General features: G+C 45.6%; 56 protein-coding genes and 2 pseudogenes. 18 read left to right on the top strand and 40 right to left on the bottom strand.

Annotated elements, in window-relative coordinates; genetic code table 11:
• Positions 1–225, top strand: a 225-nt coding sequence (locus VR7878_RS07820; RefSeq protein WP_139343959.1) for an integrase core domain-containing protein, incomplete at its 5' end; no start/stop codon positions are given.
• Here the strand turns inward: VR7878_RS07820 and VR7878_RS07825 are convergent.
• From VR7878_RS07825 to VR7878_RS07875, 11 genes are all read right to left on the bottom strand, one after another.
• A complete protein-coding gene (locus tag VR7878_RS07825; protein ID WP_077334986.1) occupies positions 144–1,034 on the bottom strand; it encodes a nucleotidyl transferase AbiEii/AbiGii toxin family protein in 891 nt (296 codons plus the stop codon). The two genes, VR7878_RS07820 and VR7878_RS07825, sit on opposite strands and share 82 nt — an antisense overlap.
• Positions 1,027–1,566: a type IV toxin-antitoxin system AbiEi family antitoxin gene (abiEi, locus tag VR7878_RS07830; RefSeq protein ID WP_077334988.1), complete on the bottom strand. Its 540-nt coding sequence runs from the start codon at positions 1,564–1,566 to the stop codon at positions 1,027–1,029. Before abiEi ends, VR7878_RS07825 begins: the two co-directional genes overlap by 8 nt.
• A gap of 290 nt (positions 1,567–1,856) precedes the next feature.
• Entirely contained in the window at positions 1,857–2,054 is a 198-nt protein-coding gene (locus VR7878_RS07835; protein WP_077334990.1) for a hypothetical protein, read from the bottom strand.
• A gap of 494 nt (positions 2,055–2,548) precedes the next feature.
• Entirely contained in the window at positions 2,549–2,983 is a 435-nt protein-coding gene (locus VR7878_RS07840) for a hypothetical protein (RefSeq protein WP_235862860.1), read from the bottom strand.
• Positions 2,965–3,540: a type VI secretion system amidase effector protein Tae4 gene (locus VR7878_RS07845; protein ID WP_077334992.1), complete on the bottom strand. Its 576-nt coding sequence runs from the start codon at positions 3,538–3,540 to the stop codon at positions 2,965–2,967. Before VR7878_RS07845 ends, VR7878_RS07840 begins: the two co-directional genes overlap by 19 nt.
• The gene (locus tag VR7878_RS21595) at positions 3,540–4,124 is read right to left on the bottom strand and encodes a type VI secretion system PAAR protein (protein WP_370737074.1); all 585 of its coding nucleotides are present in this window, start codon (positions 4,122–4,124) and stop codon (positions 3,540–3,542) included. Before VR7878_RS21595 ends, VR7878_RS07845 begins: the two co-directional genes overlap by 1 nt.
• Before the next feature lie 350 nt (positions 4,125–4,474).
• A complete protein-coding gene (locus VR7878_RS07855; RefSeq protein WP_077334990.1) occupies positions 4,475–4,672 on the bottom strand; it encodes a hypothetical protein in 198 nt (65 codons plus the stop codon).
• 418 nt (positions 4,673–5,090) lie between these two features.
• The gene (locus tag VR7878_RS07860) at positions 5,091–5,525 is read right to left on the bottom strand and encodes a GNAT family N-acetyltransferase (RefSeq protein ID WP_038181401.1); all 435 of its coding nucleotides are present in this window, start codon (positions 5,523–5,525) and stop codon (positions 5,091–5,093) included.
• Between the two features lie 90 nt (positions 5,526–5,615).
• Positions 5,616–6,686: an NAD(P)H-dependent flavin oxidoreductase gene (locus VR7878_RS07865; protein ID WP_077334994.1), complete on the bottom strand. Its 1,071-nt coding sequence runs from the start codon at positions 6,684–6,686 to the stop codon at positions 5,616–5,618.
• Positions 6,687–6,897: 211 nt separating this feature from the next.
• Positions 6,898–7,830 carry an FAD:protein FMN transferase gene (locus tag VR7878_RS07870; protein WP_077334996.1) on the bottom strand — a complete coding sequence of 311 codons (933 nt, stop codon included), beginning with the start codon at positions 7,828–7,830 and terminating at the stop codon, positions 6,898–6,900.
• A gap of 20 nt (positions 7,831–7,850) precedes the next feature.
• A complete protein-coding gene (locus tag VR7878_RS07875; protein WP_077335078.1) occupies positions 7,851–8,780 on the bottom strand; it encodes a LysR family transcriptional regulator in 930 nt (309 codons plus the stop codon).
• Between the two features lie 150 nt (positions 8,781–8,930).
• Between VR7878_RS07875 and VR7878_RS07880 the strand changes: the two genes are divergently transcribed.
• Together VR7878_RS07880 and VR7878_RS07885 are read left to right on the top strand one after the other, a co-directional pair.
• Positions 8,931–9,539: an NADPH-dependent FMN reductase gene (locus VR7878_RS07880; RefSeq protein WP_077334998.1), complete on the top strand. Its 609-nt coding sequence runs from the start codon at positions 8,931–8,933 to the stop codon at positions 9,537–9,539.
• A 5-nt stretch (positions 9,540–9,544) separates the two neighbouring features.
• Positions 9,545–11,965, top strand: a complete 2,421-nt coding sequence (locus tag VR7878_RS07885; RefSeq protein ID WP_077335000.1) for a flavocytochrome c — start codon at positions 9,545–9,547, stop codon at positions 11,963–11,965.
• A gap of 146 nt (positions 11,966–12,111) precedes the next feature.
• Here the strand turns inward: VR7878_RS07885 and VR7878_RS07890 are convergent, their stop codons facing one another.
• Together VR7878_RS07890 and VR7878_RS07895 are read right to left on the bottom strand one after the other, a co-directional pair.
• Positions 12,112–12,630 (bottom strand): GNAT family N-acetyltransferase, encoded by a 519-nt coding sequence (locus tag VR7878_RS07890; RefSeq protein WP_139344049.1) that lies wholly within the window; start codon positions 12,628–12,630, stop codon positions 12,112–12,114.
• A 369-nt stretch (positions 12,631–12,999) separates the two neighbouring features.
• On the bottom strand, positions 13,000–13,992 hold the full coding sequence (locus tag VR7878_RS07895; RefSeq protein WP_306345798.1) for a 2-hydroxyacid dehydrogenase: 993 nt from the start codon (positions 13,990–13,992) through the stop codon (positions 13,000–13,002).
• Between the two features lie 180 nt (positions 13,993–14,172).
• On the opposite strand from VR7878_RS07895, the gene VR7878_RS07900 reads away from it, so the two are divergent.
• On the top strand, positions 14,173–15,846 hold the full coding sequence (locus tag VR7878_RS07900) for a SulP family inorganic anion transporter (RefSeq protein ID WP_077335080.1): 1,674 nt from the start codon (positions 14,173–14,175) through the stop codon (positions 15,844–15,846).
• A 71-nt stretch (positions 15,847–15,917) separates the two neighbouring features.
• Here the strand turns inward: VR7878_RS07900 and VR7878_RS07905 are convergent, their stop codons facing one another.
• The 3 genes from VR7878_RS07905 to VR7878_RS07915 all read right to left on the bottom strand — a co-directional run bounded on the left by VR7878_RS07905 (position 15,918) and on the right by VR7878_RS07915 (position 19,355).
• Positions 15,918–16,127: a hypothetical protein gene (locus VR7878_RS07905; RefSeq protein ID WP_139344050.1), complete on the bottom strand. Its 210-nt coding sequence runs from the start codon at positions 16,125–16,127 to the stop codon at positions 15,918–15,920.
• A gap of 333 nt (positions 16,128–16,460) precedes the next feature.
• The gene (locus VR7878_RS07910) at positions 16,461–18,293 is read right to left on the bottom strand and encodes a sensor domain-containing diguanylate cyclase (RefSeq protein WP_139344051.1); all 1,833 of its coding nucleotides are present in this window, start codon (positions 18,291–18,293) and stop codon (positions 16,461–16,463) included.
• 285 nt (positions 18,294–18,578) lie between these two features.
• Positions 18,579–19,355 carry a hypothetical protein gene (locus VR7878_RS07915; protein WP_139344052.1) on the bottom strand — a complete coding sequence of 259 codons (777 nt, stop codon included), beginning with the start codon at positions 19,353–19,355 and terminating at the stop codon, positions 18,579–18,581.
• A 358-nt stretch (positions 19,356–19,713) separates the two neighbouring features.
• Between VR7878_RS07915 and VR7878_RS07920 the strand changes: the two genes are divergently transcribed.
• Positions 19,714–20,379 carry a phage repressor protein CI gene (locus tag VR7878_RS07920; RefSeq protein ID WP_077335012.1) on the top strand — a complete coding sequence of 222 codons (666 nt, stop codon included), beginning with the start codon at positions 19,714–19,716 and terminating at the stop codon, positions 20,377–20,379.
• A gap of 2 nt (positions 20,380–20,381) precedes the next feature.
• On the opposite strand, the gene VR7878_RS07925 is transcribed toward VR7878_RS07920, so the two are convergent.
• Positions 20,382–20,810 carry a GNAT family N-acetyltransferase gene (locus VR7878_RS07925; RefSeq protein ID WP_077335014.1) on the bottom strand — a complete coding sequence of 143 codons (429 nt, stop codon included), beginning with the start codon at positions 20,808–20,810 and terminating at the stop codon, positions 20,382–20,384.
• A gap of 316 nt (positions 20,811–21,126) precedes the next feature.
• On the opposite strand from VR7878_RS07925, the gene VR7878_RS07930 reads away from it, so the two are divergent.
• Positions 21,127–21,753, top strand: coding sequence for a helix-turn-helix domain-containing protein (locus VR7878_RS07930; RefSeq protein WP_077335016.1), 627 nt, complete (start codon positions 21,127–21,129; stop codon positions 21,751–21,753).
• A gap of 205 nt (positions 21,754–21,958) precedes the next feature.
• On the opposite strand, the pseudogene VR7878_RS07935 reads toward VR7878_RS07930, so the two are convergent.
• Positions 21,959–22,371 (bottom strand): annotated as a pseudogene (locus VR7878_RS07935) (GFA family protein).
• A 330-nt stretch (positions 22,372–22,701) separates the two neighbouring features.
• On the opposite strand from VR7878_RS07935, the gene VR7878_RS07940 reads away from it, so the two are divergent.
• Positions 22,702–23,127 (top strand): VOC family protein, encoded by a 426-nt coding sequence (locus VR7878_RS07940; RefSeq protein ID WP_077335018.1) that lies wholly within the window; start codon positions 22,702–22,704, stop codon positions 23,125–23,127.
• A 112-nt stretch (positions 23,128–23,239) separates the two neighbouring features.
• Here VR7878_RS07940 and VR7878_RS07945 read toward each other — a convergent pair whose 3' ends face one another.
• The 4 genes from VR7878_RS07945 to VR7878_RS07960 form a co-directional block, all read right to left on the bottom strand.
• Positions 23,240–23,953, bottom strand: a complete 714-nt coding sequence (locus VR7878_RS07945) for a substrate-binding periplasmic protein (protein WP_077335020.1) — start codon at positions 23,951–23,953, stop codon at positions 23,240–23,242.
• A 348-nt stretch (positions 23,954–24,301) separates the two neighbouring features.
• Positions 24,302–25,354 carry a galactose-1-epimerase gene (galM, locus tag VR7878_RS07950; RefSeq protein ID WP_139344053.1) on the bottom strand — a complete coding sequence of 351 codons (1,053 nt, stop codon included), beginning with the start codon at positions 25,352–25,354 and terminating at the stop codon, positions 24,302–24,304.
• A 10-nt stretch (positions 25,355–25,364) separates the two neighbouring features.
• Positions 25,365–26,525 carry a galactokinase gene (gene galK, locus VR7878_RS07955; protein ID WP_077335024.1) on the bottom strand — a complete coding sequence of 387 codons (1,161 nt, stop codon included), beginning with the start codon at positions 26,523–26,525 and terminating at the stop codon, positions 25,365–25,367.
• An 11-nt stretch (positions 26,526–26,536) separates the two neighbouring features.
• Positions 26,537–27,589, bottom strand: a complete 1,053-nt coding sequence (locus VR7878_RS07960; protein WP_077335026.1) for a UDP-glucose--hexose-1-phosphate uridylyltransferase — start codon at positions 27,587–27,589, stop codon at positions 26,537–26,539.
• 529 nt (positions 27,590–28,118) lie between these two features.
• On the opposite strand from VR7878_RS07960, the gene VR7878_RS07965 reads away from it, so the two are divergent.
• The 3 genes from VR7878_RS07965 to VR7878_RS07975 are packed head-to-tail and all read left to right on the top strand — an operon-like array spanning position 28,119 to position 31,226.
• Entirely contained in the window at positions 28,119–28,319 is a 201-nt protein-coding gene (locus VR7878_RS07965; protein ID WP_077335028.1) for a DUF1656 domain-containing protein, read from the top strand.
• Positions 28,320–28,323: 4 nt separating this feature from the next.
• Positions 28,324–29,178, top strand: a complete 855-nt coding sequence (locus VR7878_RS07970) for an efflux RND transporter periplasmic adaptor subunit (protein ID WP_077335030.1) — start codon at positions 28,324–28,326, stop codon at positions 29,176–29,178.
• Positions 29,175–31,226, top strand: coding sequence for an FUSC family protein (locus tag VR7878_RS07975; RefSeq protein ID WP_235862861.1), 2,052 nt, complete (start codon positions 29,175–29,177; stop codon positions 31,224–31,226). Before VR7878_RS07970 ends, VR7878_RS07975 begins: the two co-directional genes overlap by 4 nt.
• 27 nt (positions 31,227–31,253) lie before the next feature.
• On the opposite strand, the gene VR7878_RS07980 is transcribed toward VR7878_RS07975, so the two are convergent.
• The 3 genes from VR7878_RS07980 to VR7878_RS07990 all read right to left on the bottom strand — a co-directional run bounded on the left by VR7878_RS07980 (position 31,254) and on the right by VR7878_RS07990 (position 35,118).
• A complete protein-coding gene (locus tag VR7878_RS07980) occupies positions 31,254–31,790 on the bottom strand; it encodes a thioesterase family protein (protein ID WP_077335032.1) in 537 nt (178 codons plus the stop codon).
• Between the two features lie 219 nt (positions 31,791–32,009).
• Positions 32,010–34,772 carry an immune inhibitor A domain-containing protein gene (locus VR7878_RS07985; protein ID WP_077335034.1) on the bottom strand — a complete coding sequence of 921 codons (2,763 nt, stop codon included), beginning with the start codon at positions 34,770–34,772 and terminating at the stop codon, positions 32,010–32,012.
• 100 nt (positions 34,773–34,872) lie between these two features.
• Positions 34,873–35,118, bottom strand: coding sequence for a hypothetical protein (locus VR7878_RS07990; RefSeq protein ID WP_077335036.1), 246 nt, complete (start codon positions 35,116–35,118; stop codon positions 34,873–34,875).
• Positions 35,119–35,877: 759 nt separating this feature from the next.
• On the opposite strand from VR7878_RS07990, the gene VR7878_RS07995 reads away from it, so the two are divergent.
• On the top strand, positions 35,878–37,287 hold the full coding sequence (locus VR7878_RS07995) for a glycoside-pentoside-hexuronide (GPH):cation symporter (protein ID WP_077335038.1): 1,410 nt from the start codon (positions 35,878–35,880) through the stop codon (positions 37,285–37,287).
• Positions 37,288–37,407: 120 nt separating this feature from the next.
• Here VR7878_RS07995 and VR7878_RS08000 read toward each other — a convergent pair whose 3' ends face one another.
• From VR7878_RS08000 to VR7878_RS08015, 4 genes are all read right to left on the bottom strand, one after another.
• Positions 37,408–37,935 carry a hypothetical protein gene (locus tag VR7878_RS08000; protein ID WP_077335040.1) on the bottom strand — a complete coding sequence of 176 codons (528 nt, stop codon included), beginning with the start codon at positions 37,933–37,935 and terminating at the stop codon, positions 37,408–37,410.
• 169 nt (positions 37,936–38,104) lie between these two features.
• Positions 38,105–38,785: a gamma-glutamyl-gamma-aminobutyrate hydrolase family protein gene (locus VR7878_RS08005; protein WP_077335042.1), complete on the bottom strand. Its 681-nt coding sequence runs from the start codon at positions 38,783–38,785 to the stop codon at positions 38,105–38,107.
• Positions 38,758–39,732: an amidoligase family protein gene (locus VR7878_RS08010; protein WP_077335044.1), complete on the bottom strand. Its 975-nt coding sequence runs from the start codon at positions 39,730–39,732 to the stop codon at positions 38,758–38,760. Before VR7878_RS08010 ends, VR7878_RS08005 begins: the two co-directional genes overlap by 28 nt.
• 277 nt (positions 39,733–40,009) lie before the next feature.
• Complete coding sequence (locus VR7878_RS08015; protein WP_077335046.1) at positions 40,010–40,627, bottom strand: YagU family protein; 618 nt, start codon at positions 40,625–40,627, stop codon at positions 40,010–40,012.
• 362 nt (positions 40,628–40,989) lie between these two features.
• On the opposite strand from VR7878_RS08015, the gene VR7878_RS08020 reads away from it, so the two are divergent.
• Entirely contained in the window at positions 40,990–41,421 is a 432-nt protein-coding gene (locus VR7878_RS08020; protein ID WP_077335048.1) for a hypothetical protein, read from the top strand.
• 191 nt (positions 41,422–41,612) lie between these two features.
• Here VR7878_RS08020 and exaC read toward each other — a convergent pair whose 3' ends face one another.
• Positions 41,613–43,133, bottom strand: coding sequence for an acetaldehyde dehydrogenase ExaC (gene exaC, locus VR7878_RS08025; protein WP_077335050.1), 1,521 nt, complete (start codon positions 43,131–43,133; stop codon positions 41,613–41,615).
• Positions 43,134–43,414: 281 nt separating this feature from the next.
• On the opposite strand from exaC, the gene VR7878_RS08030 reads away from it, so the two are divergent.
• A complete protein-coding gene (locus VR7878_RS08030; protein ID WP_077335084.1) occupies positions 43,415–45,232 on the top strand; it encodes a sigma-54-dependent Fis family transcriptional regulator in 1,818 nt (605 codons plus the stop codon).
• A 13-nt stretch (positions 45,233–45,245) separates the two neighbouring features.
• Here VR7878_RS08030 and VR7878_RS08035 read toward each other — a convergent pair whose 3' ends face one another.
• From VR7878_RS08035 to VR7878_RS08045, 3 genes are all read right to left on the bottom strand, one after another.
• The gene (locus VR7878_RS08035) at positions 45,246–46,118 is read right to left on the bottom strand and encodes a prephenate dehydratase (protein WP_077335052.1); all 873 of its coding nucleotides are present in this window, start codon (positions 46,116–46,118) and stop codon (positions 45,246–45,248) included.
• A 98-nt stretch (positions 46,119–46,216) separates the two neighbouring features.
• A complete protein-coding gene (locus VR7878_RS08040; RefSeq protein ID WP_077335054.1) occupies positions 46,217–46,972 on the bottom strand; it encodes a DeoR/GlpR family DNA-binding transcription regulator in 756 nt (251 codons plus the stop codon).
• A 47-nt stretch (positions 46,973–47,019) separates the two neighbouring features.
• Entirely contained in the window at positions 47,020–47,742 is a 723-nt protein-coding gene (locus VR7878_RS08045; RefSeq protein WP_077335056.1) for a glycerophosphoryl diester phosphodiesterase, read from the bottom strand.
• Between the two features lie 221 nt (positions 47,743–47,963).
• Between VR7878_RS08045 and ugpB the strand changes: the two genes are divergently transcribed.
• The 5 genes from ugpB (at position 47,964) to VR7878_RS08070 (ending at position 52,975) form a co-directional block, all read left to right on the top strand.
• On the top strand, positions 47,964–49,271 hold the full coding sequence (gene ugpB / locus VR7878_RS08050) for a sn-glycerol-3-phosphate ABC transporter substrate-binding protein UgpB (protein ID WP_077335058.1): 1,308 nt from the start codon (positions 47,964–47,966) through the stop codon (positions 49,269–49,271).
• 62 nt (positions 49,272–49,333) lie between these two features.
• Complete coding sequence (gene ugpA, locus VR7878_RS08055) at positions 49,334–50,215, top strand: sn-glycerol-3-phosphate ABC transporter permease UgpA (protein WP_077335060.1); 882 nt, start codon at positions 49,334–49,336, stop codon at positions 50,213–50,215.
• Complete coding sequence (ugpE, locus tag VR7878_RS08060) at positions 50,215–51,063, top strand: sn-glycerol-3-phosphate ABC transporter permease UgpE (protein WP_077335062.1); 849 nt, start codon at positions 50,215–50,217, stop codon at positions 51,061–51,063. The genes ugpA and ugpE overlap by 1 nt, the downstream gene beginning before the upstream one ends.
• 3 nt (positions 51,064–51,066) lie before the next feature.
• Positions 51,067–52,173: a sn-glycerol-3-phosphate ABC transporter ATP-binding protein UgpC gene (gene ugpC / locus VR7878_RS08065; RefSeq protein ID WP_077335064.1), complete on the top strand. Its 1,107-nt coding sequence runs from the start codon at positions 51,067–51,069 to the stop codon at positions 52,171–52,173.
• Positions 52,166–52,975, top strand: a complete 810-nt coding sequence (locus VR7878_RS08070) for an HAD-IIB family hydrolase (RefSeq protein WP_077335066.1) — start codon at positions 52,166–52,168, stop codon at positions 52,973–52,975. Before ugpC ends, VR7878_RS08070 begins: the two co-directional genes overlap by 8 nt.
• Positions 52,976–53,152: 177 nt before the next feature.
• Here the strand turns inward: VR7878_RS08070 and VR7878_RS08075 are convergent, their stop codons facing one another.
• From VR7878_RS08075 to VR7878_RS08105, 7 genes and pseudogenes are all read right to left on the bottom strand, one after another.
• On the bottom strand, positions 53,153–53,647 hold the full coding sequence (locus tag VR7878_RS08075; RefSeq protein ID WP_077335068.1) for a hypothetical protein: 495 nt from the start codon (positions 53,645–53,647) through the stop codon (positions 53,153–53,155).
• A gap of 242 nt (positions 53,648–53,889) precedes the next feature.
• Positions 53,890–54,726 (bottom strand): signal peptidase I, encoded by an 837-nt coding sequence (lepB, locus tag VR7878_RS08080; RefSeq protein WP_159440443.1) that lies wholly within the window; start codon positions 54,724–54,726, stop codon positions 53,890–53,892.
• A 470-nt stretch (positions 54,727–55,196) separates the two neighbouring features.
• On the bottom strand, positions 55,197–55,412 hold the full coding sequence (locus VR7878_RS21600) for a GNAT family N-acetyltransferase (RefSeq protein ID WP_370737075.1): 216 nt from the start codon (positions 55,410–55,412) through the stop codon (positions 55,197–55,199).
• Positions 55,339–55,683: a GNAT family N-acetyltransferase gene (locus VR7878_RS08085; protein ID WP_370737076.1), complete on the bottom strand. Its 345-nt coding sequence runs from the start codon at positions 55,681–55,683 to the stop codon at positions 55,339–55,341. Before VR7878_RS08085 ends, VR7878_RS21600 begins: the two co-directional genes overlap by 74 nt.
• 144 nt (positions 55,684–55,827) lie before the next feature.
• Positions 55,828–56,466, bottom strand: coding sequence for a LysE family translocator (locus VR7878_RS08090; protein WP_077335072.1), 639 nt, complete (start codon positions 56,464–56,466; stop codon positions 55,828–55,830).
• Positions 56,467–56,578: 112 nt separating this feature from the next.
• The gene (locus VR7878_RS08095) at positions 56,579–56,929 is read right to left on the bottom strand and encodes a DMT family protein (protein WP_077335074.1); all 351 of its coding nucleotides are present in this window, start codon (positions 56,927–56,929) and stop codon (positions 56,579–56,581) included.
• A gap of 610 nt (positions 56,930–57,539) precedes the next feature.
• A pseudogene (locus tag VR7878_RS08105) lies at positions 57,540–57,663 on the bottom strand (IS200/IS605 family transposase); the annotation flags it as partial.

Raw genomic sequence — 57,663 nt, forward strand, 5'->3', positions numbered from 1 at the left:
TGTTGGGACAATAGCCCGATGGAGCGGTTCTTCAGAAGTCTAAAGACAGAATGGATACCGGTGTCGGGTTATAGGAGTTTTAGCGAAGCAAGACAGCATATAACTCGTTACATCACAGGTTATTACAGCCAACTTAGGCCCCATCAATATAATGGTGGGCTGACACCCAATGAGTCTGAACGACTATATTGGAAAAACTCTAAAACCGTGGCCAATTTTAGTTGACCACTACAAAAGGTCTCTCTAGCCAAGAATCGCTCCATCTCTTTTGAAAACTCTTCACCGTACACAATCTCTTTAAGTGAAGAGATGCGAGCATCTAGCATGTCCTTAAAGCCTTCGAGCTTGTAGTCTTCGATTTTCTGGCGCACCAAATCAATATTCAGCACGGCACCATTTCGCTTCAAAAACACCAGATCCCAAACATCTCTATACCTGATATATTTCTGTGTAGCAGGGAGGGAAATAATTTTATCAGCCATAACTTCATCAAGGGTTTCCGTGTAAATTAATGTTGATGAGTAACCATCCGGAAGAAAATCATAGTTCTTACCTAGAGGTAATGGCTCCTTGGTGTAGGCAGGGATATTTGCTATCTCTAGTTTAATTCTCTGTTTAGCTAAGTGTTTTTGCCCCGGTGAAGTCACTACCGCAATTTGCCATTTATCAATATTCAGCTCAGCATACTTCGGATCTTGCTTAAGCGAGCTTGGCTCCTTGACTGTAACCTCAAGCCCGTAACGTTCACCGATGTATTTTTCAATTACCTCCTTCATTTCAATTAACATTTTGCTACTGAAATCTTTCCCGCCAGCGAAATCCAAGTCTTCACTATATCGGTTGGAGCCTCTACATAGACGTAAAGAAGTCCCGCCTTGAAAAACTAGCCGATCTAGCAACTTCGATTCATCTAGTGCAAACAAGATGTCGTAATGAAGGAGTTCCTTCTCAATTACAGGGCGCATATCCTTTGTGCCACCCTGAGCGAGCGCCATCTCCACTAGCGCATCAAAATCTTCTTTCGTCTTAGTCATGTGTCATTGCATCCATATCAATCAAATGTGTATTACGACCCACACGCTTCAAATCTCTTAATGCGGCAACCTTTGATGCAACCCTAAGCGGCCTATCGGTGTTGATCACCTGACTTAAAATATCTGAAACTGAGCGTTTTGTATGGGTGAACTCGATTACTCCGTAATCTGTCTTGTACGTTCCCTTGGCCCCTGTTGTCATCAAGGTAAGTCTGTCTACTGGGATTTGAGAAATAACCCCATAAGAAGACAATGCCGACTCAAGGCTTACGTAGTTGTACTCGCCTCTTCTTAGAGCGGTAGCAATAAGCTCAATGGTCTTTGAGGTGTTTTTGTTTTTTGATAAGCCATATACGTAGACCCCTCTCGCTGGTCGCTCTAGTAATCCTGTTTTTACCAGGCGAGCTAGGCTATCGTTCAATGAACGGGGGGAATCTTCGTGAAAAATTTTGGCTAAATCTCGGTGCAAAAAGACATAACGACCCTTTGAATCCAGCTCGTTAAGTCTGCTAATCGCTAATTCTTGTCTCATAGTTTTAAGTCTATAGTTATTACTCTTATAGGCAGTATAAGTCACCACTTATCAGAAAATCAACAAGTGGTTAGTTATTACAGGTAAAGGCAGTATAACCCATGACTTATTTATAGAAATGATACTTAAGTAAATACTTATTACAGTTATAGGCAGTATAAGTATATACTTTGTTTTTGCGTTCAAGTTAAGAAAAGTACCCCTAGTAAGTTCCAGTCTATTATCGGAATACCACAAACCCTCTTCTAAAACGAGCCGCAATTGCGGCTCGAAATCTAAATCACCAATAACTACACCAAATGTTCCCCGTCAATCTCTTGATGGTAGCGCACATAATGGGTGGTAATCAGGTTATTCAGATACAGCAGCACATTGCGCAGCTCTTGACTATTGTGCCGCTGTTCGGCTTCAAAGATTTCTTCTAACTGACGCAGATATTCACGGGATTTCTGGGCAAATTCGTGGTTGTAAGGAATGGTTTCGTACATAGGTTGTCACCTCTTCTTGTGATGGATGATATCTCACCACACAAAGGTCTCAAACTTTGGGTGGCGAACTGGACAGGTTTGAGACAGCCGCTCACAAGAAACGGTGCGCCAAAGCGCCCCTATCCAGCCCACCATAATTCAGGTGTGCTGAAGTTACATGAAAACCTCAGCAAAGCTGGAGTTTTACATGTCTTGTGAAGAAAATACAGGGGTCTCAATCCCGGCACTGAATTTTGCCAGTGCATTCACAGGCTATCAGGTTTTATTTCGATAAAAGTATGAAAAAAGTATGAGATTTTGCGAGCTGGGAAGCATTGGCTACAGTCGCTGTAAGCTTGACCTCCCCTGCCATTCTTTACAAAAAAACGACAGCCATGCAGCTATCGCAGTTGATGCTCGTTGGTATATCTGAACTATGCGCAACAAAAAAGCCACGTCTTGTTTGAGCGCGGCTTTAGATGATGAAGAAATTCTGGATTAATTCTTTGGGAGCACTATTTTGCGGTTATAAACGCATCTTGCCCAGCAATGAATTCATTGAAATTTTTTGATTGATAAGCATTAAAACACCCATAACTTTCAGATATCTCACCATTTTTCATATAACCACGAGATTGCTTAGCCTCACCAACCAAAACGCTCACCGCCTCAGCATATGGATCGTGTTCCGTTTCAAGCGTCTCTTCATTTTGAACAATCATATACTCACCCTTGCCCATAAAAGAGAGCGCGCGTTTACTATATTTTAAGTCTTTCCCCAGCTTGCTATCAGGATCAATTGCAATCAGACAAGAGACCAGAGCATAATCTTTTAATTTATTCCTGGCATCAAGCACTTGCTTATTCAAGGTCTCGAAAGATGCGACACACCCTACTGAAAAAAATAGCACCGCGAAAAGCAGAGGATAGATTAGTCTTTTAATTCCCATAACATTACCCTTGTGGGGATAACAGCCCCATTATAGTGTTCTTTATAGTAATCCAACTCGTGATAGCGGCTTCCATCCCCTGTAGATGAGCCATCCCAAAGTGTTGCATGCCCATAAGCATCGTTCCATCCGCTGACTTCAGTAATAATTAATCCCTTTTTACCAGATATCGATGATATATCAGAAGGGTTCATATCGTATTCGGGCTTACCCCAATTAAATTCAATATACTTGACTAAATCTTTGACTCGAAGGATGTAGATTTTATTATCAGCACCTCGGACGCGATATATCGGATAGGTCTCAATAATTGTGCCACTTGGAACAAGAAAACCCCCATAGTTAAAACCACGACTCATCCTTAGTGCGCAGGCATTCGCGTAACTTTCACTATCAGAAAGATATAGCTCCAAGACTCTCCCACCCACTAGCTCATACACTTTTGGAGCAGACATGAAGCCAACCTCAGAGTAGGCAGACCATAAATCGGAAAATCTAGGTCGCTTGATATCTACTGTCGTTACTGAGTTTCCAGCACTTGCCGTTAAACTTCCCATCACATGTTCTTCCCTTCAAATTCCAAGCGAGTACCTTTCAGAGCATTTATTATGCAAACTTCACCGTTTCCATCGACATAGCCAGAAACGGTTTTATTGACTGGTCCAGATAGTGTGATGGAAACAGTTTCACCGGGAAGATAACCACTTGTTTTCGCATGAACATTAATATCAGTATAGTGACGTGAAGCTCCTGAAATGAGCTGGCAATCAGGCCCATAAGAAAAGTAAACAGAGGTAATGGTCTTAGTAGCAACCACATTCAGTGGAGCAGCACCGCCACCTCCGGTAGATGGAACATCTCCGATGTTAACTGTGCCCCCACCGATGGTAACACCACCGCAACTGATATCACCCCCAGTGATTGCAGCAGATTTCCCATTAATAGAAACCGTAGAAGAGCCTGAGGCAATACTACGATTATGTGGAGGATGTTTGGGCTTGCTGTGAGGTGCCAGAGGATCACCGACTCTCGCCGCAGGAATACCATCAAATTTCACGTCAGGTGAGCCAGCAGTCACTGGCGTAGGAGGGAAACCATCGTGATCAGTACCTGTATCTCCAACTCTAACTGCCTTTGCCATCATGCATCCTTGTCACTTAAATAATTATTGTTAAATAAATATGCAACTAATGGCAATTTGGAAATATTTAAACCTGAATGCATATCACTGACAGATAGGTGATACTGAGATAGATAAGTCAGAACAATGATATTGGAAAAGCTCTAAATAAAACCGTGCTTAATTGTTGTTGACCACGACAAAAGTATTTTCGGTTCGTTGATTTAGCAAGCTGGTTAGTTTCCATCGTCGTTATCCGTGATCATGAGAGGTGATAACTGAACTAGCCTTCAAACTCAATTCTGAACTGAAACAAAGCCCCCCTTCTAAAACGAGCCGCAATTGCGGCTCGAAATCTAAATCACCAATAACTACACCAAATGTTCCCCGTCAATCTCTTGATGGTAGCGCACGTAATGGGTGGTAATCAGGTTATTCAGATACAGCAGCACATTGCGCAGCTCTTGACTATTGTGCCGCTGTTCGGCTTCAAAGATTTCTTCTAACTGACGCAGATATTCACGGGATTTCTGGGCAAATTCGTGGTTGTAAGGAATGGTTTCGTACATAGGTTGTCACCTCTTCTTGTGATGGATGATATCTCACCACACAAAGGTTCCTAATCTTTGAGTGGTGAACTGAACAGGTTTAGGAACTACCGCTCACAAGAAACGGTGCGCCAAAGCGCCCCTATCCAGCCCACCATAATTCAGGTGTGCTGAAGTTACATGAAAACCTCAGCAAAGCTGGCATTTTACATGTCTTGTGAAGAAAAGACAGGGTTCCTAATCCCGGCACTGAATTTTGCCAGTGCATTCACAGGCTATCAGGTTTTATTTCGATAAAAGTATGAAAAAAGTATGAGATTTTGCGAGCGGGGAAGCATTAGTTAGCTGATGTAGACGAAAGCGTGCCAGTGATCTGGAACGCTTCCGTCAGATTAGGAAAAGGATGTCGATGCCTTGATCGGTTGTGATACCCAGTGCACTAGACGTTGCTATTACTCGAACTGTTGAATGAGTACATTCGAACTTCATCTCTGGCGAACCAACCTAGCCTCTCATAAAACTGTTGGGCATTGATATTGTCGTTATACACAAATAAATGAGTCTTCGGGATATCAATCTTAGCGAGAGAATTGATGGCTTGGTTTACTAATTCACGACCTAACTTTTTCCCCCGAAAATGCGGTGATACCGCCAGATGTTGTAGATAGCCTCTACGTCCATCTGTACCAACCAATACAGCACCAACAATTTCATGATTAATTTCTGCAACAAAGCTTAAATCAGGATTGCGCTCTAAATAGCGTGCAATATTTTCTCTTGAGTCCACATCCCGAATGCTCATGCCTTCCGTTTGCTCCCAAAGAGCGATTACTTCGTCATAGTCCGCGATTTTCATTTCACGAATTTTTACCACTTTATTTTCCTTACGTATCACGCCAGAACCGTTATCAAACAAACAACGTCTGGCAGCACTTGTCCATCTAAAATACCTTGGGTAATATTTTCAACCGTTCATTTCTAAAATAAGAACTTCTACGAGTTGTTTGGCGGTGAGTTCCCGAATCAAAGGGGCGCCCTGCCCGGCCCAATAGGCGGTATATTCATCTGTTCCCTGGTTGAGTGCGGCAAACGATAGCTTTTTGGCGACATCGTATGCTAATGGATAGTCCGGTACACTAGGCGCATGAGCAGATTCCAGAAATGAAGTAAACTTGTTGCACAGGCCTCTGGCCGCTCTGCCTGATATCCCCTCAATTAAAATAGTTTCTTGATTCCGCTCACTGAGTAGCATATCGCGATTCTTTTGGCTTGCAGCGGATTCCGGGCAGGTGATAAATGCTGTACCGAGCTGTGCAGCAGAAGCGCCCAGCGTCATAAAATGGTTGATATGTTTGCCGTTCATAATGCCACCGGCAGCAATAATCGGTACAGAAACATTGGCGACTAAAAGACTGACCAAATCAGCCGTGCTCAGTTTGTCGTCTTCGATGTCGGTATCAGATAGGGTGGAATCAAACGTCCCCCGGTGCCCTCCGGCTTCAATGCCTTGCGCGACTATCGCGTTTACACCGAGTGTTTCAATGTGTTTTGCTTCTTGCAGGTTGGTGGCCGTCGCTATCAGAAAGATACCTTCTTCCTTCAATCTCTTAATCCACTCTGCTGGCGGCAGCCCAAAGTGAAAACTAATCACCCGGGGTTTATGTTTGAGTAGTAGCAAAAACATCTCTGTATCGAGTATGAAGCTTTGATATATCTCATTTAAAGCGCTGGGTGGTTCAGCGCCTAACGCTTTGAAAAGAGGGCTGATAAAATCTAACCATCGTGCTTCTTTGTGCTGATCCCGCTCCGGCTGTTTGTGACAGAATAGATTGACATTGAATGGTTGAGTCGTCAGTTTTTTTGTCTCTTTGAGCAGAATATCGGCTTGATGAACGTCGCTTGCACCCAGCGCAATAGAGCCCAAAGCACCGGCATTTGAGACAGCGGCGGCTAATGAAGGCGTAGAGATTCCCGCCATCGGTGCCTGAATGATTGGATGTATATTTAAACGGGAGGTCAGAGGATTCTGTTTCATGGCGATTCACCTCAGTGTAAGTTGATCACTTGGCGCTGTAATTTGCTTTGAATATATCAGAATTGCTTGTGTGATTGCGGCCCCATGCTGTGCCGTTTTCCTTCCACGCCTGCGGCAATAGGCTCGATAGTAACATAGCCGCATATTTTAACTATCCCATTTGTAACGATGTCATTTGTAACGATGTCATGTTTAACTACGCCATTTGTAACTAAGCCATAGTGACCTTATCTCTCAGATTCGGCGTCGTGGCAAATTGCCCGTCTCCGGTGATCACGATTGCTTCCATACCGTCAATCTGGTTAACGGTGGTTAAAATGCGTCTGGCATCTAAGCCAAAGAGTTTGGTGGTATAGATGTCACAGTCCAACGAGTGATCCGAAATAATGCTTAAAGAAGCCACATTGTTATCGACCGGATAACCACTGTGGCTGTCAAAAATATGGTGGTAACGATTGCCATGATATTGAAAGGTTCTCTCGTAGATCCCGGAAGTGACGACGGACTGATTTCTGATCTTCACCGTGGCAACACAGTGACCCCGGGGTAAAAAGGGATTCTGGATACCCACATCCCAATCGAGATGATGCTTCGGGGATTCACCATACACCAGCAGATTGCCACCAATATCAATCATGGCGGAGACGGGCTGCTTTTCTTTGAAGAAAGCCATGATTTGATCGCTGAAATATCCCTTCGCAATCGCACCCAGATCGATTTCCAGACCGGGCTTGGTAAAACAGACCGATCGTTGTGCATCGTTCAGCACAATATCCGCAGGATTTAAGCGCTCCAATACCTGCTGTATTTCGGCTGGGTCAGGCACCCTTGCTTCGGCAAACCCAATTCGCCACAGCTTAATCAACGGGCCAATCGCAATGTTTAAAAAGCTATCGGCATCAAGGCTGTGCTGCTTACCGATCTTGATTAATTCATACAAATCATGGTCAACGACAACAGGTTGATTCACGGCGGCATTTTTCAATGCAAACAGTTGAGACTGCTCGCTGTTGGCGCTAAAGACTGCCTCATAGCGCCTCAACATGGAAACCGCCTGATTTAACCGCTGTTCCGCCTGATGACCTTTAAAGTAAAGGCGAATGGTGGTTCCCATCAGCTGAATTTCTTGTGAGCCTTCAGTCATGTCTTTTCCTTTTCATCCCGTCAGTATGTCGCGGTGTCTTTGTTACGTAAGAATGAATCCACCAGCCCTTGCTCCATCACAGAAAGCGCCCTGCTGCTGTGATGTGCGATGAAATAATCTAAATTCAATTGGTCAATCGGCAACGGATAAATATTGTACTGCTCAGGGCAAGGCGCGATGGTCAGGCTTTCAGGCACAAACGTGATCCCGCAGCCGGCCATGGCAAGATGTTTGACGGTGGCAATTTCTCTGCTTTCTAACACAATATCGGGCTTGATTTTGTAAATACTGAACAGATGATCCACCTGCGCTCTGATGGCTGACCCTTTCGCGGTTAAGACAAACTTTTGCCGTAATAAATCGTCCATCTCAATACTGCCCGGAGCAATCGTGGCCATACCGGCCTGATAAAGATCGCAGGATTTGGGAATCACGGCAAAATAACCATGCTTGCCCCATGACACAGCAAGCAGATTGGGCGCAATACTGCTTGCGTTCTGCCCGATCCAAAAGTCCACTTCACCCTTTAGCAGGCGCTTCTCATTGTTTTCCGGGATATCTTCCACCAGCTCGATTTGACAATCAGGATAGCGTTCCAGAAATTTGGGTAAAAACAGCGGGATCAGGTACGTCCCAATACTGGTTAAGATCCCGATTTTGATGGTTTGCTTATCCTTGTCAGTGATGGCGGCAATTTGCCTGCGCATATTGGCGTGCACCGTATCGAGCGAGCCAAGATAGTCATAGTAAATCTTTCCCTGCTCGGTTAAACGGTAGGGCAGCTCACTGCGATTGATGATCTGACAATTCAATTCACTTTCGATCCGTTTAATCACTTGCGTCAGATAGGGTTGAGAGATGTAAAGGGACTCTGCTGCCTTGCTGTAATTGCTAAATTTAAGCAACGCATCAATATAATATAAGGTGTGTTGATTGTGATATTTTGACATCTCGTCCCCGGTTCTGCGCAACAACCCAGCCATGATAACAAATTACTTATTAAGGATGAATATATAGCTATTAGATAGATTTTTCATACTGTGTTAAAACAATATCCAGATATTAAATATGGTTTTTAACAGTATAGGAATCCACCGGATATGAACTACTTAGCTATCGTTGGCACGAATTCAGAAGTGTCAACAAACCGTATGCTACTGCAATTCATGCAACGGCACTTTCAAGCGCAAGCGCAACTGGAACTCTATGAGATCAGAGATTTGCCTGCTTTTTATGAAGCGGACGATGACCAAGTGCCTCAAGAAGTCACCAGCTTATCTGACAAGATTCGTCAGGCAGATGGCGTGATTATTGCCACCCCGGAGTATGATCACGCCATTCCGGCGGTGTTAAAAAGTGCATTGGAATGGATCAGTTATACCAGTCAGGCACTCACCGACAAGCCGGTTTTAATCGTCGGCGCGTCTCACGGCGCACTCGGCTCTTCACGCGCTCAAGCCCATCTTCGCCAGATTCTTGACTCCCCGGAACTCGCCGCACGCCTGATGCCCAGCAGCGAATTTCTGCTCGGAAAATCACAAGCTGCCTTTAATCGCAGCGGCCAATTAATTGATGAACATAAGCTGGCTGAACTGGATGAGATTTTCAGAGAGTTTGTGCTGTTTACCGAGATGATAACCAAACTCTTATCAGAGAGAACCATCATCAAAAAAGATAAAAAATACGCTTGGCAAACCCGGGAGGCATGAGAGCAATGAAATTTACAGCAATCGTCGGCACGACATCGCCAAAGTCCTACAACCGGACACTGCTGCAGTTTATGCAAGCGCATTTCAAGGACAAAGCAGACATTGAACTGTTGGAAATCGACCAAGTCCCCATGTTCAACCAAGACCAGCCGTCGACCAACCCACAGCTCTTGGAAATCAATCAAAAAATTATCGCCAGTGACGGCGTGATTATTGCGACCCCCGAATATAACCACTCGATTCCGTCAAGCCTGAAAAGCGTGCTTGAATGGCTCAGCTACGAACTTCACCCGCTGGATGGCAAGCCGGTCATGATTCTCGGCGCGTCGATTGATGCCCAAGGCTCGTCCCGGGCGCAGTTGCACCTGCGTCAGATATTGGATGCCCCGGGCGTCAACGCCAATGTGATGCCGGGTTACGAATTCTTACTGGGCAATGCTCATCAAGCCTTTGATGACAAGGGTCAGTTGAACAACGAAGCAACCATCGACTTCTTAGAAATCTGTTTTTTCAGATTTATGCGCTTTGCCAAGATCTCAAACCAACTGAATGTAGAAGAAGACTTCTCTTTCGCACCGGGGACTTATGAAGTCCATGCTTTGGGTCACGGTGGTGCGCTGCCGATGCAGGTTTCCTTCAGTGAGAAGAAAATCGAAAGTATTCATATCGACACTGCCGGTGAGACAGAAGGATTGGCCGATGTAGTATTTGTCCGCATCCCGGACAAGATCATCGAGGGGCAAACGCTGAACGTGGATGCCCTGTCAGGCGCATCTGAAACCAGTCATGCCGTGATTGATGGGGTTGCCAAAGCCGTGAAACTGGCGGGCGTGAACCCGGATATCCTGAAAAAACGGCCCAAACCGGCCAGCAGCCTGAATCGTGACGATGAAGAATACAGCTGTGATGTGGTGGTGATTGGCGGCGGCGGTGCCGGTTTGAGTGCCGCAGCAACGGTTTTACAGGCCGGTAAAAATGCGATTGTGCTGGAAAAATTCCCGGCCGTTGGTGGCAACACCATTCGTACCGGTGGGCCGATTAATGCTGCCGACCCGGAATGGCAGCGTACTTTCGACGAGAACCCGGGGGAAAGACATACCATTGAAGCGCTGTTAAGCACCGATGAAAGCGAGATTCACCCGGAATATCTGGCTGATTTCAGAGCGCTGAAAGAAGAATTCGCGGCCTATCAGCAGCAGTTCGGTGATCAAAAAGGCTATCTGTTTGATTCACCACTACTGCACAGAATGCAGACTTATTTCGGCGGGAAGCGGACTGACCTTGAAGGCAACAGCATCTATGGACAATACGATCTGGTGAAAATCTTAACCGACCATGCGCTGGAAAGTGTGCAGTGGCTGGAAGAGATCGGAGTTGAGTATGACAAAGAGGTGGTGTTTGCACCGGTCGGTGCCCTGTGGCGACGCGGACACAAGCCCGTCAAACGATACGGAACGGCCTTTATTCTTGCCTTAAGCCGCTATATTGAATCGATGTCAGGCACCATTCTGACCGATAGTCCGGCCAAAGAATTTCTCATCGAAGACGGTGAAATCAAAGGGGTGATTGCGACCGGTGTCAACGGCCAGAAGATCACAATTCATGCTAAAGCGGTTGTGCTGGCCAGTGGCGGTTTTGGTGCCAATACTAAGATGCTTCAACAATACAACACATACTGGAGCCACATTGCTGACGATATCAAAACCACCAACTCCTATGCGATGACCGGAGACGGCATTGTGCTGGGTCAGTCCGTCGGTGCAGGTTTAATCGGTATGGGCTTCACGCAGATGATGCCCGTCGCAGATCCGAATACCGGTGAACTCTTCAGCGGGCTTCAGGTGCCACCGGAGAACTTCGTCATTGTCAATCAACAAGGGAAACGGTTCGTTAATGAATTTGCCGGACGAGATGTATTAACCAAAGCAGCATTGGCAGAAGGCGGGCTCTTCTATCTGATTGCAGATGATGAGATTAAGAAAACCGCGGCAAACACCAGTCAGGAGAAAATTGACCGTCAAGTCGAAGCGGGAACGCTGTTCAGAGCCGATACTCTTGAAGAACTGGCCGTTCAGGTGGGCATGGAGCCCGATGTATTAGTCGAGACCATCAACAAATACAATCGCTATGTCGAGGCAGGACACGATCCTGAATTCCACAAGGATACCTTTAGCCTGAAAGTGGAAAAAGCACCGTTCTATGCCACGCCCAGACAACCGGCCGTTCACCATACAATGGGCGGGCTTAAGATTGATACCGCCACGCGAGTTCTGAATGAAAACAACCGACCAATCAAGCACCTGTATGCTGCGGGTGAAGTCGCCGGTGGGATTCATGCGGGCAACCGTCTTGGCGGTAATGCACTGGCAGATATCTTTACTTTCGGCCGCATTGCCGGAAAAACAGCCATGAGTGAAATGGACTAAGCAGTGAATTGAACTCAGCCGCGCAGCGTTCAAGCAACGCGCTCAGGCAACCCAGAGAGAGAGCGAGGAATACTCGCTCTCTTATTTCACCGCATCTCACGCCTTATACGGTTAAATCAACTGACCTGTTGAGCACAATGCAGGTGTCAGCCACTGCTCACTTTTCTATAAATCAGGTCGTCATACAGCGTGCCACCGATTTCGACATCTTTCTCGACGACTTCGTCACAGTGAAAACCGCATTTTAACAACACCCGTTCAGAGGCATGATTCCCCGCGGTGACATTGGCTTGAAAGCGGTAAATCCCGCAGTAGTCGGCAAATTCCAGCAAACCATTTAAAGACTCGGTTGCATATCCCTTCCCCGTATCGTGCGGCGCAATCATATAACCCAGCTCAGCCACACCATCATTCAAATAAAATCCGGTGAGTCCGACAAGCCGATCAGTGGCGATTTCTTGCAACATCAGGCATAGCCAAAACTCAGATGTCGGTGTCCACAGCGGTAAACGAGATTCGAATCGCTGCCGAATGTGCGCCTCTGTACGGCGGTTAAAGCTGTATTGAATCGTTGCCGGGTCGGTTTGCAGGAAGTAAAAAAAATCCCAATCGGTGGCATTGATTTGTCTCATGTTCAACCGTTGGGTTTGCCATTCAATCGTCACGTTGATAATGCCTTGATTTTAAATATGAACAATATTTCTACTGGGAACGAGGGTCGGATGTCAATAGAGTTTGTGATGATTGCAGTCGGGAGATTTACAAAACCTTCAGTGACAGGTGTAAAAAAAGCCAACCACAAAGATTGTGATTGGCTATCAATATGAACAAATTAGGTTCACTAACAACGTCAGTTGGCTAGGTGACCCTCGGCTTAATAAGGGTCATTATAACTAATGCAGTATGTGTGCCAACTTTTCAATTTTAGCTTAACTATTTGATTTTAAATAATTCGTATAATTATCAACCTATTCGCAATACAGTAAAACTCATATGCCATTCTTAAAATGCAAATCTGTTTTTATTTTGCAAAACTACTCAACCTCATTGCCACTAAGCACGCCTTGCTCAAAGCAATGCACATTATCAAATGTGGTGTTGGCAATGGAGAGCAATGCCTCTTTAGTCAGAAATGCCTGATGGCCGGTGAACAGCACGTTATGGCAAGCCGATAGACGGCGGAACACATCATCCGTAATCACAATGTTGGATTTATCTTCAAAGAACAGCTCTTGCTCTTCTTCGTACACATCCAGCCCCAGAGAGCCAATAACGCCTTGTTTGAGGGCTTCAATCGCATCCAGTGCATTGAGTAACGCGCCCCGGCTGGTGTTGATGATCATCACGCCTTTTTTCATTTTGGCAAAAGCCTGAGCATCCAGCATATGGTGGTTCTCTTTGAACAGCGGGCAGTGCAGACTAATCACATCAGATGATTGCAGTAAGGTGTCTAAATCGACGTATTCAGCACCAAGCTCAAGAGCCGCGGGGTTTTCATAAGGATCATGCACCAATAACCGCATGCCGAATCCTTTCAGAATTCTCAGTGTCGCCACACCGATCTTCCCCGTCCCGATAATTCCGGCGGTTTTACCATGCATATTGAACCCGACTAATCCATCGAGTGAAAAATTGGCATCACGGGTGCGCTGATAGGCTTTATGAATCCGTCGATTGAGAGTCATCATTAAACCAACAGTATGCTCTGCCACTGCTTCAGGAGAATATGCCGGTACACGTACCACGGTGATGTTATATTTTTTGGCGGCTTCCAGATCGACATTGTTATAACCGGCACAACGCATCGCCAATAATCGGGTGCCATTGGCAGCTAAAGTCTGTAGCACAGGCTCAGACAGATCATCATTGACAAATGCACAGACGACCGGGCTGTTGTGCGCGAGCCGGGCGGTCTTTTTATCTAACCGGACTTCGTAAAACTCAAGCTCGAATCCATGCGCCTGATTGGCTTGGGTAAAATAGGCTTGGTCATAAGCTTTTGAGCTAAAAACGGATATTTTCATCACTTCATTCCTCAGGCTAAACAATCAACGGCAGCGGTTATTACTATGTTGCGTTTATGTTGAGTCTCTTTTGCTGTCCGTTTTGGTTTTATACCGAAATCATAAAATTATTACTAGTTACTCTTTACAGTGTAAAACATCGTTGTAAGATCAGTTCTCCTTTCTTTTTTAATGGTTATTGTCATGATTGCCTGCTATGAGTCCTATAAAGCCGGACTCTTTCATTCTTCTCAATGGTTACGAAATATCAGTGCCGGTGTGATTGTCGGTGTGGTCGCTTTACCTTTGGCGATGGCGTTTGCAATTGCATCCGGTGTGAAACCGGAACAGGGCCTGTATACAGCTATCATTGCCGGCATTCTTGTCTCGCTGTTCGGTGGCTCCCGGATTCAAATTGCCGGGCCGACGGGCGCTTTTATCGTGTTGTTGTCCGGTGTCGTCCACGACTACGGTATCAGTGGCTTACAAATCGCAACCATGATGGCTGGTGTTTTTCTGCTGCTGCTGGGGATTACCAAGCTCGGCAGTATCATCCGGTTTATTCCTGATCCGGTGATTATTGGCTTTACCAGCGGTATCGGTGTCATTATCTGGGTCGGACAGTGGCAGGAGTTCTTCGGCTTGCCGCAAATTCATGGTGAACACTTTCATCAGAAACTGCTGTCGATCTATCACGCTTTGCCCCACTTGAACTGGCAAACAACCGGGCTCGCCCTGTTATCTTTGGTGATTGTTATTTACGGGCCAAAGATTCCTAAACTGACCAAAGTTCCCGGTCCGCTATTGGCGTTGGTGGTCGTGACACTGTTACAAAATACCCTGCATCTGGATGGGATCCGCACCATCGGGACAGCGTTTGGCGGTATTCCTCAGGGGTTACCATCAGTGACGCTGCCACAGGCAAGCCTTGCCGACTTGATCCCGTTAATCGGCCCTGCCTTTGCGATTGCGATGCTGGGGGCAATTGAATCACTCTTGTCCGCCGTGGTTGCTGACGGGATGACAGGGACACGGCACAATTCAAATCAGGAACTGATCGGTCAGGGGATCGCCAATATGGTTTCCCCTCTGTTCGGTGGTATTGCTGCTACCGGAGCCATCGCCCGAACCGCCACCAATATCCGTAACGGAGGCAACAGCCCGCTGGCCGGGTTGGTACACGCTGCAACCCTGATTATCATTTTGCTACTGCTTGCTCCACTGGCAGTCAATATTCCACTGGCAACATTGAGTGCTATTCTGTTTGTGGTTGCGTGGAATATGAGTGAAGCCCGGCACTTTATCAAACTGTTGAAACGGGCACCGAGAGCCGATGTTTTGATTCTGCTGATTACCTTCTTCCTGACGGTTTTTGCCGATCTGGTTGTCGCAGTCAATATCGGGGTGATCATTGCGGTTTTGCACTTTGTCAAACGCATGGCGATGAGTGTCGAAGTCAAAGCCAGTACCAATGTTGAACTGGCTGACGAGCTGGCGCGTCAGGGGATCACTCAACTACCACCGGAACTGGCGGTTTACGCGCTGGAAGGTCCGTTTTTCTTTGCCGCTGCCGATGCCTTTGAACGCGTCATGCACAGCATCCCGGACAAGCCGCAAATTCTGATCTTACGCCTGAAATGGGTGCCGTTTATGGACATGACCGGCTTGCAGACACTGGAAGAGATGGTTCAGGATTTCCGGCGCCGGAATATCCGGGTGATGATCTCCGGTGCAAACGCGCGTGTCACGTACAAATTACAAAAAGTTGGCATCATCCACCAGATTGGCGAAGATTACTATTTCGCTGAATTTCAGGCAGCACTGCGGGCTGCATTACAAATCATTGCAACCACATCAAGCCCGTCAACAAAAGCATAACTTTGTTCAAAATCTCAGAGACAAGACTTCAGGACATTCCTTCCTGAAGTCTTTCAATACAACCGGGATGCTCAGGAAGACTCTTGCTCGGTAAGAGCGACAAGCTGGGGTTTATACACGCCTTCAAAAGAGAGCAAGCGAATTTCGATGGTTCCGCCGAAAAACTCAAGTTCGACGCGGGGATCCTGACTCTCCTTGATCTGTGAATCGAACATTTCAAAGAGATCAGCCATAAAATTCCTGACTGCCTGTTCGGAATATTCCGAATAATTCTTTTTCATATTTATTCCTGCCAACGTTTTTTTGTGAACTGATCGTGTCGCCAGTTTCATCATGAATCATTAATGTGAATGCAATATCTATCACGCATATTAAGATAAGCCAAAGTACGAAACTCTATTGGGTTCGTTTTTCAAATGGAGGTATTTTTATATTTTAAAGTCACAATGGTCAACCGATCATAATGTGTTTTTTATCTCCTTCATATTCATTCTGACACGGTCATTCACAAATATGTGGCTTTTAAATTACAAGAAAATCGATATATTGCGACGATGCTTCGTTAAACCGCCCCAAAAACACTTGCTATCAAGCGCCCTATTGTATGCTCCATATTATGTATCTTGACGATGTACTATGCTGACGCATTTGGCGCCTTGGTCACATCCGGTCTCGACTCTGTTTTTACCTTTGTCTTTCGCTGTATACAAGGCCATATCAGCACGTTCTATCAGCTGTTCGATATTTTCATTATCTGTACGGGTCACCACACCAAAACTACAGGTACAACGTCCCACGACATTAAATTCATGGTTCATAAATACCCGGCGAATTTTTTCTGCCAGAATATGCACACCATGAAGATCGGTATCCGGGCAAACAACCATAAACTCTTCTCCACCCCACCGCCCTGGGATATCCGTCTTCCTCACATGGCTTTTCAATAGCTCGGCAATGGTGCATAACACGTCATCACCAACCTGATGCCCGAAGGTGTCATTCACAACTTTAAAATCATCGATATCCAACATAATAATCGATAAAGGATGCCGGTGACGATCCGCCCGGGAGACTTCTTTCTCTAATGTTTCATCTAATTTTAGCCGGTTATGCATTCCGGTCAGCCGATCAGTGACAGACAGAACTTCAAGATGCTTGCGATCGGTAATATTCTGCTCCACGGTGGTGTACCCTGTCAGGTTTGCGTTGGCATCGAGAGTCGGTTCAATACAAGCAAATACCCAATATACTTCTCCTGTTTTACTGAGCTTTTTGATCTCCCCGCTCCAGGATTGTTCTGCCAAAATATTCTCTTTGATATCAACCGCAAGCTCTTCAGATGTATCCGGGTGAAAAAGTTGATCATATGACTGTCCCTGTAGTTCTTCGGCTGTATAACCTGAGACTTGGCAAAAGGCCTCAGAAACCGATTCAAGATGATCGTCTAAATTCACAGTGGCATAAATGACATAGTCATCGATAATTTGATTTGCCATCAATAACTTATTAATCGTCTTCTGTGATTTAAAATATATAGAGAACATATAATAACCAAAGAAGATAAAGAAAATAAAGAAGCCCCCTATCATCACAATATGATAGTGATGAATTGATTTTTTTAAGAGTTCTAATTGATCTTTTTCAATATAATAGATAATTTTCCATGGATAATGAGATAACTGCTTTGCTGAAGTATTGACATAAAATCTCGTACCACGCAATTTGCCATTCTTTTCCACAGTTAATAAAGTATTGAAGACCCCAAACTCATGCTCGTCAATAAATTTTCCTGAGGTTTCCGTCCTGATTTTTTCCCACACTTGAAGGTGGTCGATTGGCATTTTAATCTGGTATTTCAACTGATATAATTTCTCGAGTGAGTTATCTGAAGCAATCTTAAACCATTGTCCCAAATTATTAGAAATCCAAAGGTTTTCATTAATATTAAATAAACGACTTAGCAAATCATCGACTTTATAACTAACAATCAAAACTCCTTTGATATGTACTCCTTTTTGTATTTTCTCTCCGAGTATCAAAACCGGCACATCATCAATCGAGTTCACACTCTCTTTCATATCAATACTGAGAGATGAAATAAATAATTTCCCACGAGGAAATTTCATAATATCTTTAAAATAAGAAGCCTGACTAATATTGGTTAGATTTTCTTCCCGGGTGATAGAAACCCGACCCTGTTTATAATTTACTCTAACTTGCTCCTGCCCGGAGAAATCAACCCATTTTACCTCAGTATAAACACGCCGGGATTGAATGAATTTTTGCCATAATGATGCAAGTTTTTCAGTATTCAGATGCCCGGATGCATCATACTCGGCATGAGTCAGGGTTCTCTCAAAAAAGTTAATATCACTCACACGCCATTTCAAAGCGTTTTGAAGCGCTTTTTCAGCACTGGAGACTTGGTTGGTCGCATTACTAATCATATTCGTATCAACTTCATGTAACTCAACTTGATAAAGCGTTGATAGCAATGATAGGAATAAACCAACCAAGAAAGTATAAAGCAAAAAAAGTTTGGGAAATTTTTTATTCTGTATCACTTCAGAGCTTCCATCAGAGTGAATTTTTATGAATTACGATCCATAAACTTCCTAGCCCTAAAATTTAGCATTGACTGCTTTTAGTATGAATAAAGTATGGTGCATCATCACAATAATACAATATTTAATCACTTTTTCAGTCAGACGGCTTGCATAACAGGTGGGAATCTACTCCGGTAGTTCGGCCTCACTAATCACGAGTTCTGACATTTTATCCGCCATGGCCTGTGAAAAAATCGCTTTACGGTCAGTTTCCCATACCGGTGAAGTAACACTGACCAACACCAATCCCAAACCGACACAGAGTGAGACAGGGAATGACTCTTCCAGAGAGAGTGATGCCCCGGCAGTGACAATTGACTGAACCAGAAGTGATACATGGCAAAGGCCTAACTCACTTAACAGCTGTTCGTCATTGATCAGATATTGCAACATCGGTAACGATTCACCAATTAATATATCTACCGATGCAATGACATGTGTGGCTAAGGAAATATCGGTTTCAATGCTTAAAGCTCCCAGCCCTAACGTCAAAATCTGCGGATGTCGATGGCGGAAGTAATCACCGGAAAGTAAAGTCATAAGATGCTTCCGATAACCCGGTAATACCAAGTACGTCTCATGATTATAAGTTCTCACATAAGCTGTAATGCCCAACGCCTCACATAACCTAACAGGATCAGGGTGTGTTATGTTGATTGGCTCAAGCCGCCGCTGATGCTTTCTGCTATATAGCAGTGATAGAAATTCCCACCACTCATTCGGAGATAAGATTGTGATATCAGCTTTATCAGAGACAAACTTCAGCGGAATTTCTCGTGCAGCCTGATGCGAAGAGAGTGCCGGCCAATATATCGGTGAGTGCTTCCAGTAAATCGGACGTTTTCGTGACGTCTCAGTGACGATCTCTGACGTTTCAATATCCAAATCGAATTCATTGCTCATCATCATTCCCAATACAAAATGTCATTCAATGATTGATTGCCGAAGCTGAGCTGAAGAAAAAAGCCCTCAAATGAGGGCAAAGCAACGACCGGGATAGACGAAAAAAATTTCGTCATCGACCGATTCAGCATCGTTTCGTGCAAAACGGGGTTGTGGATTTCTCCATCATAGGAAAATTGCAATTGAATATTCTATTGATTCAAATGCGTAGTTTATGGAGTGACTTCATAAAAAATGTATTTAAGGCTACTTGCAGCAAAGCCATCATGTTATCCTGTTAAGTCATTGTTTATTCAGCATGTAATGCAGGCTTGCCTTTCTACATAACATGCTCATCTGAGAGTATTATTGATCGCATATGAGTAAAAAACAAGTTTCATTGCCGCCTTTTGACTATCTTGCTGGGAAGCAGGTCACAGAAAAACTATGCAACATATTAAATGTCAAAAGTACGCGCGCTCTGTCCGAGCAGCTCAACGTCCCGACATCGACTTTCGCCACATGGCATAAACGAAATGTCTGCCCTTATGAGCTGGCAATAAGATTACATCTACATAAGGGGATTTCTTTAAAATGGCTACTGCTTGATGAAGGCGATCCCTATCCGAATGCAGCCGCTCATGAATATCATGTGAATGATGAGCCTAAACGTCTGGTACATATTGATTTATTTGCGTTGAAGAATGGGCAACTCAATCATCGGGGTACAATGACGTTAGATCAGTTCTTTTTAGATGAATTGGAGATTTCCAATGTCATTGCGGTTCGTGAGGGCGATACGACTTATCTGGTTGATCAGGAATCAACCCGTGCAGTCAGCGGTACTTACCTGCTTAACGTTGATGGGCTGTTATCAATCAATACGCTACAACGTCTGCCGGGTAAACAACTGGCATTAAACTTTGATGGTTCAGCTTTGACCATCAACGAGTCCGACGTTAAAGTCGCCGGACAAGTCGTTCTGTTTATGTCTCGCAGACACTCACAGGCCGAAACACTCCCCGAGGCAAACGACGCGGTGTAATGTCAGGCTGTTGAGTATATATCGGGGTACCAGATGTGCATCAACCTTTCGGGATGCTCTACAGGGGCAAAGCCATATTGTGCATAGAGGCCATGCGCATCTTTTGTCGTCAGCAAGAACCGCCGAAGCCCTTGTAAGTCAGGGGCTTCAAGGATCGTTGCCATCAGCCATTTGCTTAATCCTTTCCCACGGTGTGCTTCCAGAATAAACACATCCGCCAGATAAGCGAAAGTAGCATGGTCAGTGATCACCCTGGCGAAACCAACCTGCTCGCCGGAATCTAAATACACCCCAAAACAACAAGCATTTTCAATTGCTTTGCGAAGTACAGACTCGGGAATCCCTTCAGACCAGTAACTTTTTGATAAATAAGCATAGATAACATCAAAGTTAAGCGCCTTTTTATCTGTACTAATATAATACCCCTGCATTATTTCCTCCTTGAAAAAGCATCAGACCATTGCGGATCGACGTTTCTATGGTGAAACCGTCGTCTGTGAGAAGACACCAATGCATCATCTCATGCTCTGATTGAAGATCAAGGACTAAAAACTCAAACGATTACGCCATTTCAGATGGAGGAACTTTGCCGCTGATCGCAGAATATATTTGCATATGAAATAAATTTAACTCGATACTACGTCCCTCCAATAATCAATGGTATTCTGATTCGCACTGTTTGTTCAGCATGAATAGCAGGCTTGCCCTTCTGCATTTATGCTCAATTGAGTTAATTATTGATCGCATATGAATAAAAAACAAGTTTTATTACCCCCAATTGACTATCAGGTTGGTAAAAAAGTCACCGATAGAATTCGAGAAGTCTTAGATCTCAAGAGCATACGGGCTCTGGCAAAGAATACTGAGATGTCTTATTCAACCATTACCACTTGGCATCAGCGCAAAAGTTGCCCTTTTGATCTGGCTATCCGGTCTCATTTGCATAAAGGAGTTTCTCTAAAATGGCTGTTACTGGGTGAAGGAACCCCTTACCCGAATGCGGCAACCCATACCTATCAGGGAGAAAACCAAGAAGTCAAAAAGCTGATCGATATTGATCTCTTTTGGTTGAAAAATGGCAAATTAACCCAGAGTGGGACACTGACACTAGAGCAGTTTTTGTTAGATGAATTGTCTATCACCAACGTGATTGCGATTCGCGAGGACAGCCATACTTACATTGTCGATCAAGAGTCGCAACAAGCTGTGTCGGGCTGTTATCTCATCGATTTCGACGGTCTGTACTCCATCAATGATATTCAGCGACTCCCCGAACAAAAACTGGCGATTGATTTTAAAGGTTCACCACTGGTTGTCGGGGAGGATGCACTGAAAGTATCCGGAAAAGTCGTCCTTCGGATGTCTCGCGATTGATTCGCAGCCGGAGCGATGGGCAAGGCCAAGTCAGACCCGACAGCTATCAGTGAATCACCATAGACTGAACCGGGCTGATTTCAACAACATTTCTATTTTGAGGCACTGTCTTATTCAATCACAAAGGCAGCCAAAACAGGCTGCCTTTCATAGGTGCTCTTCGATAGAAATCAGGATCATCTTTGGCGCTACAATCTCAATTGACTCAAGATTGCTTTTCGGCGGTTGACATACCTTCCGGAATTGTATCCCAGCTCAGCTTTTCACTGACCCACAGATGGTGTGACGGTGCAAACAAACTGTCATCGGCTAATCCTGTTGGTTTCAGTTTCAACTTAATCGCATCCGGTTGTGCCGGATTGATATGATAAATTCGAACCCCGCAATCGGGACAGAATTTAGCAATGTTGGTATTGCCACTTTCAGCAATCCGCGACCATTGTTTCATTTCCCGGAGAACCGAATATTTTCAGCAGAGACCAACGCAGTGACACTAAAAGGCGCACCGGACAGTTTTTGACACTCTTGACAATGACAAGCAACCACTCTTTGTGGTGCCGCTAATAATTCATAAGTCACCTGACCACACTGGCAGGCGCCATGGATAGGAAATTCCATCTTAAAGTACTCCTCAGTTTATTTATATTTGCTGGCATAGACGTATACATTGAAGCTCGGACAGCTGTCGAAACCAAACTAAGCCATCATCACAGAACCATACGTCGGACTCAATCATATTATTCTTATCCATCAAAAGCGACTGAACACGTGCTCCATCTCAAAAATTGCATTCCGTTAACCCAAAAGATTAAAAAACACTTTACCTCAAGTTAACTTGAGGTTTTATATTCTCTCATGAATTAGCAATAATGAGTAATGAGACATGTTAATGCCAAGTTGAGTCGTATATCCGGCAATCATTTCTCAAAATAACATAAGGAGTTCATGATGATTCATTTAGAGCACGTCAATCTGGTGGTCCGAAAAGAAGATATTCCTGCCATGCTGAAGTTCTATCAGACTGTTTTTCCCCACTGGCATATCAGAGATCAGGGCGTATCGGACTGGTACGGTAAGTCCCGGACATGGCTCCACTTTGGCGACGATTATCAATATCTGGCACTCAGTGACAATGGCGAAGGCGAAAACCGAGATTTGACCGGTCATCAGGTTGGGTTAGCTCATTTTGCTTATGTCACCAATAATCTTGATGCGGTCATCACTCGTCTGACTGATGCCGGATTTGAAATCGCAAAAGACGGGGCGCCCCACCCGCATCGGAAAAATATCTACTTTATTGACCCGGCAGGATTTGAAGTTGAGTTTGTTGAGTATATGAGTGATATTGTCAGCGAAAGAAATAGTACGATTTAATGCTCTGAATCACCGACAATATACCGGATCCAAACGGTTCGGTATATTATCAAATAATCAAACCAATGTGTTCAGCATCACGCTAACGGTTATCGTGAATACTTAAAGTCCGTTAGAAATCTTCTGCTGCTTTATATTGCTTAACGAAACGGTTAAATCTTTCCAAAAATTCAGGATTTTCAGCTAAATATTTATTCGACCAATAAACCCCAAGTGGTTTATTCATATTTGGATAAATTTTAAATATTTCTGGTGGCAAGCTTTCTTTCTGCAAATAATTATTGATGGCTAATTCATTTGCAAGCATTGCATCACAACGCTTGGCTAAAAGGGCTTTGATTAATGCATCTGTGTTCTTAAAACTCCCAACAGCTTTATAATGGTTGGCATGAAGCCAATGCTGCATATTTGAACCGAATCTCACCAATATACACGCATTCTCTTTGAATGATTCATCATTAGGATTGAGTGGGTTATTCCGCAGCAGATACCAATTCCATTTTTGCGGGAAAATCGCTTCTGAAAATGTGGCATAGGCATCACGTTTGCTGTTTTTAGAGGCAAGGAAAAATCCTTGTGCGGCACCAGCTTGCACCATCACCTGTGCTCTTTCCCACGGATAAACCTTAATCTCATAGGGAACATCCATTTTTTCAAGTATGTTTTTAACCACCGTCACCGCGGTGCCTTCTAAAAGATGATCGTGGTATACCTGATAAGGTGGCCAGATTTGAGTCGTGAGCAATATTTTTTCTGCTGCATACAACTTCACACCACTCATTAAGAATAATATAAAAACAGCCGTACTTGAGATACACTTTCTCATAAAATAGTCCAAATATTTATATACATCATTCAGTTGTATGGATTCTTCTAACGAGCCATTTATTTCTTACAACTTAATATAATATTTAGCATAGTACAGTCGACTCGATGTTATCCAGAGTGGTGATAAAAATATAATGGCATATCATATTCAACCAAACCGAAGGTACGAAATAAACTGTAAGCAATTTGTGTCACATACCAGTTAACAGGAAATCTTAATACAAATACCGAAAGTCATATCATAATTTTAATTCTAGCTTTTTGAATTTAAAAAAGATCTCTATGATAAGAGATCTTTTTATCAGGCTATCTCATGATCAGCTTCCCCGATCAGACTGGGGATGTTTTAAAACTCAAACTGATAACAAGTCATATGATGGTAGGTCTCACCCGGCTTGAGAATACAGCTTGGCTGCTGCCATTCAGAATGGTTAGGTGAATCGGGCAAGAACTGTGTTTCTAAAGCAATACCGGCATATTGCGAGTAGATATGATCACCACGTCCCGGAGTGCCTGCCAACCAATTACCCGTGTATAGCTGAATCGCGGGCATCGTTGTGACGACATGCATCCGAATCCGCTCATCAACACTGGTTAATGAGGCCACAGGACGTGACACGTCACGTTCAGCCCGGAATAAATAGGCATGGTCGTAACCTTGTGCAGTCATTTGTTGTTGATCTTGCATTAAATCAGTGCGTACAGGTTTGTTCCGGCGAAAATCAAACCCGGAGCCGGTGACATCCTGTAATTCACCGAGCGGAATCCCGGTATCACTAATCGGCAAAAACTCATCGGCATCAAGCCAAAGCGAATGATCGAGACAAGAATCCACCTGATCTGCACCATGCAGGTTAAAATATGCGTGATTGGTCAGACTCACAGGGGTGGGCTGGTTCGTCGTGGCATGATATTCAATCAATACCTGATCGGACTCTGTCACGGTATACGTCACCGAAACCGCTAAATCACCGGGGAACCCCATCTCACCATCCGGAGACGTGGTAGAAAACCGGACTTGATTTTCTGTCTGTTCAGCGACATCCCAGCGACGGTTATGGAACGCCTGTTTGCCACTATGCAGGCAATTGCCATTTTCATTGGCATCAAGCACATATTGCTTGCCGTCAAGGGTAAAACTGGCATTGGCAATCCGGTTGGCGTAAGGCCCGATCGTCATTCCCAGATAGCTTGTCTGAGTCAGTAACGTCTGTTCAGAATCAACCCCCAGCAAGACTTCCCGCATGTCACTCTGACTGACTGGCAGCTGACAGCTGAGCCAAGTGGCTCCCATCGGGGTTAGTTCAACCCGCATTCCTCGCGAGTTCTGCAAAACAATCGAGTCTTTCCATTGCGCTTGATTCTCTGCCGAAGCTTGTTCGGCAAATAGTTGTTGCATGATTATTCCCTCATGATTCGGAAATCAGGCCTGCCCCTTGTGTCGCTTGGCAGACATAGATAGATGCTTGCAAACCAGTCGCGGCTTGATACTGCCTCTCAACGGCTGTCCGGACTCTTTCCACGAATGCCGGAGGCACCAGTGCAACCACACATCCACCGAAACCACCGCCCGTCATTCGTACACCACCCTGTTCCCCGATCTCCGTTTTTATCAAATCAACCAGTATATCGATTTCTGGTACTGTTATTTCAAAATCATCCCGCATTGATATATGGGATTGTGCCATCAGTTGCGCAACTGTGTGGATATCACCGGCGGCAAGTGCCCGGGCCGCTTTGCAAGTCCGGTCATTCTCAGTAATCACATGCCGGGCTCGGCGGGCAACCACTTCATCCAGCTCACTGAATCGGGCATTAAGCTGTTCCAGCGTTACATCCCGCAGCGCTTTGACGCCAAACTGACGCGCAGCCGCTTCACACTGCTCACGACGGGTATTATATTCACTGTCAACCAACCCACGCTGCTTATTCGAATTGACGATCATGACGACCATCTCTTCAGGCATCGGCACCGCCTGAGTCGTTAAATCCCGGCAATCAATCAACAATGCGTGATGCGCATGTCCTGCCGATGAGATTAATTGATCCATAATCCCACAGTTGCAGCCGACAAACTCATTTTCTGCCTGTTGTGCATTCAGTGCAATCTCTTGCTGGCTAATATCAAGGTTCAGTAACACTTTAAATGTTTGTCCAATCGCCACTTCCAGCGCAGCGGAAGAACTCAGCCCCGCCCCTTGGGGAACATTGCCACTGACCGTCATATCCAGACCACACAGTGAATAACCGCGCTCAATTAAGCATTTTACAACGCCACGGATATAATTCGCCCACATGGTATCGGCCTGAAATTCGATCGGTGCATTCAAATCAAATTCATCGACCGCATTCTGGTAATCACAAGCGATGACCCGAATACGAGAATCCTGACGTTTGGCGGCTGCCACCACGGTCTGATAGTTAATCGCACAGGGCAAAACAAACCCATCGTTGTAATCGGTATGTTCACCAATCAGATTGACACGGCCGGGCGCCTGAATCAGATGGCTTGGCTGATATCCGAAAATTTCGGAGAATGATGTTGTTACAGTTTGAGTTGGATTCGACATCTTGTTTCTCTTTATTGTTCTTTATAATGAATATCACTGACATCACGCAGATACTGTGCAGCTTGTTCGGCGGTCAGGTCTCGTTGCGTTTCAGCCAGCATTTCATAGCCCACCATAAACTTACGGATCGAAGCACTGCGCAGTAACGGTGGATAAAACAACGCATGCAACTGCCAGTGGTCAATATCAGTGCCTTCCTCAAAGAACGGGGCATAGTGCCATCCCATTGAGTAAGGGAAAGAACACTGGAACAGATTGTCATATCGACTGGTTAGTTTTTTGATGGCCAGCGCCAGATCATCCCGCTGTTCATCGGTCAGTTCGTTCATGCGACGCACATGCGTTTTCGGCAGCAAAAGCGTTTCGTAGGGCCACACTGCCCAGAAAGGCACCACCGCCAGCCAGTGTTGGGTTTCAACCACAGTTCGGGAACCATCATTCAACTCGGTCTGAACATAATCGACCAGTAAATTGGAGCCGTGTTGCTCAAAATACGCTTTCAGCTGTTGATCTTTACGCTCAATTTCATTCGGCAGAAAGCTGTTGGCCCAAATCTGACCATGGGGATGAGGTTGGGAACAACCCATCAGCTCACCTTTGTTTTCAAAGGCCTGAACCCAGACATATGACTGTCCCAGCGCTTCGATTTGTGTATTCCATGTATCAATCACCTGACGGATCTGTTGCGGCGTAAGCTCCGGTAACGTTTTGCTATGATCGGGAGAGAAACATATCACCCGGCTTAATCCCTGCACGCCCTGAACTTGCAACAACGGATTGTCGCTTTCAGGTGCTGAAGGAGAATCGGGCATTAACGCGGCAAAGTCGTTCTCAAACACATACGTGCCCGCATAATCAGGGTTCGCCTCTCCCGAGACCCGCGTGTTGCCCGGACACAAAAAGCAAGATTGATCATAAGGGGGGACGTCACTGTGAGCAGGCGGTTCGTTGAGCCCGCTCCATGGACGCTTAGCCCGGTGTGGCGAAACCAATACCCATTGCCCGGTCAGCGGGTTATAACGACGGTGGGGATGAGCACTCGGGTCAAATAATTGATTTGTCATTGTCACTTACTCTTCATGCATAGATGCAAAACAAACAGGAGAAACTGAATCATCATTCGGGATGACGGCGGTGCACCAAACGATATACTGCACTTTCTCAGCACTTTCTCAGCACTCGCTCGGCGGGTCAGACGCCTGTCCCGCATAAAATGTGAGTCTAACAGCTCAGCTATCTCTGTTTCTGTGATTAAAACCACACAGTGGAAACGTTTACACAACAACTAATTTGCCATGAAAGTCTGATTATTTTCTCCATCGGCAAGCCGATTCAGTCCATAAAACCGACCTGTTTTTAATGCTTTTCTTGTTAATAGGAATGCGCTAGCATGAATAAACTGATACAGCCCAAACCACTTCGGCACAGTATTGGCGCGAGCCTCTGATCAGGATGTTTTCAGCAACCCTGCTGTCCTTTTCCGCGTGATATAAACGCCATATCCCTGCCCATGGGGATCCAAAACAGTGTCCTGATCTCATTTATCATATGACTGTCATACAGTACATGACTGCTTAAATTAAGGGAGCACAGGTGTTACACGAAATTCCGTTTTTAGGTCTGCTCTTCAGCCCGCTGGTGGTTTACATCCCGCTCGCGATTGGGATCACTTATCTCATCCGGATCGTGCTGTTTCGCACAGGCCTCTATGCCAGAATCTGGAAACCGGCATGGATGTTAGTCAGCCTGTTTGTCTGTATTTTATCTCTTTCTATCACTCTCTATGGAGCGTAATGCGATGAAAAAATTTTCCACCATCATCATGATTCTGATCGCAATCGGCTCCGGTTACTGGCTCTGGCATCATTACATGCTGACGCCGTGGACCAGAGATGCCAGAGTCAACGCCCATATTATTACCATCTCACCGGATGTTTCCGGTTTTGTCACACATGTGGCGGTCAGTGATAACCAAGTCGTTCGTCAAGGGCAAATGTTGTTCCGGATCGATCCGCAACGTTACGAGATCGCCGTCTCTCAAGCCAACGCGACCTTGAAAAATCGTCTTGCGGCTTGGGAGTTATCCAAACACCGATATGAGCGGCGTAAAAATCTACCGAGTCAGGATTCAATCAGTAGTGAAGATCTGGAAACCGCTCGCATCAACATGGATATCGCCAAAGCCAATTACCAACTGGCTCAGGCTCAGTTAGACGAGGCGAAGCTCAACCTTGCAAGAACCACGATCACGGCACCATTTGACGGAACAGTGATTAATTTGAGCCTGCGTTCCGGCAATTACGTTCGTCAGGGGACTTCCGTGCTGGCATTGGTCGAAAAGAATTCTTTTTACATCACCGGTTATTTTGAAGAAACGAAAATTGCCAAAATTCAGATCGGCCAGCACGCCACGATCCAATTGATGAACGGACAACCACCGCTGACCGGAACAGTGTTGAGCATTGGTCGCGCGATTGCCAACAGCAACACCAATACCAACAGTCAGTTGCTGCCGCAAATCCAACAAACCTTTAACTGGGTACGACTCGCGCAACGGATTCCAGTCAATATCCGGCTCGATGATCAAGTCGATCAACAACAACTCAGTGCCGGTATGACTGCCTCAATCAACATACAGGAACCGGCCAAGTGAGTGCATCAGTCCTCGCCAAAGCCATTTTTTTCCCGCAGCGTTCGGCAGTGATTTTTGCCACCAAAGGGATTATCGCAATGGCACTGTCATTGTATGTGGCGATGTACTGTCAGTTAGATCGTCCTTACTGGGCGCTGGTGTCGGCCGTGTTTCTGCAAATCAGACCTGAAAGCGGGCTGGTGATAGAAAAAGGGATCAGCCAAATCAGCGGCACTCTGGTCGGGGGCGGCATCGGCATTTTGATTCTGAACTGGCTGATGCCATTCCCGGAACTGGCATTACCGGCACTGGGACTCTGGCTGGGTACGATGGCGTATTTCTCTGCTATGGTGCGTAATCCCAATGCCATTTATGCCTACACCATGGCTGGGGTCACTCCGATCCTCATCGTCGTGTTGACCATGGCTCAACCGACAGCAGCCATCTCAAGCCATACCGTATTTGATGTCGCTCAGGCTCGCATGAGTGAGCTGATTGTCGGTTCGGTTTGCGCTACGCTGATCAGCCTGTTCTTCTGGCCGACCCACATCAAAGACAGCCTGCACGATCTCTCGCGTGTTGTAGTCAACCAAACATTACATTATCTGGTTCATGAACTGGATGAAAACAAAACACATCAGGAACGACATCAGGCACTTGATGCGATTTTAGAGACGCTGGCACAACTCAATGAAAGTACCAGTGCCGTTCAGTATGAAGGTCCGCAAGGGCCCAGTATGTACCGGGCAATCTCCCTGCTGAATAACAAAATTATGTCGTTGCTGGCGGTCATTCAGATTTTCGGCCGGGTTAAACGCTATCACCCTGAGCTGGACAGCCCGTTTCTCAACAGTATTGTCGAGTATATCCGTCAATCCGTTTGCCAAATGAAAGCAGAAACCGACCGGCAAGTCTGCTATCAAATTGCAAAAAACCTGCGCCAAAAACTGCTGGAACTCAAGCAGTCAACGGAACACCCCAGCCCGATAGAATTACGCTTGATGAAAGTTGCCATGGAGATGGCCGCAGATTTAATCGTGGTCTTAACCACCTATCAGGCGATTTTCCACCGCGAAGGCACACGCCTCCACGCACCAAAGTTCCGCCCGCACCGGGATCCGTGGATTGGGATCTCCGTCGCCGTGAGAACAGTGAGTGTTTTCGCGATATCTTCGGCACTGTGGATTTTTACCGGGTCATCCGCGGTGATCATGATGATGATTCTGCCAGTGATATTTTCGATGATGATGGCTCGTTTACCGCTTAACATTGTCACGATCGTTCTGAAACGGCTGACGATCAGTGCCATCGTCGCGGTTTGCGTCGCCATTTTTTATGCGCTCAATATTCTTGCTCAGAGTTCAACCGATTATATTTTACTATTGCTCGTGCTGGCCGGGCCTTATTTTCTCGGTCTGTTGGCACTGGCAAACCGTCCAACCCTGCCTTACGGACTCGGCTTTTGCATCCCTTTTACCATTTTAACTCGCCCCGGCCCGGATATGAGCCTGTCGTTTTCAATTGACTTTGCGATCAGTAGCGGGCTGGGCATTATCAGTGGCAGTTACCTGTTATATTGGCTATTCCAAATTATTACCGGCCCGAGCCTGAAACTGATTCAAAAAGGTGTCTTAAAAACCACGGTGAACGATTTGAAGTCACTGTCATCTCATCATGACAATGAAGAAACCCGCTTTAATGCCCGAATGACCGATCGATTACTCCGTTCAGTTGCCGGAGAAGCGACACCGGAGCGTCAGAGGATAACGGATATTGTCCTGACGGGACTCAATCTCGGCCACATTATCCTGCGCTTTGGCCGGATGCTAAACACGCTCGGGCTGAATCAACAATCGTCCTCATATCAACATTGGCAGACGGTTTTGGCCGAAGCCTACGGGCTGGCAGCCCAAGGCCGGTATAGCGAACAATTTCAGACGGCTTCCGAACAATTACTGGCCGCTCTGCAAACCGCAGGGGTCAACGAAGTGCAACTGCGGATGATTGAGGGAATGATCCAACGGATCAACTTAACGTTTGAGAGGACAGCCAAGAGTATCAATGACTGATATACTGCTGGATTATTGATGCTCTCTTCAGATCGCGTTCTGCTCTTTCTTGATTTGTAACAAGGATTTCCAATTTTGAATATCTTGTGGCAACTCCGGTGTATGGTGCAGCTCGAAGTCAGTCGCCCGGAGTAATTCAGTCGTCTCTACCTTATGACCTTTACAGACAAACAAGGCTCGGATATTCGCAATTGCATGTAATCCGGATTCACTGATAAACCGCTGTTCCAGATAAAAATACTTATCATCCCACCCGAGGATTCGGCTCTCAATAGAGAATTTTTGCAACGGTTTAATTGCCCGTATAAACGTAAATTCAGACGCATTGACGACTGGCAGCCAACCACGCTTCAGAAACGGTTTCAACAATCTCATTTCAGCGAGCAGATAGGTTCGGCCTAAGTCCATCAATGCCGGATAACGGGCATTGGTCAGATGTAAATTGATATCACAATCCGTGGGCCAGGCTCGAAATTCTAATCGAGATTTATCCAACAAACCAAGACGTCGGCAAAAACGCATCCGCCAAACCAACAACCATATAAAACGGAAGTAAAGGTTCATGTCCTTCCCCTATTCTCTGGATGAATCCATTCATTCGATACAAATCAGCGTAATCTAAAACTGGTCATACCACAACAAATATACGTGTTACAACATGATTGCATCCCGTGTCACTTTGACGCAATCTGCTTTGAGGCCAATGGCTGTGACGTAAAAAGTGCAACCCAGGGGTTGCACTTTGCAGAGTCAAAACTCGTATCTGTCGCGATAAACGAATCTTTATAGATTGACGCTAATCGTTTTGGTTGTGACGTTCCCATCGTTGTCCGTAATCGTCAGTAGCACATCATACTGACCCCGTTTGGGGAATGTGTAGATCAGCGACAAACCATGCTTCTCTTCACCATTGGGAAGTGTCCATTTGGTATCAACAATATGCCCGTCTTCATCCCAACTTGTCGACCACATCATCACCGTGCGGAGGAAATTGAAATGCCAGATGCGTGCAATCGGTGCCTGACTCGGTTCAAGCGCGATAACCCATTTACTGACCGTATCCGTTGCACCCTGATCATCGGTAACCGTGAGAGAAACCTGATACGTACCTTGCTTTTGATACGTCCATGTCGGGGCAGCCGCGGTACTCGTCTGACCGTCACCAAAGTCCCACAAATAGCTGACAATATTGCCATCAGTATCTTGGCTACGATTGACAGTTGAGACGGTCAGATCATTCACGGTGAACTCAAAATCAGCCTGAGGCTCCGCATTGGGAGTCGATGCTTGAGAGATCTTAATCACACCGTACTGATTATTCTCCCCTTGCTCTAACACATCAATTTGTAATCCCAGCTCCGTCAATAACCGCCCGGCATCGGGTTGACCGGGATTGCTATAATCCTGATTATCGGCAAAATTCGCATTGGCAATCAGACTACTGTCTTCCAATACATCCCCATCATTGTTGACCAGACGCAATGGTGCCTGATCTTGCAATGAGAATGCTGCATCACGGACTTGAAAACGCGTTTGTGCCGCTTGAGCGGTGTTCGCCCACACCAGAGTATTTTGGTCGGCGTCAACCACACCGAGCCAGCCTTGACCGGGGTGATTACCAACCCAGTTATCGGTTAATGATTCATCAACATACCAAACCAGCAGACCCGGTTCGAATGACATCAGACCGTTGAAGCGTCGTAAGTGACCTAAACCGGCATCAACACCATCATGGCTACGCCACTGGAGCAGATAATAATGGTCGGCAGTGTGGAAACCATTATTGAGACGGAATCCATCAAAAGTGAACGTCGGTGTACTTTCCGCATCATCAATCAGTGTCGTCACACCATCCGCTTCAAGTTGCAAATTATCCAGATAGAGGCCAGCCATTGCCAGACCACCGTCGGTGATGTATTCAAATCCTAAATCAATGTCCTGACCGGCCCACTTCGACAGATCAAATTGCGCATCGACCCACCCATCTGACTCACCTGAGATCGCCGGTACCAAGCCAGTGTTTTGCGGATCGTCCATCGTCGTGATATTCCCGGCAATCGACTCACCATTGACCGTAACGCGCGCAAAATCATAATCTTTCTCGATTTGATACCAGGCTTTAAATTTCAACGTCACATTGGATGCATCCGGTACGGTTAAAGTGCGATGCATTTTATTCTTCAGGCTATCTCCTTTATCAGAATAAAAATCATAACTGCCTTCATACGGCGGCAGATCTTCAACTTGTTTCGGAGGTAAAGGAATTTTGACCAGGTTTTGTTGCTCAGTATCAATTGTCTGACGCAGCTTAATCACTTTGGCATGGTGTGACAGTTCATCCAGCGTCACTTCCGTTGCGTTGATCCACTGACCGCCGACGGCATCTTGCAGGAACTGTTTCGACCATGCTGAAAATGCGGTTGGTTCAGTACCCGGCACCTTCCCTGCCCAACTGCCCGAAGACATAATTGACCAGTAAGAAACAGGCTCACCTTTACCGGTATACTGGGTGTCGTATTCATCGGGTAATCCCAAATCGTGCCCATATTCATGCGCACAAACCCCTGCAGCAGCGTCGATTGGCTGCATGGTATAGTCATAGGCTGCATACTGGCCGTTGAATCTTCCCGGTACGTTACTCTGCGTGCCTTTCAGGACATAAAATTGTCCCAGATTATGGCGGTGTGACCAAATAGCATCCTCGCCAAGCACACCACCACCGGCTTCTTCTCCGACTGATGAGTGAAAGACCATCAGATGATCAATTACACCGTCGGGCTCTCGATAGTCACCATCATTGTCGTAGTCATAGCGATCTTCAATATCATAATCAGCAAGATTAATATTGGGATCTTTGGCCAGTTGGTCGAGTGCTTCGCGAACCAGCTGTTGCGGGTTGAGATCATTGCCACCCGATGGCGTATGGCCGCCATAATAAGCGGCTTCATGTTCAGCATGATACCAACCCATGACTTTCCCGGAAACGCCGTAACTATCACCGGATTCCTGATGATAATATTGACGCATTGAAATCAGATTCTGCCCGCTGGGGCCGTCATAGCCGGTATCAGAGAACAATAGCGACTGATAGTGATCGGGCGTATAGCTGGCATAGAACATATCTGTCAGTTCCGGAGTCAGCCGGTTGTCATCCCACGGCAGATCAGGAAAATCAATTAACAGTGCGAGAATTTTATCATTCCGTTTCTGGCTGACATCCAGTGCGAAAATACTGCGTTGTTGATTCCCTACACCGGCTTTCATCGCTTTCAGCACTTTGGCTCGGTTAAGCAGCGCTTTCTTATCCAACTGAGTATCACCGCTAAAACCGTGATCGATTTTTTTTGCCAAGTATGCTTTGAGTGCCCGGTGTTTCGCCTCGTCAGATGCATGACGGTCAACCACTCCCTTGCGAACCAGCATTTCAATCAGTTTTTCTTCATTCACAACCCCCATATCAATCGGGGCATGAGCATATGTATAACTGCTGATACCAATACAGCTCATCACTGCTGTTACAAGCAAGGTTTTCCTCATTTTTATCATTGGATAATCCTTCTTATTTTTTTATGTTACAAATAGCCAACTCTTCCTGAATTTTGATGAAGGATAAACATCAAAACGAACAGGTTCGTTGTGGGTGGAATTATTGTTTAGGTGGTGCAATACACGATGTCGAAGCAGGTGTTTCTGATGATTTATCTGGATGTTTTTTTGCTTTTTTATTCAGATAAATACGGAGTGCTTCTTGCTGTTCTTCGTAGGTCAGGTCTTGACAGATAACACCACGTTGAATCAGTGACTGAAGTAATTTTTCATCCTGAGGCGGAGAGCCGGAATAAACCTGAGCTGAGAAGCTCAACGTCAATAAAAATGCGATCCTTGCTTTCATATTGAGTCTGTTTTCTGTAATTGATTTTTACAAAATATATTTATATTTACATTATTTCAACAAATAATTCTTTAACTTAAATCGTTCAACCAATACTTGATAAATATCATGAACTGTCATCATAGGATAACCGATATTAATTGATAAAAATGAAGATACAATCAGAAAAAATGAGATAAAAACAGAATTACCCAACGAGACCAATCTGTAAACTGCATATATTTACAGTTCAATAATAACAATTAAATAATTTATTTTTAAATAAATATGAACAAAAATCACAAACAAAAAATAATAATATTTGAATCCTTATGAAGTATAAAATGATATCACGCTCACTATTCACATCAATTATTTAACAATAGAGAATGCTAAAAATTAAACACATCGGTATTATCATAACTTTTCAATCTCTGCTTATTAAAATATTCACTTATCATGTTATTTGATAAATAATCTGTCATTTTATGACATAATCAGGCTGATGATTGATATTATACCGACGGTTATGTTTTTTATTCCTGAACCCTCCTGGTGTTTAATTGTGCTTCACGTCGCAATTATCATTAAAATATCGACTCATCACATATACAAGCCTTTGATTTTTAATATATTTTGTATTTGATAGATTACTCTTTTTGTAATATTTGTCACATTAATAAAATATCATAAATCAATTATTAATTTAGACAAGTTGATTATATCTCACGACATAACACAATAAATATTGGTAAACATGTACCCTGGAGAATAAATAAAATGACTACGACAACTACCAATAAATTGTCGGTCAAGGAGAAAGTTGCGTATGGCTTAGGTGATACCGGCTGTAACTTTGTCTGGCAGACCGTTATGCTTTTTTTAGCTTACTTTTATACGGACATTTACGGGCTCTCTCCCGCACACATGGGAACCATGTTTTTACTCGTCCGCTTTATTGATGCCGTGACCGATCCGATTATGGGATCAATTGTCGACAGAACCCGCTCAAAGCATGGCCGTTACAGACCTTACCTGCTGTGGATTGCAGTCCCTTTCGGGGTCGCTTGTATGCTCGCTTTTTTCACCCCGGATTTCGGCGCAACCGGTAAACTGATCTACGCCTATACGTCTTATATTTTCTTAACCCTGATGTATACCGCGATCAATGTACCTTACTGCGCAATGGCAAATGCACTGACAAACGACTCGAGTGAACGCACGTCACTCCAATCCTATCGTTTTGCACTCAGTACCGCCGGAGGGCTCATAGTCGCCATGGTGGCATTACCGCTGGTGGATATTATTGGTCAGGGCAATACGCAAAAAGGCTATTTGGGCGCCATGGCGGTGATGGGGCTTGGTGCTATCGCACTATTCTTTTTCAGTTTCGCCAACACCAAAGAGCGCTATGTCCCGACTGAGGAGAGACAATCTGCACTGCAAGATTTAAAGCGGCTGATGAAAAATAGCCAATGGCGAATTTTGTTTATCGTCAACGTCGTGCTCCTTACCGGCGTCGTATTCAAGGGCGCATCAACGATGTACTACGTCAAAGTTGTGATGGGCCGGGCAGACCTTGCCACGATTTTTATGGTTTCCGGGATGTTGGCCAATATTGTCGGGGCAATGTTATCTTCGCCTTTATTCGGCAAATATAATAAACCAACCATGTACCGGATTCTGACCGTACTCTCCGGGATTCTCGCAGCATTGCTCTATCTGGTCGATCCGGCGAACGTCCCTGCGGTCTTTACATTGGTCGTTCTGCTGGGTGTCGTACAGATGAGTACCACACCGATTCTGTGGAGCATGATGTCCGATGTGGTTGACTATGAAAAAACGCGGAGTAATCGCTCACTGAGCGGGATGGTATTCTCCACCAACTTATTTGCCATCAAACTGGGGATTGCCCTTGGTGGTGCAGGTGTCGGTTGGATCTTGGCATGGGCTGGATATGAGGGTGGCGCAGCAGTTCAAACACCAAAAGCAATCAATGCGATCAATTTACTGTTTACCGTGATCCCCGGCGTATTTTTTGCCTTACTAGCGATATTTATGCTGTTCTATAAACTTGATAACCACAAGCTGGCTCAAATCAAATCTGACTTGGCGGAGCTTGAACTACCACATGATCCTCTATCGGCAGAGCCAGTTCAGCCCCAGAAGGATCGCGAAGCGTTAGTATAAAATATGCTGATTGAGCGGAAGATATTCGGGAAACCGGAAAGATGTTGCGTGAGAGGTTGATATTAACTGTTGGTTGCATCAGGCAACCAACAGTATTCAAAACTCGAGATTCAGGCAAATTTAGAACGCAATCTCAGTATCAACGTATCCGTCACCTCTCTGAGATGAACTGCTGTTAACAACAAACAGATGATAAGTGCCGACAGGCAACTGCTCAGAAACCCAGCTCGTTGGTCCGGCAACAATTTGGTTACCGGTTGAATCCGTAAGGTATAGAGCCAGAGAACCGTTAGATAAGTTAGTCATCTTCGCAGTAATAAATTTATTGGCGCAAGTTTGGTTAAATGAGTAAACCAGTTGGAGGTCATTTGGACGAACGTTGGTAAAGTAGACCGTTTTCTTAGTATAGAACCGGCATTTGAAATCTAGTGCCGAAGCCGCAGCCAGCCCCTGCTTTTCGACTTGTTGACTTTCTTCTTTGGTTAAGTCGATCGACAGAGACTGATTCGCGACAACCGCACTAACCTCAGGGTTAACCGCATAAGACACCCCACCGAGCACCACTTCCGACGGCACTTGAGCCGCCTGTGAGGCAAACGACAAAATACATAATGAGAAAACCAAAACTGACTTGATGAGATTCATCATGATGAAACTTCCTTTTAAAGTTATTGATATGAATATAATGATCGAGGCATATAAATAACATGCATATTAACAATGCTCAATAACACAATAATGTGGCACGTATGACACGCACCACATTATTGATAATTCTTTTATTTTTCATCAAAAACGAATTTGAAAGCTTCTTGATTCAGATTTGTTGATGCTCGGCTCCCCGAACGCAAAGCCAGCGGAAAATAGCGAGTTGAGCGGGTAAGTAAAAGAGGTATTCGGGATGCCACTGCACCCCTAAGATAGGTGTGTGATCGGTGCTTTCCACTGCCTGAGTAAACTGGTCCAAATCCCAACCGACCACTTGTAAATCCTGCCCTACATTCTTGACAGCCTGATGATGCAAACTATTCACCCGTAAGCGCACTTTTTGACACACGGCGGCCAGTTTTGAATTCGCACGGAGCTTCACCTGTTTGGTCGGAAGTAACCCTGAACGGTTATACGTCTGTTGACGCAATTCACTGATATCAGCATATAAAGAGCCGCCTTTGACCACATTAATCAGTTGTAATCCCCGACATATCCCAAGCAGCGGCTTACGATGTTCAAGTGCCCATTCAATCCAGTCAATTTCTAATTGGTCACGCTGCGGATCAATCCGCACCTGTTGGTTAACATCACCACCATAATGCTCGGGGCTGATGTCGTCACCACCACCAATAATCAAAGCATCTAACGGCTCACCCGACCACGAATGGCGGACACTCAAACGAATTGCCCGCGCGCCAACCAGCCATAATGCAATCCGTGTACACCACCATGAAGGTGACCAGCGTTGACCGTTACCGGTTACACCCACCCTTGGTCGTTGAGCCATTGTGAGATCTCCTTTACCCAAACTTTGCGATCAACACCAATCAAGGGGCGTTCTGATTTAAGAAAGCGCATTGCCAGTATCTCAATCGCCTGCGGATCCGCTGCAAGCCTCTCGACAACACACCACAAATCCCAGCTCTTGGTCAGATCCCAGCCGGCATCTTCAATACGGCAATCCGGGAGACGATAGTGAAATGTGGGACGCGCCTTGATTTTTGGATCACCAACTACCTGACGAACCCGATCCGCATCGATTTCAGCTAACAAAGGTAATAAATCGAGCGCTCGATTACGTGTCGGATTATGGGTGAGATAGCTCTCAAACAAATGATCCATATCAGCCGAGTTATCGTTGAGCAGCGTTTTCACATAAGCTTCTGGGTAGAGCGCAATGTAAGGACTGAGCCGACGGGTTGGATCGACATCATGCGCATCGACGAGCCACCACTGGAGTAAAGCAAATGCTTTCAGATAGTTGTTGATCGTTGCGGCAGTCAAATCAGGTAATTCAGGATTTATATGCACCCCAAAGGCGGCAATCAAAGAGTCTTCCGTTCCTTTTGCGCCCGCTTTGCGTAATGCAGGAATCAGTTGATTAAGCGGTTCAAGTTGATCCAGAGGAATCGGAGGGCTGACAATTTCAAGCGGGACAACCGGCAATGCGGCTTGATGTAAAATATCGACTAATTCATGGCCATCATCTTTCTGCCAAGCCGATTTGGCTTTCCGTTTGAGGAAATCCCAGTCTAATTCAATATTGAACGTCCCTAAATTATCAGTACGCACACCAAACTCAACCGCCGATCGCTGCTCGACTTGGCCGCCTAAAATCGAACACAAAGGTTCAAGCGCTTGCTCAAGCGTTAAACCGGTAAATTCCAATTCAAAACCTACTTTTCTGACATCGCCATTTTGGGTATCAGTGATAGGTGGCATCTTGAATGACATTGATAAATCACCACTTTTGTCTATTATCTTATCAGTCTAGCATATTAACCTCGGCCTTTTACAAGATGGCCAGAAGTCTAACGAGTGGTTCTGACAAATGCTTGACTGTCTGTCGGTGCCAGGCAGGCAGGTACGGATCAAAAGAGCCACCATGCCAAGAACAAGACATGGTGGCTCCGTAGGATAATCCCGATAGCGGCATTGTTGAAGTTCGATATCGGCTATCGAACATATCAAACTATCGAGAGTGCCTCAAAAATTATCGGTGCGACAAGAATTAAGATGAACGAGCCGTTAATGGCACTTCCGGATCCGGTTCATGCGTGATGCGATTACGTAAATCACGACGAATAATTTCAATCGACCAGAACCAAATTAAATGGCCGACGATTTCAGAAACATGCTCATACCAAGGCAAGTCGAACACTGGTGGTGTCAGTCCCATCAGTGGGAAAGAGATCATATGGACAAACAGTTGTGCCAATGCTCCGGCAAGCAGCCCCTGCCATAGTTTAAAGACCGGGAACCGCTCGGTGACCACGCAATAACCAACAGCAAACACAATTGAGAAAATAATGTGTGTTACACCAACCCAATTGAAGGCATGTCCTGCAAAGGTATACACCGCACTATTGGGATCAACCATCCCTAACCAATCACGCAAAAAGACATAAGGTGGATTTAAAAAATTACGTGAGCAGTCGATCTGCTCAGCAACACGATTGAGTAATTCAGGGGCACAAGCCGCACTGAAAATATCATCGGGGCTACGAGGCGGTAACGGATGTTCAGCTCCCCATTTCACAAATGCAGAAACAATACCTGCAATCAGGCCAATGAATGCAGCAAGGCCATAACGCCGGCGAGCCGGATCAGATTGTTGAAGAATATTCATAACACCATCTCAAATTTTACTTAAAAATAATTACAAAACAATCAGTTATAAAACAAATTGGGGAAAACAACAATGCAAGAAGGGTTATAGCATCGATGCACATCAATGTACATCACAATTCTGATATAAGGATGTGGCAGGATAAATGATGAGCAATGCATACCAAATTACAGGGACAGGCACTATAACCATCATTAATATTTTCTTCTTGAGGTCACTTGGTCTATATACAATAAGTGATATATTAATTAAAGTTAGAGTCTGATTTTAAATATAAAAAAATCAACGTTCTGATTTAATTCTACGAATAAAACCAGATGACTTGGATCACCAATACAACAATCAAAATAGAGAAAAGCAATATGAAAAAAATTATTATTTCAAGTATCTTATCCTGTATCGCACTTCCGGCTTTCGCAGGTACAGCCAATATTACAGGTTGGTATGCCGATGCAAGCCCTTCTGTGGGTCATTCTTGTTTTACAGTTTCAAATACTTCCGGTGTACCTGCTGATGTGACAGTTCATTTATATAATCAAAACGGTGAAGAATATACAGAAAAACTGTCATCAACGATTTACATTACTGCAGTTGGAGAGACATATACCTTACCTGCACTGGCAACAAGTCGGTTCTGTACACCACCAACTTCTCAAGGCGGTCTGGGATTCGGAACAATAGAAGCACATGCTGCGAGTGGCTATCAGGGGCAAGTCAAAGTCGTTGCTAATGGTTGGTACCATAACAACGCTGTTGGTTTCTCAATTCCGGTCAACAATGGTCAGCCTTTCTAATCATTTTCTTCAATAAAATCCGCAAGCATATGAGACCCACCTCATTCACTGCTAGCCTCTGGTAGACAAGCAAGTCTAACACCATAAAAAAGCGCCTCTGAAACCAGAGGCGCTGCGTAAGCGTGCCAAACCTTCCTTAGATCAGCACAATCGGCTTCACAACATCTTTTTGTGAAGCGGGGAGACAAAATCTAGAAGAATCCCAATGGGTTGGTGCTATAACTCACCAATATATTCTTCGTATTCTGATAGTGGCCGAGCATCATCTTGTGCGTTTCCCGACCAATCCCTGATTTTTTGTAACCACCGAAAGCTGCATGTGCCGGGTAAGCATGATAACAGTTGACCCAAACCCGACCGGCTTCAATATTTCTTGCCATGCGGTACGCGAGATTGGTATCACGCGTCCAGACTCCGGCACCTAGTCCATACTCTGTATCATTAGCAAGTGCCAAGGCCTCAGCTTCATCTTTAAATGTCGTAACAGCAATCACCGGACCGAAAATCTCTTCCTGAAACACCCGCATTTTGTTATTACCGAACAGCATGGTTGGCTGAATGTAGTAACCATGTTCGACACTGCCACTTTGCTGTGACGCTTCTCCGCCAAACAAGACCTGAGCCCCTTCGTTACGACCGATTTCAAGGTAACTGATAATCTTGTCGAATTGTTCCTGTGACGCCTGCGCACCGACCTGCGTTTCAGTATCAAGCGGATTCCCCTGTTTAATGGTTTTCGCCCGCTCAATCACTTTATCGATAAACCGCTCATAGACCGATTCATGCACCAACACTCGGGACGGACACGTACAGACTTCACCTTGGTTGAAGAATCCCAGTAAAATCCCTTCGATACACTTATCCAAATACTCATCTTCGTAATCGAAAATATCAGAGAAATAGATATTGGGTGACTTACCGCCCAGCTCCACAGTCGATGGAATCAAGTTATCTGCCGCACATTTCAGGATATGGTTACCCACTTGGGTTGAACCGGTAAAGGCCAGTTTGGCAATGCGGTTACTGACTGCCAGCGCTTGGCCTGCTTCAGCCCCGTATCCGTTAACAATATTGATAACACCCGGTGGCAACAGGTCACCAATTTTCTCCATTAATACCAGTATAGACGTTGGTGTCTGTTCTGCTGGTTTTAATACCACACAACAGCCAGCCGCCAGTGCCGGTGCCAGTTTCCAGGCCGCCATCAACATTGGGAAGTTCCATGGAATGATCTGCCCGACTACCCCAATCGGCTCAGGGAAATGATAACTTGCTGTCGTGCTGTCCAGCTCTGCTGCCGAACCTTCCTGCGCCCGAATACAACCGGCAAAATAACGGAAATGGTCTACCACCAACGGCAGATCTGCTGCCAGTGTTTCACGCACAGGTTTACCGTTTTCCCATGCTTCAGCAACTGCCAGCTCTTCCAAATGAGCCTCAATACGATCAGCAATTTTCAGGAGCGTATTGGCTCGCTCTGCGACGGGTGTTGCGGCCCACTGAGCACGAATTTCATGTGCGGCATCCAAAGCAAGGTTGATATCGGCCTCCGAAGAGCGGGCAACCTGACAGTAAGGTTGACCGTTGACCGGAGAAATATTGTCAAAGTATCTGCCATCAACCGGTTTGACCCACTGCCCCCCAATATAATTGTCGTAATGGGATTTAAAATTGATGATGGCATCTGCTGTTCCGGGTTGCGCATAAATCATATGTCGTTCCTTCTGGCTTATTTTATTTTCACGTATTGGTTTTCACGTTCATGTCATTGTTTGTTTTGACATTGTTCAGGCGTTATTTTTTGCCTGTAATTTTCTGTGTAACGCAAATCACAGGCCAGCATGGAAAAACTTGTTGTTACTTTTTTGCAACACTATGATTAATAAAATATAACAACCATAATCCGTTGACGTCGGGGTAACCCGATGATTCTCTCCAAATTGTTCAAGTGTTACAAAATGGAACACGGTTCATGTGAAAGAGTGAAACAATGATGCAACATGTTCAATTTTCTGCCGGAGACTGGTTGACATCATCTTGGGATCGATGTCATCAGGCTGGTTTAAAACAGCGTAGACAGCCTGAGAATATCATCATGTCCAGTGCCGAGCTCAAAGCGCGAAAATGGTCGGTTAACCCGCTGATCCAAGCGGTCGAGAATTATGCGGTACCGTTGTTTAATCAGATGTTTGCTCACAGTGACAGCCGTCTGATCCTCACCGACCATGATGGGGTGATTCTGGCGAGCTGGGGACAACCGCGTTTTAAAGAACGACTCACCCAGATTGCACTCGATAACGGCGTCTGCTGGCAAGAAAGCCTTAAAGGTACCAATGCCATCGGAACCGCCATAGTTGAAGCCAGACCATTAACGATTATCGGTAATCAGCACTACGTGCATCAACACCAGTTTATTAGCTGCTCCGCCAGCCCGGTCTTCAACCATCAGGGGCAACTCATCGGGATTCTGGACATTACCAGCGAACAACAGCAACACGACCTCTCAACACAAATGCTGGTGCAGAACATGGTTCAGCAGGTAGAAAATCATCTGTTATGCAATATTCCCGACGGTGCGGTTAAAATCAATCTGGCCTGTGAAAAACACTTACTCAACAGTGGCTGGCAGGGCGTACTGATTACCGACACATCCGGCAAAATTCTCGCTCATAATCATATTGCCTTTCAGTTACTTGAACACCCTAACATTGTCGGTCTCTCCGTCGAGCATCTGTTACAACAGCAAGACCGTGCGCTGGTTTTTGAAAAACATACGCTCCAGTCGTCTGAAAAAAAATCCAGTGCGTTTCACTCAGCCAATGCGTTCACTACCTCGTGTGAACTCCATTTCGGTGATGACCGAATTGAGCAGGCCTGGCAACAGGCTCATAAACTGATCGATCAGGACATTCCTCTGCTGATTTTGGGAGAAACCGGGGTCGGTAAAAATGAATTCGTCAAAGCGCTACACCAGCACAGCTCACGACAGCATCGTCCGCTAGTGATTGTCAACTGTGGTGCGATCCCTAAAGATCTGATTGAATCCGAACTGTTCGGGTATGTTGCCGGTGCCTTCACCGGTGCCAGCCCCAAAGGCTATCAGGGTAAAATTCGCCAGGCACATCAGGGAATCCTGTTTCTGGATGAAATTGCAGATATGCCACTGGACGCGCAGTGTCGCCTGCTGCATGTATTACAAGAAAAAGAAGTGATACCTGTCGGGTCAGGTCAGAGTGAGCCGGTTGATATTCAGGTCATCGCAGCCACCCATAAGGATTTAACCGCAGAAGTCGAAGCCGGGCGATTCCGTCAGGATCTCTACTACAGGCTCAATGGGCTGGTACTCGAACTTCCCGCGTTGCGAGAGCGGCAAGATAAAGCACAATTAATTGAGCATATTCACCGCCAATATCGTCTCAATCAGCAACAGATTTGTCCGCAATTATTGCACGTTCTGCAAGATTATCGCTGGCCGGGCAATATCCGTGAACTGGATAATATGTTGAAAGTTACCTGTCTGCTCACCAGCGACGAACCGCTGTTAAAGCTGGCACATATTCCCGGTCATATCCTGAAATCGTTGACAATATCTGCATCGGCAGTCACAACGCCATCGATTCAATTGGCTGAGCCACCGCTTGAAGTCAGTGAAACATACCGAATGCCCGATTTGAAAACCACGGTAGAAAGTCGCCTGCTGCAAACCTATCAGGCAACTCAGGGGAATATCAGCCAGACCTCACGGTTACTCGGGGTCAGCCGTAATACCATTTATCGCAAACTCAAAACGCTCGGTATTTTGAGTTGCTAACCGGTTCAGACATTCAAAAACTCAACCGGTCCAGAACCCGGGCTTTCAAATAAGAACCGAGGCATTTCACTTTGCTGATCGCCTCGATTTCGGCCAGAGCCGCTGCGATGGCCGGGTCTTGGTAGTGCCCGTCTAAATCGATAAAAAAGTGATATTTACCGAATTGAGTGCAGGTTGGCCGGGAAATAATCGAGGTCAGATTGATTTTACGTCGGGAAAAAGAGGTCAAAATCTCCCCGAGAAAACCGGGATGATCATGCTCATCAACGACAATCAGGCTGGTTTTATAATCGGCTTGCGCATAATGAGTCTCCGGATAATGTTGAGCGGCAAACACCAAAAACCGAGTCTGATTATTCTCGTAGTCATTGACGTTTTCAATGACTGTATAAAATGTCTCTTGACGGGCGCTATCAGCCGGTACAATTGCAGCACAAGGCTGTGAGGATTGACGCGCCAGTGCCAGTGATTCGGTATTACTTTCGGTCAGAACAATCTGGCATGTCCCCAGTGATTCAATAAAACGACTACACTGTCCTTTCGCGACGAACTGAACAAATAATTGTTGAATCTCATGCAACGCAACCGAGCTCACACAAGCAAAACGAATCGGAAGAATGACTTCACCGATAACTTTGAGATCCGCATGAATCAGTTGATCAAGAACCGAGGGAATAAACCCCTCAGAGAAGTTTTCAATCGGCAACACACCGACATCACACACCGAACCTATCGCATCCAGAGCCCGTTCGATTGAAGAAAAATACGCCAATTCATACGGGAACATTGGTGCATCCACCGGCAGTGCTGACTGCTCGGTGATGTAACGAAGTGTCGCCGTTTCCGAAAATGTTCCCCGTGGCCCCAGTGTTGCAATTTTTCTCATGTCCTTTCCATACTCATCGTTCAATCACCGAAAATGAACCGGCAGTTTAACATAAAAGTGAGCACAAAAGACCCATGCAGTTGAGGAAGAACATCCGGTCAATCACCTGATGGCTTTGCGGTAAAAATAGTATCGAACCGGTCAAACGCAGCAACTTTAGCATTGGCTTTCCTTTGCCATTTCGCCTGACTGGCAACCAACCATGTTTGCTGTGAGTGATGAATGATAGCCTGACTGACAGCCGCTTCACGGAGTTCATATTCCATGGCAAACTCGGTCAACTCAGTATCCGACTGACCGCTCATCGGCGGTCGGGTGAAGCGACAAACCGCGGCACAACCAATGATGCCGATATCCGCAGAAAAACGTCCGAAAAGCTGGCTGACATTGTCACCGACGATATCACCGTCATGGCTGCGAATCCGCCCCTCCGGAAGCCAAATTTCCATATGTTCATTTTGAGACAGGATATGTGCCGCTTCAAAATTATTGGTCACCACACGCAGTTCCCGGTGATGCACCAAACGCTCGGCAATCAACGCAATGGTTGTACCAATTCCCAGAAAAATGGTACTGCCGTCAGGAATCAGCGCTGCGACTCGTTCAGCAATCTGCCGTTTTTCAGCCTGATCAGTCGCCTGACGCGATAAATAACTACGATTCGACAGGGTCGCCGGTAAACCGACACCACCATGATGTCGCCTTGTCAGTCCCATCGAACAAAGTGCGTTAATATCACGACGGATGGTCTGAGTCGTGACCGAAAAATGTTGGGACAGCGCATCAATAGAACAATACTCATCACGGTGAACCAGCGTCAGAATCTGCTCTTGGCGGACGGTTAAATCTTCCATCGTTTACCTATCAATATTTGTCAATGATTCATGTGCATCGATACGGTTCACTGTTTTTTATAAACATAACGGTGGGGTTTATCCGTAATCATCATATCCACTCCCCATTGCCAGTGCCCTTCAACCTCCAATGGCTGGTTCGGGGTATAACAATACAGTGCATAACCGCGCTGTTTAATCGCTGCTGCTTGCTGTCGGTTGAGATGACGGTAATCACAGTGAACACTAAAGGCACCTAACATCGTCAGAGTATCAAATGCATCAGCGGGCATGGTTTCCCACAATAATCCGCGGCGAATCTCAGGCATTATGTGTTGCATGGCAGCCAGCGCCGTGACACTGAAACTGGAGAACAACAGTTGTTCCTTAGCAATCCCGGCCGCATCAATCACTGCCGCAACCCGCTGGCAGAGCAAGGTTTCGTCATCTTCGGGATAAAGCTTTAACTCAATATTCAGGTTGATATGGTGCTGTTTGGCAAGTTGCAAGGTCGCTTCTAAGCTTGGTACCGTCTCATCACTGAATGTTTGATCAAACCAATGACCAGCCGAATATTGCGTCAGCTCGTTGAAGGTCAAATCTGCGATCTTACCGACACCGTCGGTACAGCGTTCTAATGTCTGGTCATGAATCACGACGGGGATTTGATCTGCGGTTAACTGGACATCCAACTCGATCCACTGGCAACCAAACGCAATGGCTTTTTTAAATGCGGCTAACGTATTTTCCGGAGCTTGACTCGAATACCCCCGGTGCGCCATGACTTGCATAATACTCTTCCTTACTGACATTTAGTGAAAGCAGCATTCCAAACCAATATGACGGTAAGATTGCGTTCATATGACAGATAATTGCGTTCAAATAAATTCATTTATTTGTCATTTAAGCGTCATTTTGCGTGCGTAGCGTTCATATGAACATAAATCGGGTAACTTCACGCCAAAGTGAATATTCGCTTGAATTTTAAATGAGAATGATAGGGAAAATTAGCATGATGCTTAAAAAACTCGTGGGTTTGACGCTTGCAACAACGCTGGTCAGCGCACCGGTCTTTGCCAAAACCGAAATTCAGTGGTGGCACGCAATGGGTGGCGCTTTAGGGAAAAAAGTCGATCAGATTGCTGCTGATTTTAATGCAAGTCAGGATCAATACGAAATCAAACCGGTTTACAAAGGAACGTACGCCGAGACAATGACCAGTGCCATTGCTGCTTTCCGGGCTAAAGAGCAGCCGGCAATTGTCCAGGTGTTTGAAGTCGGTACCGCGACCATGATGGGCGCAAAAAAAGCGATTTACCCGGTTTACAAACTGATGAAAGATACCCAAGAGCCGTTTAATCCGAACGATTATCTTGCTGCGGTCACCGGTTACTACACCACCAATGATGGCAAAATGCTCTCGATGCCGTTTAACAGCTCAACTCCGGTGCTTTACTACAACAAAGATATGTTTAAAAAAGCCGGCATTACTGCTCCCCCAAAAACATGGGATGAAATGGGAGAAGTATCGCAAAAACTGCTGCAATCGGGTGCCAAATGTGGCTTCACTACAACATGGCAATCCTGGATTCAAATCGAAAACTTCGCCGCGCGGAATAACATCCCGATGGCTACGCAAAACAATGGGTTTGGCGGTCTGACAGCTAAATTCGAATTCAACACCAAGCCTTTCGTTAACCATATTAACCAGATAGCACAATGGGCGAAAGACGGTGTATTCAAATATGGTGGCCGTCAGTCTGAAGCAATGCCACTGTTCTACACTCAAGAATGTGCAATGAGCATGGGCTCTTCTGCCGGACTCGCTGGAATTAAAGAAAACATGAAAGGGATCGATGTCGGTGTGGCTCAACTGCCTTACGACTCGCATATTATCAAATCTCCGCAAAATACCATCATCGGTGGCGCTTCACTTTGGGTACTCAGAGGTCATTCAAAAGCCGAGTACAAAGGGGTTGCGAAATTCTTTAACTACTTGTCCAGTGCCAAAGTTCAGGCAGACTGGCACCAGTTTACCGGCTACCTGCCGATCACCAAGCAAGCCTATGAGTTAACCAAACAGCAAGGATTCTACGCGAAAAATCCGGGAGCCGAAGTGGCGGTAACTCAAATGACGTCAAAGAAACCAACGGCAAACTCAAAAGGAATCCGCTTCGGTAACTTCCTTCAGACCCGTGACATTATTAATGAAGAGCTTGAGGCGGTCTGGGCTGGCAAAGAATCCGCTCAAACAGCACTCAACAATGCGGTTAAACGCGGGAATGCCCAGTTACGCCGCTTTGAACGTACACAAAAATAACCGGTTCTACATAAGCGGATCGGTTCGATCCGCTTTCATCTGAAATAAGTTTACTGATTATGATGTCATCGCAAGTGGTGTTTAAGCACCGGTGGTTACCGCTGCTGCTGATCGCACCTCAACTGTTTATTACGTTTGTGTTTTTTCTCTGGCCGGCCGGACAGGCCATTGTCCAGTCTACCCAGCTAGAAGATGCCTTTGGCATGTCCACCGAATTTGTCGGTGCTGAAAACTTCCTGCGGTTATTTACCGATAGCCATTATCTTGAGTCACTCGGTACTACTTTCGTGTTCAGCAGTGCGGTTGCTGTTTTAGCACTGGTCAGTGCGCTGGTGCTCGCGGGCGTGGCTGAAAGTGTTGTCCGGGGCGCACTGACCTATCGAACTCTGCTGATCTGGCCGTATGCCGTCGCCCCGGTAGTCGCCGGGTCATTGTGGCTGTTTCTGTTCGATCCGACCATTGGGGTGATCAGTCACTGGATTGATCAGCTCGGTATCGACTGGAACCCGAAACTGAACGGCACTCAAGCTCTGATCATGGTGGTGATTGCCGCGACATGGAAACAGGTCAGCTACAACTTTCTGTTCTTTCTTGCCGCATTGCAGTCGGTGCCGAAATCGCTGCACGAAGCAGCAGCCATTGATGGCAGCGGCCCGATTAAACGTTTTCTGACCATCAGCTTCCCGCTGATTACCCCGACCAGTTTCTTTCTTTTGGTGGTGAATTTTGTATATGCCTTCTTTGATACCTTCGCCATCATTCACGCGATGACCCAAGGTGGCCCAAGTAACAGCACCACAACCCTGGTGTATAAAGTATATAACGATGGGTTTATCGGGCTGGACATGGGCTCATCGGCTGCACAGTCGGTCATTCTGATGATCATTGTCGCCCTGCTCACCGTGGTTCAGTTTAAATATGTCGAGAAAAAGGTGACGTACTGATGGTTGAGAAAAGACCTTTATTCAAATTATTTTGCCACCTGACGCTGATTCTCGGCATTGCTTCGGTGGCATTTCCGGTCTGGCTGGCGATTGTCGCCACCACACACAGCAACGGTGAGTTCGCAACCGGCACGCCACTGTGGTTCGGAGATCTGGGACTGGATGTGTTCAAAGCACTGTTTTACTCACACGACAAAGTCAACGGCTCCAAATTTCCGCTTGCGCTAATGCTGACCAACTCTTTAATCATGGCACTGTGCATTACCGTCGGTAAGCTGGTGATTTCAATTCTGTCCGCTTATGCCGTGGTGTTTTTTCGCTTTCCGGGAAGAATGCTGGCCTTCTGGGTGATTTTTTTCACGCTCATGTTGCCGGTTGAAGTACGCATCATGCCCACTTTTGAAGTGATCACTGACCTGCACATGCTGAATTCGTTTTACGGACTGACGATTCCGCTGATTGCCAGTGCGACCGCAACATTTCTGTTCCGTCAGTTTTTTATGACCGTGCCGCACGAGTTAGTTGAAGCAGCACGGATTGACGGCGCCGGGCCGTGGCGATTTTTCTTTGACATTTTGCTGCCGCTGTCACGCACCAACATTGCAGCCCTGTTCGTGATTACCTTTATCTACGGCTGGAACCAGTATCTCTGGCCGCTACTGATTACTACAGATATCAAATACTACACCATCGTGATGGGTATCAAGCAGCTCCTCAACGTCAATGATGGCATTGTGGAATGGAACAAAATTATGGCGATTACCCTCATTGCAATGCTGCCACCGGTTCTGGTGGTCATCGGTATGCAAAAAGCTTTTGTGAAGGGTTTGGTCGATTCGGAGAAATAAATCATGGCGACGTTAACATTAACAGACATTAAAAAATCCTATCCAAACGGATTTCAGGCAATCCACGGGGTTGACTTAGCCATTAACGACGGTGAAATGGTGGTTTTAGTCGGACCCAGCGGCTGCGGCAAATCGACGTTACTCAGAATGATCGCCGGGCTCGAAGAAATCAGTGCCGGACAATTGATGATTGATGAGCAACCCGTTAACGATCTCGAACCGGGACAACGGGATATTGCGATGGTGTTTCAAAATTATGCGCTTTATCCACACATGTCGGTGTTCGACAATATGGCTTACGGGCTGAAAAACCGCAAAGTCCCCAAAGATGAAATCCGCGCGATGGTGACTGAAACGGCAACGCTGTTAGAGCTGGAGCATCTGCTGGAGCGCAAACCCAAACAGCTTTCCGGCGGGCAACGTCAGCGCGTCGCCATGGGACGTGCAATCGTGCGTTCGCCGAAAGTATTCTTATTTGATGAGCCGCTGTCTAACCTTGATGCAAAGCTGCGCGTGCAGATGCGTCTGGAAATCAAAAAACTTCAGCGCCGTTTACAGACCACCGCTGTTTATGTCACCCACGATCAAGTCGAAGCCATGACATTAGGTGATAAGCTGGTGGTGCTCAACAAAGGCAATATTGAACAGATCGGCACACCAATGGCGATATACCAACACCCGGAATCGCTGTTTGTGGCAACGTTTATCGGAGCACCGGCAATGAATATTCTGGATTGCCTCATCACTGCCGACGGGCTCAGACTGGGAGAGTATGAATTGCTGATGGACACCACCCGGTGGGAACTCGGTCAGGCCAAGCTGGGGATGCGCCCGGAGCATATTCAGATCGTCGGAGACAATCCGATGTTCGAGGCGACCATCGACATGATGGAATCCTTAGGCGCAGACTTATTACTGTACTGTCACATCTGCGGCAGTGAAGCGCAAACGCTGATTATCCGCGTGCATGGAGATCGGCAATTTGATATCGGTGAAACTTTAAGTCTGGCAATTGCTCCCGAACATCTTCATCTGTTTGATACGACCAGTGAACAACGCCTGCCCTCCCCCTTACCTGCCACTGAACAGAGCGAGCGAATGCATGGTTAGTCTGATGAAACAACTGACGGCAGAACGAGCCAAAAAGATAGAATGGTTACTTACCGATGTCGATGACACCTTAACGTGGCGCGGACGAATTCCGCCGGAGACGCTCGCATCCCTCGAACGGTTGCACCGCTCCGGTGTGAAAGTCGTTGCCGTCACCGGCGCTTGTGCCGGCTGGTGCGATCATATCGCCAAACTTTGGCCACTGTATGGGGTAATTGGGGAGAATGGTGCCTTCTGGATGATCAAAAATCGCCACGGTTTTCAAACCCATTACACCCAACCGCTTGAAACGATGCGTTTACGTCAGGAACAGCTCAGAGAAAAAATCGGTACAATTTTGGCAGATTATCCCGACGTCGATTTTGCCGCAGACCAAGGTTACCGAATCTGCGATGTGGCGATTAATTTGAGTCAGGATCGGATTCCGGTGGATAAGACCATTGCTCAGGAAATTACTCAGCGGATTCGTGGTTTAGACATCGATGGTGAGCCGGTCAATGTGATGCTGAGCTCGATCCATATCAATGCGTGGGTCGGAGAACACAGCAAACAACGCAGCGGTCAATCGTTTCTCCACCGTATGACTGAACAAGATGAGATTGATTTGGCAACCGTGACCTATGTCGGGGATTCACACAATGATGAGAGTATGTTCGCGTGGCTGCCACTGACTTTTGGCGTCAATAATATTCTCGCCATTATGGATGATTTAACCCACCAGCCCAGTTTTATCACCGAACGTAATGGTGGCTATGGGTTCTCGGAGCTGGCCGATAATTTATTGCAACTGCGGCGGATGTAGCCAAGCCGTCACCCCAGATAAAAACAAAGCTAACCCCCGGCTTCAGGACGTTAGCTTTGTCATTTTGCCATAACACTCCCGCCCGCCACCGTAAGTATCAACCAATCGCAAACATTGCATTCGATTGAGTGTTCATGAAGATTGAGCGCACGCGGCATCACGAATCCTTGTGATAACCTATATAAACTTAACGATATAATGTGTAATCGTAGCGCCACCTCGATAGCTCTCGACTGGTTTTCCATCTAAATAAAGTTCGGCGACACAACCGGTTATTTTTTCGTCACCACGTTGACGTTCTAAAATGAATCTCAATTTAAGATTTGCGTTTTCTGGTGGATTCATCTCAAGGTGTAAAGCACAGACACTGTCAAAACCGCCACCGCCTTGTAACAGTCTTATCGAGTAGTTCAATGTTTCATCAGCAGGAATCGTAAATGTATGGACAGGCTCATCAGGTTTAATGACTTGCTGACCACCCCAACTTTCATCGGGTGTGGCGATGTTAAACCATACGCTTTCATTCATTAAAATACTCTGCTTTTCTGCAAAGTTCGGCACTTCAACCGTGAGTTTTGCTGTCGAACCGGAAGCCGGGGCTGTAATCTTTGACACACAGCCAAATACACTGAAGGCAAGTGCAAAAACGATAATCAAATTGGTCAATTTCATTAATACTCCTTTGTCGGACGGACTGTGATCACGCTGCGCTCAAGTGTAACCGACTCTATCACTGCTTTTAGTTTTGATATGCTTGGTTCCACGAAAAACGACAACAAGACACAATCTGTCACATTTGAATATCTTGTCTGTGATTGAGCACTATCGTTCTATTCGAGATATTCACTATCAATTCAGGAATAAATACCCGCTAGATTGAATACGAAACCTATTCTTCTTTTGTCACCAATATCTCATGACTTAAAAATATAGCTCACCTCACCAACGATATTATCACTGGTGATATAACCCAAATGCCGGCTATCCACTGAGTTGTCACGGTTATCGCCCATGAAGAAATAACTCTTTGCCGGCAAGATGACTTCTTGCATATCTCCAGATGCTCTCATCCGGAGGTGTCGGATTGTGTATGTCACCCCATCTAACACTTGTTGATAGACTGTATGCCCCTCTTGCTGAGAGAGCTTTTCAGTTGTTAATGCGGAGCCGTTGAGTATGATTTGGTTACCGGTAATCGCCAGAGTATCCCCCGGCAGTGCAATTAATCGTTTCACAAAAATTACATCTTTCCCCGGTAGATAAAATGCATATAACTTACCTCGTTGCATTAAATCAGCAGACGATACGTCATCATTGATGAGTTTGATGCCATATGTTCCGTATGTACCATAGCCAAACTTTTTGACCAGCACATAATCTCCCGAATTGATTGTCGGCGCCATTGAAACAGAGGGAACGACAAACGGCTCATACAAGAAAGCGCGAACGAGGAAAACGCTTGTGAAAAACGTGCCATAAATGGTCGGAATCCCCCACCACTTTGAATACCACGCCCGTTCACAAGAGAGATTGAAATGTCTTACCACCAGATAAGCATGAATCGGGCAGATCAGGGAGAAAATGGCGACATATGATGTTTGATATCGCCAATCCAATACTGATACCAGTACAGAAAGCAGCAAATAAACCCAAAAGAGTCTAGGCCGATTTAAATATAGAAATGTAAATGCCTGTAAAAATACACCTAAAAGAACGGCAACCCATGTTTTAGGCTTCCAATCAATATCCAAAGTGTTCTCCTTGATACGAGGATGAATCCCTCTCGCAGTGATGTATCCATATCAGATGATCACAACGGAAATAACTCAAGCGATTATAGATATCTGTCACCTGAGCTATTTCGATTCAATTTGGTCTCAATTGATCATAACTCTTATTTGAATAACAGTTGAGGTTGATACCTGATATTGGTGAGTGAATATGCAATATTCGACAGTCGGAAAACCTAGGTCAGGAGGCGATGACATTCCGCCTGTCCTGCGATGATTATTCTTGTGGTAGCATAATGGCATTCCCGACTAAATATGAGCCATCACAGTGGCTAATTTTAAACCGCACTTTTTTGCCAGCCATAGATGCAGCAAGACCAACTGACATAGCTCTGTCAGCTGAAAATAGTCTACCAAACCTCAGACTCTGTAAATACAAAAACCGACTTTAAACCTAAAATATCATGCGTAGCAAATCATAATTAAACAATTTATACCGCTACTTTTCGTTGCATGATATGTTGCGGGCCAGCGGGGCCGCTGAGATATAACTCGCCGGTATCTTCAAACCCACATTTACTGTAACAGTGATAAGCCGCTTTATTGCGACAGTTGACCGTTAATTGAAGAACTTCAAAATCTGGATAATATTGAGCCACGTAAGCAGGTAATAAGTTGATTGCCTGAGTTGCGATACCCTGCCCCACCCTGCCCCTGATAATGATGACCGACTAAAAGTGCTCTGATACCTAAAGCTTTTGAGTCACTGAAACCATATGTTTCTGTATATAATAAATCCAACAGAAAAAAGCCGACGACCTGACCGTTATCAATAATTAAATGAGGGTGCTCGTGCTCTTGTAACGATGCAATAAAGTCGCTAATTTGACTAACAGTAAACGCTGCCTGCTCAGGCCGTACACCCAGTAAATCAATTTCTGTTTTTCTTTTTTCGCTATATTTTTCTATTGAGATCATTTTTTACTCTAATGTTAAATAAACTATAAACTTAATTTAATGATTCAATGTTCTATTTAGGAAAGCTTTCGTACTTAATGGCTTGTATACTGGCCTTGAGACAACTAGCCGGCTCTGAACAGAAGGGCCTCACCTACTATCGCTTTATTTGGTACTCGCCGCCAGACGCACTCCCAAAGCAATGAATAAAGCGCCAAGGCTTCTATCCATCCATAAGCCGGCTCGCTTATTCGCCCTCAGAAAAGTTCCTAGTTTTGAGCCCACAACAATAAGCGGCGGTTCGATAAAAGCCGCAACCACAATAATCAAACTGCCATGCAATAACAGTTGAGCACTTGCGGAACCTGCACTTTCAACAACAAACTGCGGCAAAAAAGCAAGGAAAAACAGGGCAACTTTCGGATTCAGCGCTGAAACGAGGCCCCCCTGCCAATAGACTGACCTGATCCGTACACTGTCGCTTTGGTTTTCATCAGAGATAAAGGCGTCACCTTGCGAAAAGAGCATTTTGATACCCAACCAGACCAAATACACTGCCCCAACCCACTTGACCACTGAAAATGCTAAAGCAGATGTCGCAAGAACTGCCGACAACCCCACCCCGGCCATCACAACATGCAATAACGTGCCAGACCATATACCGAGCATTGCTGCAACCCCGTGCCGACGACCACTACGCAAGGTCTGCCCCAGAATGAAGGCCATATCCGGACCCGGAGAAAGGTTGAGCAATACCGCCGCAGATAAAAATGTCATCCAATGGATAATAGAGTAGTCAAACATACAGAACCTTCGTCGTATTGAATCGACAGCTCAGAAAGCTGAAGTCCATATAATATTGCCCCTCAATGATAGAGGGGCAATCATTCAATTGAAACCGGTAGGGATGCATTGATTATGCAAACCGGCTCCTAAACATAAAATATACCGCACCGACAAGACACAGCCCCGCCCATAAATAATCAAGTTTGAGCGGCTCTTTGAGGTACATAACTGAAAACGGCACAAACACCGATAACGTAATCACCTCTTGAATAATTTTCAGCTGACCGACGGTTAACACCGTGTAACCGATACGGTTTGCCGGAACCTGAAATAAATACTCTAAAAGCGCAATGCCCCAGCTCACTAATGCTGCGATGATCCAAGGCTTATTACTTAGCTCTTTCAGATGTGCGTACCAGGCAAATGTCATAAATACATTGCTACAAACCAGTAAACCGATTGAAATTAATATTGGATGCATTGTTTCTCGTTTTCCATCATGCCTAATAATTACGTTTTCGCCTTTAAAGTTGCGCTTGTTAACCCTTATGACACCAAAGCTTCAGTTGTAATTGCGCCTATTTTTACACCAAAACTCGATATATTAGGCAATATCGCATTATGATGAGCTCGAATTTGCTCACCTGATAAATGTGTTTTGCTTTGCGTTGTATGGGCGTTTGATACCAAATCCACAGAGTAACCCAAACCGGCATGAACCCTCTGGGCAGCATTTGTCGCTCATTTATCCAGCGTTAGGTCATGGTTCATGTAGGTCATGGTTCATGTAGATCGCTACACTTCACATGACCTGCCTTGACTAAATGTACGACAAATTGCTGCAAAAACCATCACGAAAGGTCAACAGCCCCTAGCAATAAAATCAGCATCTATGTTATAGCAAACTGCGACAGTAATTCCTACTTTCAATCACTTACCGGTCATAAAAAACACCGGATGCCCAATCGATGAACTTACAGGCATAAAAAAAGTATCCACCGGCATAGCCGGTGGTTTTTCATATGCGCCTATAAGGCTCTCCTACTAGCAGCGCCCTAGCAGGCGCGTAGTGATCTGACATTTGCATATGACTACTTCCTGCGGCCCGTAAACGGGCTACCTGAATACGGGATCGACAATTGCTCTCCCATTTTATCCTGCTCTAGTTGCTGCTTAATGTAATTTTGTATCTTGCTCGTATTTTTACCTACCGTA

The organism is Vibrio ruber DSM 16370, assembly GCF_900163965.1.
GTDB classification, from domain to species: Bacteria; Pseudomonadota; Gammaproteobacteria; order Enterobacterales; family Vibrionaceae; genus Vibrio; species Vibrio ruber.

Bases quoted from the DNA above. Each gene is read 5' to 3' on its own strand.
- VR7878_RS07825 (WP_077334986.1), bottom strand. From the start codon at position 1,034: ATGACTAAGACGAAAGAAGATTTTGATGCGCTAGTGGAGATGGCGCTC.
- abiEi (WP_077334988.1), bottom strand. From the start codon at position 1,566: ATGAGACAAGAATTAGCGATTAGCAGACTTAACGAGCTGGATTCAAAG.
- VR7878_RS07835 (WP_077334990.1), bottom strand. From the start codon at position 2,054: ATGTACGAAACCATTCCTTACAACCACGAATTTGCCCAGAAATCCCGT.
- VR7878_RS07840 (WP_235862860.1), bottom strand. From the start codon at position 2,983: ATGGGAATTAAAAGACTAATCTATCCTCTGCTTTTCGCGGTGCTATTT.
- VR7878_RS07845 (WP_077334992.1), bottom strand. From the start codon at position 3,540: ATGGGAAGTTTAACGGCAAGTGCTGGAAACTCAGTAACGACAGTAGAT.
- VR7878_RS21595 (WP_370737074.1), bottom strand. From the start codon at position 4,124: ATGGCAAAGGCAGTTAGAGTTGGAGATACAGGTACTGATCACGATGGT.
- VR7878_RS07855 (WP_077334990.1), bottom strand. From the start codon at position 4,672: ATGTACGAAACCATTCCTTACAACCACGAATTTGCCCAGAAATCCCGT.
- VR7878_RS07865 (WP_077334994.1), bottom strand. From the start codon at position 6,686: ATGAAACAGAATCCTCTGACCTCCCGTTTAAATATACATCCAATCATT.
- VR7878_RS07870 (WP_077334996.1), bottom strand. From the start codon at position 7,830: ATGACTGAAGGCTCACAAGAAATTCAGCTGATGGGAACCACCATTCGC.
- VR7878_RS07875 (WP_077335078.1), bottom strand. From the start codon at position 8,780: ATGTCAAAATATCACAATCAACACACCTTATATTATATTGATGCGTTG.
- VR7878_RS07880 (WP_077334998.1), top strand. From the start codon at position 8,931: ATGAACTACTTAGCTATCGTTGGCACGAATTCAGAAGTGTCAACAAAC.
- VR7878_RS07885 (WP_077335000.1), top strand. From the start codon at position 9,545: ATGAAATTTACAGCAATCGTCGGCACGACATCGCCAAAGTCCTACAAC.
- VR7878_RS07900 (WP_077335080.1), top strand. From the start codon at position 14,173: ATGATTGCCTGCTATGAGTCCTATAAAGCCGGACTCTTTCATTCTTCT.
- VR7878_RS07905 (WP_139344050.1), bottom strand. From the start codon at position 16,127: ATGAAAAAGAATTATTCGGAATATTCCGAACAGGCAGTCAGGAATTTT.
- VR7878_RS07910 (WP_139344051.1), bottom strand. From the start codon at position 18,293: ATGATTAGTAATGCGACCAACCAAGTCTCCAGTGCTGAAAAAGCGCTT.
- VR7878_RS07915 (WP_139344052.1), bottom strand. From the start codon at position 19,355: ATGAGCAATGAATTCGATTTGGATATTGAAACGTCAGAGATCGTCACT.
- VR7878_RS07920 (WP_077335012.1), top strand. From the start codon at position 19,714: ATGAGTAAAAAACAAGTTTCATTGCCGCCTTTTGACTATCTTGCTGGG.
- VR7878_RS07925 (WP_077335014.1), bottom strand. From the start codon at position 20,810: ATGCAGGGGTATTATATTAGTACAGATAAAAAGGCGCTTAACTTTGAT.
- VR7878_RS07930 (WP_077335016.1), top strand. From the start codon at position 21,127: ATGAATAAAAAACAAGTTTTATTACCCCCAATTGACTATCAGGTTGGT.
- VR7878_RS07940 (WP_077335018.1), top strand. From the start codon at position 22,702: ATGATTCATTTAGAGCACGTCAATCTGGTGGTCCGAAAAGAAGATATT.
- VR7878_RS07945 (WP_077335020.1), bottom strand. From the start codon at position 23,953: ATGAGAAAGTGTATCTCAAGTACGGCTGTTTTTATATTATTCTTAATG.
- galM (WP_139344053.1), bottom strand. From the start codon at position 25,354: ATGCAACAACTATTTGCCGAACAAGCTTCGGCAGAGAATCAAGCGCAA.
- galK (WP_077335024.1), bottom strand. From the start codon at position 26,525: ATGTCGAATCCAACTCAAACTGTAACAACATCATTCTCCGAAATTTTC.
- VR7878_RS07960 (WP_077335026.1), bottom strand. From the start codon at position 27,589: ATGACAAATCAATTATTTGACCCGAGTGCTCATCCCCACCGTCGTTAT.
- VR7878_RS07970 (WP_077335030.1), top strand. From the start codon at position 28,324: ATGAAAAAATTTTCCACCATCATCATGATTCTGATCGCAATCGGCTCC.
- VR7878_RS07980 (WP_077335032.1), bottom strand. From the start codon at position 31,790: ATGAACCTTTACTTCCGTTTTATATGGTTGTTGGTTTGGCGGATGCGT.
- VR7878_RS07985 (WP_077335034.1), bottom strand. From the start codon at position 34,772: ATGATAAAAATGAGGAAAACCTTGCTTGTAACAGCAGTGATGAGCTGT.
- VR7878_RS07990 (WP_077335036.1), bottom strand. From the start codon at position 35,118: ATGAAAGCAAGGATCGCATTTTTATTGACGTTGAGCTTCTCAGCTCAG.
- VR7878_RS07995 (WP_077335038.1), top strand. From the start codon at position 35,878: ATGACTACGACAACTACCAATAAATTGTCGGTCAAGGAGAAAGTTGCG.
- VR7878_RS08000 (WP_077335040.1), bottom strand. From the start codon at position 37,935: ATGATGAATCTCATCAAGTCAGTTTTGGTTTTCTCATTATGTATTTTG.
- VR7878_RS08005 (WP_077335042.1), bottom strand. From the start codon at position 38,785: ATGGCTCAACGACCAAGGGTGGGTGTAACCGGTAACGGTCAACGCTGG.
- VR7878_RS08010 (WP_077335044.1), bottom strand. From the start codon at position 39,732: ATGTCATTCAAGATGCCACCTATCACTGATACCCAAAATGGCGATGTC.
- VR7878_RS08015 (WP_077335046.1), bottom strand. From the start codon at position 40,627: ATGAATATTCTTCAACAATCTGATCCGGCTCGCCGGCGTTATGGCCTT.
- VR7878_RS08020 (WP_077335048.1), top strand. From the start codon at position 40,990: ATGAAAAAAATTATTATTTCAAGTATCTTATCCTGTATCGCACTTCCG.
- exaC (WP_077335050.1), bottom strand. From the start codon at position 43,133: ATGATTTATGCGCAACCCGGAACAGCAGATGCCATCATCAATTTTAAA.
- VR7878_RS08030 (WP_077335084.1), top strand. From the start codon at position 43,415: ATGCAACATGTTCAATTTTCTGCCGGAGACTGGTTGACATCATCTTGG.
- VR7878_RS08035 (WP_077335052.1), bottom strand. From the start codon at position 46,118: ATGAGAAAAATTGCAACACTGGGGCCACGGGGAACATTTTCGGAAACG.
- VR7878_RS08040 (WP_077335054.1), bottom strand. From the start codon at position 46,972: ATGGAAGATTTAACCGTCCGCCAAGAGCAGATTCTGACGCTGGTTCAC.
- VR7878_RS08045 (WP_077335056.1), bottom strand. From the start codon at position 47,742: ATGCAAGTCATGGCGCACCGGGGGTATTCGAGTCAAGCTCCGGAAAAT.
- ugpB (WP_077335058.1), top strand. From the start codon at position 47,964: ATGATGCTTAAAAAACTCGTGGGTTTGACGCTTGCAACAACGCTGGTC.
- ugpA (WP_077335060.1), top strand. From the start codon at position 49,334: ATGTCATCGCAAGTGGTGTTTAAGCACCGGTGGTTACCGCTGCTGCTG.
- ugpE (WP_077335062.1), top strand. From the start codon at position 50,215: ATGGTTGAGAAAAGACCTTTATTCAAATTATTTTGCCACCTGACGCTG.
- ugpC (WP_077335064.1), top strand. From the start codon at position 51,067: ATGGCGACGTTAACATTAACAGACATTAAAAAATCCTATCCAAACGGA.
- VR7878_RS08070 (WP_077335066.1), top strand. From the start codon at position 52,166: ATGGTTAGTCTGATGAAACAACTGACGGCAGAACGAGCCAAAAAGATA.
- VR7878_RS08075 (WP_077335068.1), bottom strand. From the start codon at position 53,647: ATGAAATTGACCAATTTGATTATCGTTTTTGCACTTGCCTTCAGTGTA.
- VR7878_RS08085 (WP_370737076.1), bottom strand. From the start codon at position 55,683: ATGATCTCAATAGAAAAATATAGCGAAAAAAGAAAAACAGAAATTGAT.
- VR7878_RS08090 (WP_077335072.1), bottom strand. From the start codon at position 56,466: ATGTTTGACTACTCTATTATCCATTGGATGACATTTTTATCTGCGGCG.
- VR7878_RS08095 (WP_077335074.1), bottom strand. From the start codon at position 56,929: ATGCATCCAATATTAATTTCAATCGGTTTACTGGTTTGTAGCAATGTA.